This is a genomic window from Nocardioides sp. NPDC047086 (assembly GCF_040643685.1).
Lineage (GTDB): Bacteria > Actinomycetota > Actinomycetes > Propionibacteriales > Nocardioidaceae > Nocardioides.
This window is the reverse complement of record NZ_JBEYUV010000026.1, coordinates 1-53504: the sequence shown is the minus strand read 5'-3', so window position 1 is coordinate 53504 and position 53504 is coordinate 1. Positions and strand designations below refer to the sequence as shown.

64 protein-coding genes (1 of these 64 running past the window's edge) are annotated in these 53504 nt (G+C 69.3%); 35 read left to right on the top strand and 29 right to left on the bottom strand.

All coding sequences use genetic code 11. The features are described from left to right. The 3 genes in view from ABZ796_RS18615 to ABZ796_RS18605 are tightly spaced (at most 58 nt apart) and all read right to left on the bottom strand, a layout consistent with a single transcriptional unit that may run on beyond the window. Window positions 1–254 carry the 5' portion of an ABC transporter permease gene (locus ABZ796_RS18615; protein WP_357338789.1) on the bottom strand. 508 nt of this gene lie to the left of the window's left edge, so the window shows 254 of its 762 coding nt (coding positions 1–254); its start codon is at window positions 252–254; its stop codon lies beyond the left edge, outside the window. A 58-nt stretch (window positions 255–312) separates the two neighbouring features. Further along, the gene (modA, locus tag ABZ796_RS18610) at window positions 313–1068 is read right to left on the bottom strand and encodes a molybdate ABC transporter substrate-binding protein (protein ID WP_357338788.1); all 756 of its coding nucleotides are present in this window, start codon (window positions 1066–1068) and stop codon (window positions 313–315) included. Beyond that, the gene (locus ABZ796_RS18605; RefSeq protein ID WP_357338787.1) at window positions 1065–1454 is read right to left on the bottom strand and encodes a TOBE domain-containing protein; all 390 of its coding nucleotides are present in this window, start codon (window positions 1452–1454) and stop codon (window positions 1065–1067) included. The genes modA and ABZ796_RS18605 overlap by 4 nt, the downstream gene beginning before the upstream one ends. A gap of 130 nt (window positions 1455–1584) precedes the next feature. On the opposite strand from ABZ796_RS18605, the gene ABZ796_RS18600 reads away from it, so the two are divergent. Continuing rightward, complete coding sequence (locus ABZ796_RS18600) at window positions 1585–2208, top strand: DUF4245 family protein (RefSeq protein ID WP_357338785.1); 624 nt, start codon at window positions 1585–1587, stop codon at window positions 2206–2208. A gap of 154 nt (window positions 2209–2362) precedes the next feature. Here ABZ796_RS18600 and ABZ796_RS18595 read toward each other — a convergent pair whose 3' ends face one another. Together ABZ796_RS18595 and xseA are read right to left on the bottom strand one after the other, a co-directional pair. Further along, window positions 2363–2563: an exodeoxyribonuclease VII small subunit gene (locus ABZ796_RS18595; RefSeq protein ID WP_357338784.1), complete on the bottom strand. Its 201-nt coding sequence runs from the start codon at window positions 2561–2563 to the stop codon at window positions 2363–2365. Next, entirely contained in the window at window positions 2556–3788 is a 1233-nt protein-coding gene (xseA, locus tag ABZ796_RS18590; protein ID WP_357338782.1) for an exodeoxyribonuclease VII large subunit, read from the bottom strand. Before xseA ends, ABZ796_RS18595 begins: the two co-directional genes overlap by 8 nt. A gap of 145 nt (window positions 3789–3933) precedes the next feature. Here xseA and ABZ796_RS18585 point away from each other — a divergent pair, with 145 nt between their 5' ends. Both ABZ796_RS18585 and ABZ796_RS18580 read left to right on the top strand, forming a co-directional pair. Beyond that, window positions 3934–4932 (top strand): 4-hydroxy-3-methylbut-2-enyl diphosphate reductase, encoded by a 999-nt coding sequence (locus ABZ796_RS18585; protein WP_357338781.1) that lies wholly within the window; start codon window positions 3934–3936, stop codon window positions 4930–4932. A 33-nt stretch (window positions 4933–4965) separates the two neighbouring features. Next, the gene (locus tag ABZ796_RS18580; protein ID WP_357338780.1) at window positions 4966–5595 is read left to right on the top strand and encodes an L-threonylcarbamoyladenylate synthase; all 630 of its coding nucleotides are present in this window, start codon (window positions 4966–4968) and stop codon (window positions 5593–5595) included. A gap of 3 nt (window positions 5596–5598) precedes the next feature. On the opposite strand, the gene ABZ796_RS18575 is transcribed toward ABZ796_RS18580, so the two are convergent. Both ABZ796_RS18575 and ABZ796_RS18570 read right to left on the bottom strand, forming a co-directional pair. After that, the gene (locus ABZ796_RS18575; RefSeq protein ID WP_357338779.1) at window positions 5599–6042 is read right to left on the bottom strand and encodes a DUF6542 domain-containing protein; all 444 of its coding nucleotides are present in this window, start codon (window positions 6040–6042) and stop codon (window positions 5599–5601) included. Window positions 6043–6046: 4 nt separating this feature from the next. Continuing rightward, window positions 6047–7138, bottom strand: coding sequence for a DNA recombination protein RmuC (locus tag ABZ796_RS18570; protein WP_357338777.1), 1092 nt, complete (start codon window positions 7136–7138; stop codon window positions 6047–6049). Window positions 7139–7213: 75 nt separating this feature from the next. Between ABZ796_RS18570 and ABZ796_RS18565 the strand changes: the two genes are divergently transcribed. Beyond that, entirely contained in the window at window positions 7214–7540 is a 327-nt protein-coding gene (locus tag ABZ796_RS18565) for a TfoX/Sxy family protein (protein ID WP_357338775.1), read from the top strand. Window positions 7541–7546: 6 nt separating this feature from the next. Here the strand turns inward: ABZ796_RS18565 and ABZ796_RS18560 are convergent, their stop codons facing one another. Beyond that, entirely contained in the window at window positions 7547–8329 is a 783-nt protein-coding gene (locus ABZ796_RS18560) for an exodeoxyribonuclease III (protein WP_357338773.1), read from the bottom strand. A 45-nt stretch (window positions 8330–8374) separates the two neighbouring features. Between ABZ796_RS18560 and ABZ796_RS18555 the strand changes: the two genes are divergently transcribed. From ABZ796_RS18555 to ABZ796_RS18540, 4 genes are all read left to right on the top strand, one after another. Further along, the gene (locus tag ABZ796_RS18555; RefSeq protein ID WP_357338772.1) at window positions 8375–9166 is read left to right on the top strand and encodes an ABC transporter ATP-binding protein; all 792 of its coding nucleotides are present in this window, start codon (window positions 8375–8377) and stop codon (window positions 9164–9166) included. Further along, window positions 9163–10014: an ABC transporter permease gene (locus ABZ796_RS18550; RefSeq protein ID WP_357338771.1), complete on the top strand. Its 852-nt coding sequence runs from the start codon at window positions 9163–9165 to the stop codon at window positions 10012–10014. The genes ABZ796_RS18555 and ABZ796_RS18550 overlap by 4 nt, the downstream gene beginning before the upstream one ends. A 23-nt stretch (window positions 10015–10037) precedes the next feature. Beyond that, window positions 10038–11126, top strand: coding sequence for an ABC transporter substrate-binding protein (locus tag ABZ796_RS18545; protein ID WP_357338770.1), 1089 nt, complete (start codon window positions 10038–10040; stop codon window positions 11124–11126). 162 nt (window positions 11127–11288) lie between these two features. Then, the gene (locus ABZ796_RS18540) at window positions 11289–12092 is read left to right on the top strand and encodes a M57 family metalloprotease (RefSeq protein WP_357338769.1); all 804 of its coding nucleotides are present in this window, start codon (window positions 11289–11291) and stop codon (window positions 12090–12092) included. Window positions 12093–12151: 59 nt separating this feature from the next. Here ABZ796_RS18540 and ABZ796_RS18535 read toward each other — a convergent pair whose 3' ends face one another. Continuing rightward, window positions 12152–13999 carry a glycoside hydrolase family 3 protein gene (locus ABZ796_RS18535; RefSeq protein ID WP_357338768.1) on the bottom strand — a complete coding sequence of 616 codons (1848 nt, stop codon included), beginning with the start codon at window positions 13997–13999 and terminating at the stop codon, window positions 12152–12154. 161 nt (window positions 14000–14160) lie between these two features. Between ABZ796_RS18535 and ABZ796_RS18530 the strand changes: the two genes are divergently transcribed. Next, window positions 14161–15213, top strand: a complete 1053-nt coding sequence (locus ABZ796_RS18530; protein WP_357338767.1) for an oxidoreductase — start codon at window positions 14161–14163, stop codon at window positions 15211–15213. A gap of 3 nt (window positions 15214–15216) precedes the next feature. Here ABZ796_RS18530 and ABZ796_RS18525 read toward each other — a convergent pair whose 3' ends face one another. Genes ABZ796_RS18525 through ABZ796_RS18510 form a run of 4 tightly spaced genes read right to left on the bottom strand, consistent with a single transcriptional unit; the run spans window position 15217 to window position 19138 of the window. Continuing rightward, a complete protein-coding gene (locus ABZ796_RS18525) occupies window positions 15217–15624 on the bottom strand; it encodes a VOC family protein (RefSeq protein WP_357338766.1) in 408 nt (135 codons plus the stop codon). 40 nt (window positions 15625–15664) lie between these two features. After that, on the bottom strand, window positions 15665–17266 hold the full coding sequence (locus ABZ796_RS18520) for a PH domain-containing protein (protein WP_357338765.1): 1602 nt from the start codon (window positions 17264–17266) through the stop codon (window positions 15665–15667). Beyond that, window positions 17263–17781 carry a PH domain-containing protein gene (locus ABZ796_RS18515; RefSeq protein ID WP_357338764.1) on the bottom strand — a complete coding sequence of 173 codons (519 nt, stop codon included), beginning with the start codon at window positions 17779–17781 and terminating at the stop codon, window positions 17263–17265. Before ABZ796_RS18515 ends, ABZ796_RS18520 begins: the two co-directional genes overlap by 4 nt. 28 nt (window positions 17782–17809) lie before the next feature. Beyond that, complete coding sequence (locus tag ABZ796_RS18510) at window positions 17810–19138, bottom strand: GH1 family beta-glucosidase (RefSeq protein ID WP_357338763.1); 1329 nt, start codon at window positions 19136–19138, stop codon at window positions 17810–17812. Window positions 19139–19217: 79 nt separating this feature from the next. Here ABZ796_RS18510 and ychF point away from each other — a divergent pair, with 79 nt between their 5' ends. From ychF to ABZ796_RS18460, 10 genes are all read left to right on the top strand, one after another. Further along, a complete protein-coding gene (ychF, locus tag ABZ796_RS18505) occupies window positions 19218–20291 on the top strand; it encodes a redox-regulated ATPase YchF (RefSeq protein ID WP_357338762.1) in 1074 nt (357 codons plus the stop codon). A 51-nt stretch (window positions 20292–20342) separates the two neighbouring features. Continuing rightward, window positions 20343–20636 carry a DUF1330 domain-containing protein gene (locus tag ABZ796_RS18500; RefSeq protein WP_357338761.1) on the top strand — a complete coding sequence of 98 codons (294 nt, stop codon included), beginning with the start codon at window positions 20343–20345 and terminating at the stop codon, window positions 20634–20636. 98 nt (window positions 20637–20734) lie between these two features. Next, window positions 20735–21016 (top strand): type II toxin-antitoxin system RelE/ParE family toxin, encoded by a 282-nt coding sequence (locus tag ABZ796_RS18495; RefSeq protein WP_357338760.1) that lies wholly within the window; start codon window positions 20735–20737, stop codon window positions 21014–21016. 15 nt (window positions 21017–21031) lie between these two features. After that, window positions 21032–21337, top strand: coding sequence for a HigA family addiction module antitoxin (locus tag ABZ796_RS18490; protein WP_357338759.1), 306 nt, complete (start codon window positions 21032–21034; stop codon window positions 21335–21337). Between the two features lie 115 nt (window positions 21338–21452). Next, window positions 21453–21911 (top strand): SRPBCC family protein, encoded by a 459-nt coding sequence (locus ABZ796_RS18485; RefSeq protein ID WP_357338758.1) that lies wholly within the window; start codon window positions 21453–21455, stop codon window positions 21909–21911. 101 nt (window positions 21912–22012) lie between these two features. Next, window positions 22013–22510, top strand: coding sequence for a hypothetical protein (locus ABZ796_RS18480; protein ID WP_357338757.1), 498 nt, complete (start codon window positions 22013–22015; stop codon window positions 22508–22510). Between the two features lie 39 nt (window positions 22511–22549). Beyond that, entirely contained in the window at window positions 22550–23215 is a 666-nt protein-coding gene (locus ABZ796_RS18475; protein ID WP_357338756.1) for a hypothetical protein, read from the top strand. 240 nt (window positions 23216–23455) lie between these two features. Beyond that, window positions 23456–24625, top strand: coding sequence for an MFS transporter (locus ABZ796_RS18470; RefSeq protein WP_357338755.1), 1170 nt, complete (start codon window positions 23456–23458; stop codon window positions 24623–24625). Window positions 24626–24675: 50 nt separating this feature from the next. Continuing rightward, window positions 24676–25149, top strand: a complete 474-nt coding sequence (locus tag ABZ796_RS18465) for an SRPBCC domain-containing protein (RefSeq protein ID WP_357338754.1) — start codon at window positions 24676–24678, stop codon at window positions 25147–25149. Next, entirely contained in the window at window positions 25146–25478 is a 333-nt protein-coding gene (locus ABZ796_RS18460; RefSeq protein WP_357338753.1) for a metalloregulator ArsR/SmtB family transcription factor, read from the top strand. Before ABZ796_RS18465 ends, ABZ796_RS18460 begins: the two co-directional genes overlap by 4 nt. Window positions 25479–25593: 115 nt before the next feature. On the opposite strand, the gene ABZ796_RS18455 is transcribed toward ABZ796_RS18460, so the two are convergent. Then, a complete protein-coding gene (locus tag ABZ796_RS18455; protein WP_357338752.1) occupies window positions 25594–26499 on the bottom strand; it encodes an SDR family NAD(P)-dependent oxidoreductase in 906 nt (301 codons plus the stop codon). A gap of 99 nt (window positions 26500–26598) precedes the next feature. Here ABZ796_RS18455 and ABZ796_RS18450 point away from each other — a divergent pair, with 99 nt between their 5' ends. Continuing rightward, window positions 26599–27264 carry a TetR family transcriptional regulator gene (locus tag ABZ796_RS18450; RefSeq protein ID WP_357338750.1) on the top strand — a complete coding sequence of 222 codons (666 nt, stop codon included), beginning with the start codon at window positions 26599–26601 and terminating at the stop codon, window positions 27262–27264. 15 nt (window positions 27265–27279) lie between these two features. Here the strand turns inward: ABZ796_RS18450 and ABZ796_RS18445 are convergent, their stop codons facing one another. Further along, window positions 27280–27732: an Lrp/AsnC family transcriptional regulator gene (locus tag ABZ796_RS18445; RefSeq protein ID WP_357338748.1), complete on the bottom strand. Its 453-nt coding sequence runs from the start codon at window positions 27730–27732 to the stop codon at window positions 27280–27282. A 63-nt stretch (window positions 27733–27795) separates the two neighbouring features. On the opposite strand from ABZ796_RS18445, the gene ABZ796_RS18440 reads away from it, so the two are divergent. Genes ABZ796_RS18440 through ABZ796_RS18425 form a run of 4 tightly spaced genes read left to right on the top strand, consistent with a single transcriptional unit; the run spans window position 27796 to window position 29869 of the window. Then, window positions 27796–28524 carry an AzlC family ABC transporter permease gene (locus ABZ796_RS18440; RefSeq protein WP_357338746.1) on the top strand — a complete coding sequence of 243 codons (729 nt, stop codon included), beginning with the start codon at window positions 27796–27798 and terminating at the stop codon, window positions 28522–28524. Beyond that, entirely contained in the window at window positions 28517–28846 is a 330-nt protein-coding gene (locus ABZ796_RS18435; protein ID WP_357338744.1) for an AzlD domain-containing protein, read from the top strand. Before ABZ796_RS18440 ends, ABZ796_RS18435 begins: the two co-directional genes overlap by 8 nt. Window positions 28847–28874: 28 nt before the next feature. Beyond that, window positions 28875–29273: a low affinity iron permease family protein gene (locus tag ABZ796_RS18430; protein WP_357338742.1), complete on the top strand. Its 399-nt coding sequence runs from the start codon at window positions 28875–28877 to the stop codon at window positions 29271–29273. Then, the gene (locus tag ABZ796_RS18425; protein ID WP_357338829.1) at window positions 29270–29869 is read left to right on the top strand and encodes a DUF1349 domain-containing protein; all 600 of its coding nucleotides are present in this window, start codon (window positions 29270–29272) and stop codon (window positions 29867–29869) included. Before ABZ796_RS18430 ends, ABZ796_RS18425 begins: the two co-directional genes overlap by 4 nt. Window positions 29870–29876: 7 nt before the next feature. Here the strand turns inward: ABZ796_RS18425 and arr are convergent, their stop codons facing one another. Next, window positions 29877–30287, bottom strand: coding sequence for an NAD(+)--rifampin ADP-ribosyltransferase (gene arr, locus ABZ796_RS18420; RefSeq protein ID WP_357338740.1), 411 nt, complete (start codon window positions 30285–30287; stop codon window positions 29877–29879). Between the two features lie 435 nt (window positions 30288–30722). Here arr and ABZ796_RS18415 point away from each other — a divergent pair, with 435 nt between their 5' ends. Both ABZ796_RS18415 and ABZ796_RS18410 read left to right on the top strand, forming a co-directional pair. After that, window positions 30723–31919 carry a DUF222 domain-containing protein gene (locus tag ABZ796_RS18415; protein ID WP_357338739.1) on the top strand — a complete coding sequence of 399 codons (1197 nt, stop codon included), beginning with the start codon at window positions 30723–30725 and terminating at the stop codon, window positions 31917–31919. A gap of 21 nt (window positions 31920–31940) precedes the next feature. Next, window positions 31941–32423 (top strand): GNAT family N-acetyltransferase, encoded by a 483-nt coding sequence (locus ABZ796_RS18410; RefSeq protein ID WP_357338738.1) that lies wholly within the window; start codon window positions 31941–31943, stop codon window positions 32421–32423. Between the two features lie 44 nt (window positions 32424–32467). Here the strand turns inward: ABZ796_RS18410 and ABZ796_RS18405 are convergent, their stop codons facing one another. Beyond that, complete coding sequence (locus ABZ796_RS18405; protein WP_357338737.1) at window positions 32468–33142, bottom strand: DeoR family transcriptional regulator; 675 nt, start codon at window positions 33140–33142, stop codon at window positions 32468–32470. Between ABZ796_RS18405 and ABZ796_RS18400 the strand changes: the two genes are divergently transcribed. Next, the gene (locus ABZ796_RS18400) at window positions 33143–33697 is read left to right on the top strand and encodes an NUDIX domain-containing protein (protein ID WP_357338735.1); all 555 of its coding nucleotides are present in this window, start codon (window positions 33143–33145) and stop codon (window positions 33695–33697) included. On the opposite strand, the gene ABZ796_RS18395 is transcribed toward ABZ796_RS18400, so the two are convergent. The 3 genes from ABZ796_RS18395 to ABZ796_RS18385 form a co-directional block, all read right to left on the bottom strand. Next, on the bottom strand, window positions 33672–34310 hold the full coding sequence (locus ABZ796_RS18395; RefSeq protein WP_357338734.1) for a dihydrofolate reductase family protein: 639 nt from the start codon (window positions 34308–34310) through the stop codon (window positions 33672–33674). The genes ABZ796_RS18400 and ABZ796_RS18395 overlap by 26 nt on opposite strands. Before the next feature lie 128 nt (window positions 34311–34438). Then, window positions 34439–35128 (bottom strand): hypothetical protein, encoded by a 690-nt coding sequence (locus ABZ796_RS18390; RefSeq protein ID WP_357338733.1) that lies wholly within the window; start codon window positions 35126–35128, stop codon window positions 34439–34441. Then, window positions 35125–35718 (bottom strand): TetR/AcrR family transcriptional regulator, encoded by a 594-nt coding sequence (locus tag ABZ796_RS18385; protein WP_357338732.1) that lies wholly within the window; start codon window positions 35716–35718, stop codon window positions 35125–35127. Before ABZ796_RS18385 ends, ABZ796_RS18390 begins: the two co-directional genes overlap by 4 nt. 115 nt (window positions 35719–35833) lie before the next feature. Between ABZ796_RS18385 and ABZ796_RS18380 the strand changes: the two genes are divergently transcribed. Continuing rightward, window positions 35834–36685 carry a PfkB family carbohydrate kinase gene (locus tag ABZ796_RS18380; protein ID WP_357338731.1) on the top strand — a complete coding sequence of 284 codons (852 nt, stop codon included), beginning with the start codon at window positions 35834–35836 and terminating at the stop codon, window positions 36683–36685. Between the two features lie 50 nt (window positions 36686–36735). Here ABZ796_RS18380 and ABZ796_RS18375 read toward each other — a convergent pair whose 3' ends face one another. The 5 genes from ABZ796_RS18375 to ABZ796_RS18355 all read right to left on the bottom strand — a co-directional run bounded on the left by ABZ796_RS18375 (window position 36736) and on the right by ABZ796_RS18355 (window position 42052). Beyond that, complete coding sequence (locus tag ABZ796_RS18375) at window positions 36736–38199, bottom strand: benzaldehyde dehydrogenase (protein ID WP_357338730.1); 1464 nt, start codon at window positions 38197–38199, stop codon at window positions 36736–36738. Window positions 38200–38223: 24 nt separating this feature from the next. Next, the gene (locus tag ABZ796_RS18370) at window positions 38224–39444 is read right to left on the bottom strand and encodes an aromatic acid/H+ symport family MFS transporter (RefSeq protein ID WP_357338729.1); all 1221 of its coding nucleotides are present in this window, start codon (window positions 39442–39444) and stop codon (window positions 38224–38226) included. A gap of 76 nt (window positions 39445–39520) precedes the next feature. Continuing rightward, on the bottom strand, window positions 39521–40264 hold the full coding sequence (locus ABZ796_RS18365; RefSeq protein ID WP_357338728.1) for an IclR family transcriptional regulator: 744 nt from the start codon (window positions 40262–40264) through the stop codon (window positions 39521–39523). Between the two features lie 91 nt (window positions 40265–40355). Beyond that, window positions 40356–41348, bottom strand: a complete 993-nt coding sequence (locus tag ABZ796_RS18360) for a DUF5829 family protein (protein ID WP_357338727.1) — start codon at window positions 41346–41348, stop codon at window positions 40356–40358. Between the two features lie 65 nt (window positions 41349–41413). Next, complete coding sequence (locus tag ABZ796_RS18355; protein ID WP_357338726.1) at window positions 41414–42052, bottom strand: LysE family translocator; 639 nt, start codon at window positions 42050–42052, stop codon at window positions 41414–41416. 115 nt (window positions 42053–42167) lie between these two features. Here ABZ796_RS18355 and ABZ796_RS18350 point away from each other — a divergent pair, with 115 nt between their 5' ends. Both ABZ796_RS18350 and ABZ796_RS18345 read left to right on the top strand, forming a co-directional pair. After that, the gene (locus ABZ796_RS18350) at window positions 42168–43796 is read left to right on the top strand and encodes an MFS transporter (RefSeq protein WP_357338725.1); all 1629 of its coding nucleotides are present in this window, start codon (window positions 42168–42170) and stop codon (window positions 43794–43796) included. A gap of 83 nt (window positions 43797–43879) precedes the next feature. Further along, window positions 43880–44323 carry a potassium channel family protein gene (locus ABZ796_RS18345; protein WP_357338724.1) on the top strand — a complete coding sequence of 148 codons (444 nt, stop codon included), beginning with the start codon at window positions 43880–43882 and terminating at the stop codon, window positions 44321–44323. On the opposite strand, the gene ABZ796_RS18340 is transcribed toward ABZ796_RS18345, so the two are convergent. Continuing rightward, entirely contained in the window at window positions 44320–44796 is a 477-nt protein-coding gene (locus tag ABZ796_RS18340) for a DinB family protein (protein WP_357338723.1), read from the bottom strand. The two genes, ABZ796_RS18345 and ABZ796_RS18340, sit on opposite strands and share 4 nt — an antisense overlap. Before the next feature lie 41 nt (window positions 44797–44837). Beyond that, complete coding sequence (locus tag ABZ796_RS18335) at window positions 44838–45146, bottom strand: hypothetical protein (RefSeq protein ID WP_357338722.1); 309 nt, start codon at window positions 45144–45146, stop codon at window positions 44838–44840. Between the two features lie 128 nt (window positions 45147–45274). On the opposite strand from ABZ796_RS18335, the gene ABZ796_RS18330 reads away from it, so the two are divergent. Further along, a complete protein-coding gene (locus ABZ796_RS18330; RefSeq protein WP_357338721.1) occupies window positions 45275–45760 on the top strand; it encodes a hypothetical protein in 486 nt (161 codons plus the stop codon). Window positions 45761–45834: 74 nt separating this feature from the next. Here ABZ796_RS18330 and recQ read toward each other — a convergent pair whose 3' ends face one another. Continuing rightward, the gene (gene recQ / locus ABZ796_RS18325; RefSeq protein WP_357338720.1) at window positions 45835–47658 is read right to left on the bottom strand and encodes a DNA helicase RecQ; all 1824 of its coding nucleotides are present in this window, start codon (window positions 47656–47658) and stop codon (window positions 45835–45837) included. Between the two features lie 36 nt (window positions 47659–47694). After that, window positions 47695–50175, bottom strand: a complete 2481-nt coding sequence (locus tag ABZ796_RS18320; protein WP_357338719.1) for an MMPL family transporter — start codon at window positions 50173–50175, stop codon at window positions 47695–47697. A 137-nt stretch (window positions 50176–50312) separates the two neighbouring features. On the opposite strand from ABZ796_RS18320, the gene ABZ796_RS18315 reads away from it, so the two are divergent. From ABZ796_RS18315 to ABZ796_RS18300, 4 genes are all read left to right on the top strand, one after another. After that, a complete protein-coding gene (locus ABZ796_RS18315) occupies window positions 50313–50891 on the top strand; it encodes a TetR/AcrR family transcriptional regulator (RefSeq protein ID WP_357338717.1) in 579 nt (192 codons plus the stop codon). Between the two features lie 61 nt (window positions 50892–50952). Next, a complete protein-coding gene (locus ABZ796_RS18310; RefSeq protein ID WP_357338715.1) occupies window positions 50953–51417 on the top strand; it encodes an isoprenylcysteine carboxylmethyltransferase family protein in 465 nt (154 codons plus the stop codon). Then, window positions 51401–51805: a VOC family protein gene (locus ABZ796_RS18305; RefSeq protein WP_357338714.1), complete on the top strand. Its 405-nt coding sequence runs from the start codon at window positions 51401–51403 to the stop codon at window positions 51803–51805. The genes ABZ796_RS18310 and ABZ796_RS18305 overlap by 17 nt, the downstream gene beginning before the upstream one ends. Window positions 51806–52326: 521 nt before the next feature. Then, window positions 52327–53412, top strand: a complete 1086-nt coding sequence (locus tag ABZ796_RS18300; protein ID WP_357338712.1) for a DUF222 domain-containing protein — start codon at window positions 52327–52329, stop codon at window positions 53410–53412. Window positions 53413–53504: the final 92 nt, after the last annotated feature.

Sequence of the window (53504 nt, the reverse complement as noted above, 5' to 3'; positions counted from 1 at the left end):
ACCAGCGAGCGCACCAGACCCTGGCCCCGGAAGCTGGTGCGGGCGAGGATCGTGGAGAGAGGTACGCCGAGGACGATGCACAACACGGTGCTCGCCACGGCGGTGCGCAGGCTGAGCCAGAGCGCCTCCAGTGCGGAGGGCGAGGTGATCAGCGCAGGGAAGCTCGCCAGGTCGACGCGGAGGATGATCGCGACGAGCGGGACGATGATGAAGGCCGCGGCGAGGGCCGCCGGGAACCACAGCCAGCGTGGCATACCGACGGACGGACCGGCCCCCCGCTGCCGGTCCGTCCGTCCGGACCTCCCGAGAAGATCAGGGCTGGCCGAAGCCGGCATCGGACAACACCTTCTGTCCCGCCTCGCTCAGCACCAGGTCGACGAACTCCTGGGCGAGGTCGGCATCGTCGGCGCCGTCGAGGGCGCTGATCGGGTAGGTGTTCACGACCTGGTCGGACTCCTCGAACTCGACGCCCGTCACGGTGTCGCCCGCGGCGGTCACATCGGTGACGTACACGAGTCCGGCGTCGGCGTCACCGGAGGTGACCTTGGCGAGCACGTCGCTGACCGACTGCTCCTCGCTGACCGGTTTGATGTCGACGCCCGTCTCAGTCTCCATCTGGGCGGTCGCGTTGCCGCAGGGGACCTCGACCGCGCAGACGACGACCTTGGTGCCGTCCTTGGCGAGATCCTGGAAGGCTTTGATCTTGGCCGGGTTGCCCGGGGGCGTGGCGATCTCGAGGGTGTTGGAGGCGAAGTCCTGCGGGTCGGTGGCCAGGTCGCCGAGCTTGTCCATGTTCTTGGTGTCGGCCGAGGCGAAGACGTCTGCCGGGGCGCCGTCCTCGATCTGGGCCACCAGGTCGGAGGAGCCGCCGAAGCTGGTGGTCACCTTGGCGCCGGGGTGGTCCTTCTCGAACTCCTCGGCCAGCTCGGTGAATGTGTCGGTCAGCGAGGCCGCAGCGAAGACGGTCAGCTCCTGCTCCTGCGTCCCCTCGCTCGAGCTCCCGCATCCAGCGAGCGCGAGCAAGGCCGTCACGGCGACAGCGGTGGAGATTGTGGTCTTCGTGATCATGGGCGCTCCACTACGACGTTGGTTGACTTGATCGATGCCACGGCGCTGACACCGGGCTCGAGGCCGAGCTCGGTGGCGGCCTCTGCGCTCATCAGCGAGACGATCCGGTAGGGCCCGCAGACCATCTCCACCTGGGCCATCACGGTGTCCAGCGTGGTCTTGGTGACGATCCCGAGCATCCGGTTGCGGGCACTGACCGCCTTGGCCCGGTCCGGGTTGGGGGCATCGGCCAGCTCCGTGGCCAGCTCGGCGAGGACGATGCCGTCGACGACCGCCCGACCGTTCTCCGTTGTCGCCTCGACCCGGCCCGCGTCGATCCAGCGGCGCACGGTGTCGTCGCTGACGCCGAGAAGATCGGCGGCTTCGGCGATGCGGTACGTGGTCACCGGAGAAGTATCGCATCTGCGGAGCATTGGTGCGCAAGATGTCCTCATCTGCGGAACACTTGGCGGTGCTGGCCGAGCTCGTCGAGACCACGATTCGAGCGAACATCGGTCGAGTGGGACCATGGAGGGCGTGAGCGACACCGATCAGCAGCAGCCCGCCCAGCCGTCGAGTCAGCCGACGGGCGAGCAGCCGGAGGTCCCGGCGCGCAGCTACCCCCGCACCTTCGGCGCCCTGATCGGGTCGATGATCTTCCTGCTCGTCCTCGTCGTCCCGATCGTGCTGATCGTGCAGTGGCGCGGCAACCTCGAGCGCGAGGTCAGCGGTGCCAACGAGACCTACAAGGCCGACTGGGCCGAGGCCGTACGCAGCGCCCAGACCGCCGACCTCGACGTCGTCTACCCGCGCGAGCTGCCCTCGGGCTGGTACGCCAACACCGACCCGTCGTACCAGGGCGGTGAGGAGCCCGCGTGGACCATGTCGTTCGTCAAGGGCGAGACCTCCTACGTCGGCGTGGAGCTCTCGGCCCGCTCCGCCCAGGCGCTGGCCCAGAAGAACGTCGACACCCAGGCCAAGGAGGGCGACGAGGTCACCATCAAGACCGACGTGGCCAACACCTGGACCGAGTGGTCCGACTCCGACGGCGACACCGCCTACTCCGCCGACGTCGACGGCCAGACCCTGATGCTCTGGGGCCCCAAGGACGGCGACGTACGCGACTACCTCGCCCTCCTCACCACCGAGCCCCTGAAGTAGCGACCACCGCTGGTCGAGCCGCCGGAGTCGTGTACTCCGCTGGTCGAGCCGCCGGTGTCGTGTACTCCGCTGGTCGAGCCGCCGGAGCCGCTAGGCGGAGGCGTGTCGAGACCAACACGCTCGCTGGCGCTCACGGCTCGACCAGCGGGGTGAGTCAGTCTTCGGCGATCGCGGCGTCGATCTTCTGCCGGGCGCCGTCGAGCCACTCCTGGCACAGTGTGGCCAGCTTCTCGCCGCGCTCCCACAGAGCCAGCGACTCCTCGAGGGTGATGCCGCCGGCCTCGAGCTTGCGAACGACCTCGACCAGCTCCTCGCGGGCCTGCTCATAGGACAGGTTCTTGTCGTCGTCAGTCATCGGCTGCGTCTTTCTCGGTCGAGGTGATGGTGGCGGCCAGGCGGCCGTCGGCGAGGCGGATGCTGACGGCGGCGCCCTCGGCGGCGTCGGCGACGCTGGTGAGCACGTGCCCGTCGGCATCCTGGGCGACGGCGTACCCCCGTCTCAGCGTCTCCAGAGGTGAGAGTGCGCGGGCGCGGGCGCGGTGGTGGCCGATGTCGTCGGCGGCCCGGTCGAGGGCATGCCCGACGGTGCGGCGGGCGCGGTCGCGCAGGGAGGTGACCTCATCGCGCCGGGCGTCGATCAGCGAGCGCGGATCGGCCAGCACCGGCCGCGAACGGAGCGCGTCCAGGAGCGTCTGCTCGCGATGGATCAGCGCGGCGATCCCGCCGCGGAGCCGGTCGCGCCCGGTCGCGACGATCCGCTGCTCCTCGACCACGTCGGGCACGACGAGCTTGGCGGCATCGGTCGGCGTCGAGGCTCGTACGTCGGCAGCCAGGTCCAGCAGCGGCGAGTCGGGCTCGTGGCCGATCGCCGAGACGACCGGGGTGCGAGCGGCGTGCACCGCACGGATCAGGTGCTCGTCGGAGAAGGGCAGCAGGTCCTCGACCGAACCGCCGCCGCGGGCGATGACGATCACGTCGACCTCGGGGTCGCGGTCGAGCCGCTGTAGCTTCTCGACGACGTCGGCGGCGCTGCGCGCCCCCTGCATCGCGGCGTACGCCACCTCGAACCGCACCTGCGGCCACCGTCGCCTCGCGTTCTCGAGCACGTCGCGCTCGGCCGCGGAGTTGGCCGCGGTGAGCAGCCCGACCTTGGTCGGCAGGAAGGGGAGCGGGCGCTTGAGCTCGGCGGCGAAGAGCCCCTCGGCGGCCAGCAGCTGCCGGCGCTGCTCGAGCCTGGCGAGCAGCTCACCGAGCCCGACCGGGCGGATGTCGCGGGCCTGCAGGGACAGGGTGCCGCGGTTGGCGTAGTAGGACGGCTTCGCGTGGATGATCACCGAGGCGCCCTCGACCAGCGGCGGGTTGAGGCTGTCGAGCAGGAACCGTGTGCACGTCACCGGCACCGAGATGTCTGCCACCGAGTCGCGCAGGGTCAAGAAGACCGTCTGCATCCCCGGCCGCCGGCTCAGCTGCGCCACCTGCCCCTCCACCCAGACCGCACCGAGCTTGTCGATCCAGCCGCCGATCGCGTTCGCGATCTGCCGCACCGGGGCGGGCGACTCGGGAGAGGTGTCCAACGCCATGGCGCCAACCCTAGTGCCGCCGAGTCGGCTCATCCTGACCCAGATCCTCGCCGAGTCGGCGCGTCATGACGAGCCGACTCGGCGAGGACGGCGGTCAGGATGCGCCGACTCGGCGGGTTTCAGGAGGGATCTCTAGACTGGAGCCATGAGCATCGACCTCGGCACCCCACGCCTGATCTCCGACGACGAGAAGGCTGTCCTCCTCGCGGAGCCGCGCGGCTACTGCGCGGGGGTGGACCGGGCCGTGATCACCGTCGAGGAGGCGCTGGACCTCTACGGCGCGCCGGTCTACGTGCGCAAGGAGATCGTGCACAACAAGCACGTCGTCGACGATCTGCGCAACCGCGGCGCGGTGTTCGTCAACGAGCTCGACGAGGTGCCCTCGGGTGCGACCGTCGTCTTCTCCGCCCATGGCGTCTCCCCGGCGGTCCACGCCGACGCGGCCGTGCGTGAGCTGAAGACGATCGACGCGACCTGCCCACTGGTCACCAAGGTCCACCTGGAGGCCAAGCGGTTCGCGCGCGAGGGCTACAGCATCCTGCTGATCGGCCACGCCGGTCACGAGGAGGTCGAGGGCACGATGGGTGAGGCGCCCGAGGCGACCACGCTCGTCGAGGGCCCCGGCGACGTATCCGGCATCGAGGTCGCCGACCCCGCCAAGGTCGTCTGGCTCTCCCAGACCACCCTCTCGGTCGACGAGACCATGGAGACGGTCGCCGCGCTCCGGGCGAAGTTCCCCGAGCTGCTCGACCCGCCCAGCGACGACATCTGCTACGCGACCCAGAACCGTCAGCAGGCGGTCAAGGAGATCGGCGGGGCCAGCGATCTGGTCATCGTCGTCGGCTCGGGCAACTCCTCCAACTCGGTCCGCCTGGTCGAGGTCGCTCTCGAGGCCGGAGCCAAGGCCGCTTACCGCGTCGACGACGCCGGTGAGATCGACGAGTCCTGGCTCGAGGGCGTACGCAGCGTCTCGGTCACCTCCGGGGCCAGCGTGCCCGAGAAGCTGGTCGAGGGTGTCGTCGAGTTCCTCAAGGAGCGCGGCTTCCCTGACGCCAAGGCACACAAGAGTGCCGAGGAGTCGCTCATCTTCGCGCTGCCCACCGAGCTGCGCAAGGACCTGAAGGCCGCTGCCGCGAGGGGTTGATCCCGGCCCGCCCATGGGCGTTAGGGTCGAGGGGTGGCCCGATATCTCGACGTACACCCTGACAACCCGCAGTCCCGTCTGATCAGCCAGGTCGTCGATGCCCTGCGTGAGGACCAGCTGATCGCGTATCCGACCGACTCCGGCTACGCGCTCGGCTCGCGGATCGGCAACAAGGACGGGCGCGACCGGATCCTGCGGATCCGTGGTCTCGACGACCGCCACCACTTCACGTTGATCTGCAAGGACTTCGCGCAGCTCGGCACGATGGTCCACGTCGACAACAGCGCCTTCCGGGCGATCAAGCACGCGACGCCGGGGCCCTACACGTTCATCCTCCCGGCGACCCCCGAGGTGCCGCGACGGCTGATGCACCCGAAGAAGAAGACCGTCGGCGTACGCATCCCCGAGCACGCCGTCGTGCAGGCGCTGCTCGAGGAGCTCGGTGAGCCGCTGCTGTCCTCGACGCTGATCCTGCCCGGTGAGACCGAGCCGGAGGTCTTCGGCTGGAACGTCAAGGAGGCGCTCGACCACCAGGTTGACATCGTCATCGAGGCCGGTGAGACCCCGGCCGAGCCGACCACGGTCATCGACTGGTCCGACGGTCAGCCCGAGATCATCCGTGAGGGTGCCGGCGACGTCTCCGGGTTCCTCGCGCTGGACTGATGATCAGGAGGCCAGCGCGCGCTCGCGCTCGACCTCGTCGCGGCTCTCGCTGCGCTGTCGTAGCACCCGGCGGCGCATCACCAGGCAGCCCAGGCATCCCGCGTAGCCGATGAACAGGCTGATCGCGTGGTGTCCGAGGCCGCTGACCACGGCTTGGACGAAGCCGTCCTCCGCGTCGGCGATCGACCCGGGCTGGGTCGCGGCGAGCAAGATGAAGATGCCGAGCATGATCAGCGGCGGGAGCACGCCGACCACGAAGAAGTCGCTGGGTCTGACGATCAGCGCGAGCGTCAGCGCGATCGCCACGAAGGTGAAGTCGAAGAGCAGGCCGATCTGATCGTCGATGAGAAGATCGACGAAGGTCACCGTGAGCGACGTGGCGGATCCGAGCGCGACAACATGGCGGCCGGACTCGCGTCCTTCCTCCCAGATGGTGCGCTGACTCATGGGGTCACGATCTCTCGTATGCAGCCTGTGTATCAGAACCCACGGTAGGGCCCGGCACACCGTCATTCTCGGCGGCGCGCCGATCATCCTCCCTTACGCTGCTCAGCCGCTCAACGGCGCGTATCTCCACCGGACGCGGCGTCTCGAGTACATCATCGGTTACCGATAATTCATTGAAACGACGCGCGGCCACCAGGACCCGATTGTCGAGAGATCCGATCGCCTGGTTGTACCGGGTCACCGCGGTGTTGAGGGAGCGCCCGATCCCGTCCAGGTGGGTCGACATCGTGGAGAGCCGCTGGTGCAGGTCGCGGCCGAGCCGGTGGATCTCCCGGGCCTGCTCGGCGAGCGCCTCGTGGGACCAACCGTGCGCCACCGTGCGCAACAGGGCGATCAGTGTCGTCGGTGAGGCCAGCACGACGCGGCGCTCCGCGGCGTACTCGATCAGGCCGGGCTCGGTCTCCAGGGCCGCGGAGAGGAACGACTCCGCCGGCACGAAGAGCACCACGAACTCGGGTGACTCCTCCAGGAAGCGCCAGTAGGACTTCGAGGCCAGCTGGTCCACATGCGTACGCAGTTGGGCGCTGTGCCGGCGCAGATGAGCGCGGTAGTCGTCCTCGTTGTCCGCGGCCGCGGCGTCGAGGTAGGCGTCCAGCGGGACCTTGGAGTCGACGACCAGCTCCTTGTTGCCGGACAGGTGCACGACCAGGTCGGGGCGCAGCCGCCCGTCCTCGAGATGGACCTGCTCGGAGAAGTCGCACTTGTCCACCAGCCCGGCGAGCTCCACCGCACGGCGCAGGTGCATCTCGCCCCAACGGCCTCTGACCTGGGGTTTCCGCAGCGCCGTCGACAGTGACCGGGTCTCGGTCTGCAGCCGCCCGACCTCGGTCTCGAACTGCCCCTGCCAGCGGGCCCGCTCCCGGTCGAGATGCTGCATCTGGTCGCTGAGCCGGTCGAGCCCCTGCATCACCTCGGCCTGGTCCACCATCCCCGCCGCGACCGTCCCGACGCTCCGGGCCCGCGCCCACAGCGCCCCGAGCACGACGCCCAGGGCAAGACCGATCACCAGTCCGAGCACGAGGATCCAGATCTCCATGACATCGATCCTCGCAGGGACCACCGACAATTTGTTCGGATGGGCACGCGCAGCCGTTCGTGGTTCCATGGAGACATGGCCTACAACGTCGAACTGGCCGAACGGGTGCGGGACCTGATGCCCGCCGGTGCCACCGAGGTGAAGATGTTCGGTGGGCTGGCGTTCATGGTGAACGGCAACATGGCGTGCGCGGTCGGCGCCGACGACCTGCTCGTACGCACCGGAAAGTCGGCCTACGAGGCCGCCATCGCGGCGGGTGCCGAGCCGATGATCATGGGTGCCCGGACGATGTCCGGCTACGTCAACGTCGCCGCCGACCTGCTCAACGGCGATGCGCTCGCCGACTGGATCAGGCGCGGCGTCGCCACGGCCGAGTCACTGCCGCCGAAGCCAGCGAAGTAGCTGGCCTCAGTCGGCGAGATCGACGATCACCGGGGCGTGGTCGGAGGGCGCGCCGGTGCCGATGGCGGGGTTGCGCTCGTCGAGGTCGACGAACGCGCCGGTCACCCGCGAGGCGAACGAGGGTGAGCCGAGGACGAAGTCGATGCGCAGGCCGCGGTTGCGCTCGAAGCGCTGCCGGTAGTAGTCGAAGTAGGTGTAGGCCTCCGGACCCGGCACGAAGGGGCGTACGACGTCCTTGAAGTCCTTCTCGATGGCGAAGAAGGCGTCGCGCTCGGCAGGAGTGAGGTGGGTCTTGCCGACGAACTGCTTGGGGTCGAAGCAGTCCTCGTCGAACGGGCACACGTTCCAGTCGCCGACCATCGTCGAGGGTCCGTCGTGCCAGGCCGTCGCGGCCTTCTGCAGCGCGGCCAGCCACTCCAGCTTGTAGGCGTAGTGCGGGTCGTCGGGCTTGCGGCCGTTCGGGACGTAGACCGAGGTGACACGTACGCCGCCGCATGTCGCCGAGAGCGCCCGAGCCTCCGCCACGTCCTTGAACGACGGCATCCCCTCGAACCCGACCTCGATGTCGGACAACCCGACCCGGGAGAGCAGCGCGACGCCGTTCCACTGGTCGTAGCCCACCGAGGCGATCTCGTAGCCACGGGCCTCCAGGCCCATCGTCGGGATCTGGTCGGGCTTGGCCTTGGTCTCCTGCAGGGCGAGCACGTCGATCGAGTGTCGTTCGAGGAAGGCCTCGACGCGGTCGATGCGGGAGCGGATGGAGTTGATGTTCCAGGTGGCGATACGCACGCCCGTCAGACTATCCGGGACCGGCTGTGGACTACCGTTTGAGGCGTGGGCAGCGCGACGATCGAGATGCACGGGGTCCGGCGTCTCTATGAGCAGGCCGACCTCTCCGAGCTGATCGCCCTCGACGACATCGACCTGACCATCGAGCCCGGCACGTTCGTGAGCATCATCGGGCCCTCGGGGTGCGGCAAGTCGACGCTGTTGCGGCTGATCAGCGGGCAGGAGAAGCCGGAGGCAGGCACGATCACCGTGTGCGGCCTGACCCCGAAGGAGGCCGCCGAGGCGAAGGCCTTCGGGTTCGTACCGCAGTCCCCGGCCCTGCTGCCCTGGCTGAGCGTGCTCGGCAACGTGACGCTGCCGCACAAGGTGAATCGCCGCAGCGACCGAGGCCGCCCCGACCTCGAGGCGATGCTGCGCGAGGTCGGCCTGGGGGAGTCGCTCCACAAGCTCCCCGCCGAGCTCTCGGGCGGCATGAAGCAGCGGACCGCGATCGTACGCGCCTTCGGGCTGCGCCCCGACGTACTCCTTCTCGATGAGCCCTTCGGTGCGCTCGATGAGTTCACCCGCGAGGCGCTCCAGGAGCAGCTGCTGGAGCTGTGGGAGCAGACCCGCGCGACGGTCGTCTTCGTCACCCACTCGATCTCCGAGGCGGTCAGGCTCTCGGACAAGGTCGTGGTGATGGCTCCGCGTCCGGGCCGGATCACCGATGTCATCGACATCGACCTGCCCCGCCCCCGCCACCAGGAGCTCCTCACCTCGCCGGAGTTCCATGCCTACGAGCTCGCCCTCCGCGGCAGCCTGCGGGACGCCTTCAGTCACGGAGAGGTCGTCTCGTGACCCTGGACCCCGGTACGCAGCCGGCCCCTCGGCAGCGGCCACATCTGGTCGTGCCCACCCTCGAGCAGCTCGCCGCGCGCCGCCTGCGCCGCCGCACTCGGCTGCTCCGCCCGGCCTACTGGCTGCCGTTCGTCCTCCTCGTCGCGGTGCTCGGGTTCGCCTGGGAGCTGGGCGCGCGGCGGATGCCCTACCTGTTCGCGCCGCTCAGCGACATCGTGAGCGTGCTGCGCGAGGACCCGGGCTACTTCCTGACCAACACCCTGGTCACGCTCGGCGAAGCGCTGGTTGGGCTCGGGATCGGGTTCGTCGCCGCCTTCGCGCTCGCGGTCGTGGTGAGCGAGGTCGGGGTGGTGCGGCGTGCGGTGATGCCGGTGGCCGTCGTGCTCTCGGTGACGCCGCTGGTGGCGATCGCGCCGCTGCTCGTGGTCGCGCTCGGGTTCGGGATGGGGCCGAAGGTCGTCCTGACCGCGCTGGTCTGCTTCTTCCCGATCCTGATCAACGTGGCGACCGGGCTGCGGGCGGTGCCGTCGCCGGTGCTGCAGGTCTACCGCACCGTGGCCGCGAGCCGGCTGGAGGTGCTGCGCCACCTGCGGGTGCCGGCCTCGCTGCCCTACGTCTTCGCGTCCCTGCGGATCGTCTTCCCGCTGTCGATGATCGGCGCCGTCGTGGCCGAGCTCTCCGCCGCGGGGTCGGCCGACGGCCTCGGCAGCGTGATCCAGGTGGCCAGCTCGCAGAACAGACTGGCTACGGTGTGGGCAGCGATCTTCGTCCTCGCGGCGCTCGGGTCGTTGCTGTTCTGGCTCGTGACGCTCGCCGAGCGTCGAGTGCTCCACTGGCACGAGTCCTGATCCTTGCGTTGAAGGAGCCCTTCATGTCTCGCGTACGCCCGCTCGCCGCTGCTCTCACATCGGCGGTCGTCCTGCTCGGTGCGCTGACCGCCTGCGGGTCCTCGCAGAACTCCGCCGGCGAGACGGGCAGCGCGGTCTCGGCCGAGCGCTGCGAACAGAACCAGCAGGCCGGGAAGATCACCTACATGTCGGGCTACTACTGGCAGGCGTCGGCCTCGATCATGGAGGCCATCGCCGCTGATCGGCTGGGCTACTTCGATGATCTCTGCCTCGACGTCGAGCTCCAGCCGGGATCGGGCGACGTCTCCCAGAACGCCAAGCTGATCGCTGCCGGCAAGGTCCAGGTCGGTCCGCTCTCGGAGCAGGACATCATGACCTCCAACGCGAGCGGCCTGAAGGTGCTCGGCGTCTCCTCCTACTCCAACGCCGGCCTCGACGTGCTCATGACCGGCACCGACATCACCGACCTGAAGCAGCTCGAGGGCAAGACCCTCGGTCACAAGGGCTGGGTGCCTGTCGGCGTGCAGGCGATGCTCGCCGAGGCCGGGGTGGACATGGCGAAGGTGAAGCAGGTCAAGGTCGGCTACGACCCCGGCATCCTGCCGCGCGGCCAGGTCGACGCGCTGGTCGGCTTCGTCTCCAACGAGCCCAACCAGCTGAAGGCGGCCGGCGAGAAGGTCACCGTCTGGGAGCCGACCGACTTCGACGTGCCGGGCTCCCTCGGCGCCTTCTCCGTCAACCCCGCATGGGCGAAGAAGCACCCGACCGCTGTCCAGGACTTCCTGCGCGCCGTCTTCAGGGCCTACACCTACTGCGCCGCCTCTGACCACGTCGAGGAGTGCATCGACTACCAGCACGACCTCGCCGGTGCCGAGTCCGACAAGAAGCACGAGACCGCGATCTGGCGCACCGAGGTGAAGGTCGCCTCCGACAACCCGCTCCCGGGCAGGTTCGGCTCGGTCGACCCCGACAACGTCGCGGCGCTGGCCGGGGTCGTGACGGCGTACGCAGGGCAGAAGGTCACGCCCGAGCAGGCCGCCTCGTGGTTCGACACGTCCTTCGCCGAGGCCGTCGTCGACGACAGCGACAAGGTGATCTGGCCCGCTCCGTGATGCCTCAGCTGGCAAACGTAGGGATTGATCTCGAAAGCTTTGCCTGTTCCAAGGCAATTTGACCGAAGTTTCTATAGTCCGTTCCGGGTCGCAGCGCTTGAATCTCCTGTGGCTGCCGGCGTCCATCGCCGGCGGCCGTTCACGAATCCAGGAGGAAGAGCTATGCGAGTTCGTATTCCCATGATGATCGCCGCGGCTGCGGGTGCCGCGGCGCTGACTGCGTCGATGGTTCCCGCATTCGCCGAGGAGGCCCCGAGCTACCAGGAGTTCGAGGCGTCCACGTACGTCGACGTCGACGGTCAGTACGTCGTCAACGGCGACGAGGTCGTGTCCAACCAGGGTGACCTGCACAGGTTCTACAGCTCGATGGTCTCGACGCCGAAGCACGTCCCGGAGGACGGCCTCATCGTCAACACCGTCAGCGGCAAGGACGACAAGTGGTCGGCCTCCCAGGCGCTCAACCTGACCTACTGCGTCTCGGACAAGTTCGGCAGCAACAAGGCCGGCATCGTCACTGCGATGGAGCAGGGTGCGGGGCTGTGGGAGGCGGCGAGCTCGGCGGTCGAGTTCACCTACGTGCCCGCCCAGGACGCCTCGTGCACCACCCGCAACTCCAACGTGCTCTTCTCGGTCGAGCCGGTGAACACCTCGCAGTACATCGCGCGGGCGTTCTTCCCCTCCACCTCGAAGCGCTCGCGCAACGTGCTCATCGACGACTCGATCTTCTCCTCGGGCAGCTGGGAGCCGGGTGACATCCTCGGTCACGAGCTCGGTCACACCCTCGGCTTCCGCCACGAGCACACCCGCCCGGAGGCCGCGACCTGCTTCGAGGACAACAACTGGCGTGCGCTGACCCCGTACGACTCCTCCTCGATCATGCACTACCCGCAGTGCAACGGCGGCTCCTCCGACCTGGAGTTCCAGGCCTCCGACGCAACCGGGGTCCGGGCGCTGTACGGCTCCTGATCACAAACAGCACCAGGGCGGCCCTCCCGGTCTCGGGAGGGCCGCCCTTCATGTGTCTGCTAGTACGACAGCCCGTGCCCGAGCGGGAAGAGGTCCGGGATCTCCACCGGGAGCTTGCCGCTCGGGTCGACCTCGCCATGGAGCACCCGCACCAGCGACTCCAGCTGGTGGGAGGTGTAGCCGTAGGTGTCGAGAACCGTCGCGGCCTCGGGGAACGACGTGACGTCGTAGGGGTTGCGCATCGCCGCCACGACCACCGGGGTGTCGGTGGCAAGCAGTGCCTTGACCAGCTTGGTCTGGGCCACGGACGCCGGGGTCGGCTGGCCCGTCGCCGGGTTGATCTGCCAGGCGTTGTTGGTCGGCACCACGACCAGATCCTTGCCCGCGGCCGCCTCGACGGCGGCGTCGATCTGCGCGTCGGTCGGGGTGGTGCCCGACTGCAGCACCTGGGTCGTCGCGCCGCGCTTCTGGAACCCGGCCGCGATGCCCGCGGTCGTGTCCACGCCCCAGCCCGCGACCAGGACGTCCTTCGGTCCGGGCGCCAGCGGCAGCAGGTCGTCGTCGTTCTTCACCAGGGTCGTGGTGCGGTCGGAGATGGCCTGGGCATCGGCCTTGTGCGCCGGGTCGCCGAAGACCGCCGGAGCGGCAGCCGCGTTGACGTACGGGCTCTCGAAGATCTCGTTGTCGAGCTTGTGCTTCAGGATCCGGTAGACCGACTCGTCGAGCCGCTTGCGCGAGATGGTGCCGTCCTTGACCGCGTCGAGGACCGCGGCGTACGCCGTGTCCATCTGCGGCGGGATGAGCAGCTGGTCGGCACCGGCGAGGAACGCCTCGACCGGCGCGACGTCGGGCGGGTACGTCGCGCTCGCGCCCTGCATGTCGAGGGCGTCGGTCACGATCAGGCCGTCGAAGCCCATCTCCTCGCGGAGCAGACCGGTCAGGATCGGCTCCGACATGGTCGCCGGCTCGCCGCTCGGGTCGATCGCGGGCACGGTCACGTGAGCGGTCATGATCGCGTCGATCCCGGCGTCGATCGCGGCCTCGAAGGGCGGCAGGTCGATCGACTCGAGCTCTTCGCGGCTGTGGGTCACCTCGGGCAGGCCGTAGTGGCTGTCAGTGCCGGTGTCGCCGTGGCCGGGGAAGTGCTTGGCGATCGAGGAGAGGCCGCCGGCGTCGAAGCCGCCGACCTCGGCGGCGACGATGTCGGAGACCGCGTCGGAGTCGGCCCCGGCGCTGCGGATGCCGATGACCGGGTTGTTGGGGTTGAGGTTGACGTCGGCGACGGGCGCGTAGTCCTGGGTGACACCGACGGCGGCCAGCTCGGTGCCGATCACCTCGGCGGACCGGGCCGCGTCCACGGTCGAGCCATCGGCGCCCAGCGCCATCTGGCCCGGCATCTGGGTCGCGCCGCTGGCCGGACCGAAGCGGGCCACGAGCGCGCCGCCCTCTTGGTCGACCGCGATGTTGAGCGGGATCTTGGGCCGCTGCCGCAGCGCGGCGCGCTGGAGACCGTTGGAGAGCGTCGCCACCTGAGCCGCGTCACCGATGTTGTCGGGGCCTCGGGTGGTGAAGTAGATGACCCCGCCGGGCTGGTACTTGGCGATCGCCTGCGCCGGGGTGTCCACGCCGTAGAGCTTCTGGTTGCCGGCCTTCGCCGCGTCGCTGACGTTGTCGGCGTCGCGTCCGTAGACCTCGATCACGAAGAGCTGGCCGACCTTCTGCGGCAGCGACATGTGGCGCATCAGCGAGACGATCTGGCCGTGCTGGGACGGCTTCTTGCCGGCGGTGGCCGCGGGCCGGTCGGGTTCCGCGGCGTGGGTTGCTGCGTACGGCATCGCCACCGCGACCGCAGCGGCCAGTCCCGCAGCCGCCAGCCTTCCGCGCCTGGTCAGTGTCGTTCTGCTCATGACAACCTCCCCATCTGCGCCGCTGCTGTGCGGCACGGCGATTCACTTTAGGGGCTACCAACCGGTCACGGAAGAAAATTGCCGAGTCCGTGCAATCGCCGGCGGACGATTTTCGCCGGATCGGTGGACAGAACGCCCTGGCAGGGCCAGGGTGAACCTTCGTGCGCATCGTTGTCGGAGCCGCAGCGGCGGCCACTCTCGCTGTCACCACCCTCACGTTCGCGCCGGCGGCGCAGGCTGTGCAGCCAGGGGGTGCGTACGACTGGACGTCGGTGAACGTCGACACGACCCAGGGATTCCGGGCGCTGGACGCCGTCGATGCCAGGACCGCGTGGGTCGGCGGGGACGGCGGGGGAGTGTTCCGTACCACCGACGGTGGCACGACCTGGGACGAGGTCTCGCCGCCTGGATCCGACGGGCTGCTCTTCCGCGACGTCGAGGCACGCTCGGCGAGCGAGGCGGTGGTGCTCTCCATCGGTGAGGGCGAGGCGAGCCGGATCTACAAGACCACCGACGGCGGGGTGACCTGGACCGAGACGTTCCGGTCCGCGGAGCCGACCGCGTTCTACAACTGCGTCGATTTCTGGCCCGGCGGCAAGCGCGGGATCGCGATGAGCGACCCGGTCGACGGCGAGTGGCGCATCATCACGACCTCCGACGGCGGCGACACCTGGAGGATCGCGGACACGCGTGGCCTCGAGGCGCCGGGCGAGTTCGGCTACTCGGCCAGTGGGACCTGTCTGGTCACCGCCGGGGCGCGCGACGCCTGGATCGGCGGTGGGGGTGCCGCAGCGAAGATCTACGCCACCCACGACGGCGGCCGCTCCTGGTCGTCGGCCGACTCGACGATTGCCACCGGCGAGGCCGCCGGCGTCTTCGGGCTCGGCTTCCGCAACCCTCGCCAGGGGATCGCGGTCGGTGGCGACTTCGGTCTCGAGGACGACGGCGTCGACCGCGCCGCCTACTCCACCGACGGCGGCCGCACCTGGGTCAACTCTGAGTCCGACCTGGGCGGATACCGCGAAGCGGTCGCCTGGATCGGCGGCCGTACCGCGATCGCCGTGGGTCCCAACGGCAGCGACATCAGCCACGACAACGGCCGGTCCTGGAAGCCGTTCGGCGCCACCCAGACCCGCTTCCACACCGTCGACTGCGTCCCTGGCGCGTGCTGGGCCGCCGGTGCGGGCGGACGGGTCGGAGTGCTCGGCCGCTGAGCGTCAGATCGTGAGCCCGATCGTCATCGGGCCGCTCGGCGCCATCTCGTGCTCACCGCGCTCGATGCAGAACTCGTTGCCCTCGGGGTCACGGAGCGCGACGAAACCGGTCCCGTCCTCCTTGCGGTGGTCGCCGAAGACGGTGGCGCCGAGCGAGAGCGCTCGCTCGACGAGCTCGTCGCGGGTGGTGTCCTCCGGCTTGATGTCGATGTGGACCCGGTTCTTCGCCGTCTTCGCCTCGGGCACCGGGACGAAGAGGAACATCAGCTCCTTCGACGGGAAGCTGCGGGCAACGATCACCTCCGGGTCCTCGTCGTAGAAGAGGTGCCAGCCGGCGACCGCCGACCAGAACTCCGCGAGCTTGCGGGGGTCGGCGCAGTCGAAGGTGAGGTGACGGATCTGGATGCTCATGGGCGGATCATCTACCGAAGCCTCGATCGAAGGGAACGGGTTATTCGACGAACTCCGAGACCGTACGCGGCGTGGCCGCCGCCGTGAGTGCGACGGCCGTCTCGAGCGGCACGTCCGGGATGTCGACGTGCTCCTGGCCGGCCGCGGTCATCGCGGTGACCTGGGCCAGGCCGATGCGGCGGTCGAAGAACGTCTGCCTGACCCGCCAGCCGATGATGCCGTCGGTCTGCAGCGCGGTACGCACGGCGGTGTAGGAGCCTGAGCGGACGACCAGATAGCGGTCGGTGAGCGCATGGCCGAGGTGCCGGTGGCGCAGCTCGGCACCGAGCAGCCCCAGGACGAGGGCCAGCAGCATCACGGCGACCGGGATCCACCAGATCCAGGTGTCGCCGAAGATGCCGAGCAGCACGGTCGGGACGAGCGCGACGAGCGTCCAGATGACGGTGCCGAGGACCGCTCGGAACCAGTAGCGCCGACGTGGCCGCGGCCCGTGGCCGGTGAGCGCCGCCGAGAACGCGTCCTCACCGAGGATGTCGGTGCCGACCTCGGAGACGACCTGCTCCGGCGCGGTCGGCAGGACCGCGGGGGAGTTGTCGTCGAGCCCGGTCGTCAGCAGGTTGAGGTCGGCACCGCCGGCCAGGCTGATCAGCGGGCCCACGGTGGAGGTGGCGCCGCGTACCTTCGCCTCTTCCACCGTCGTCGCGCGGGTGCTGGTCAGGCCGAAGCTGCGTCGCAGCGTGGTGCCTTCCCGGCCCTGCTCCCGCACGACCTGGAGGTCCCACCAGCGCACCGCGTAGCCCACACACGACCCGATCGCCCATACGGCCATCGCCCCGACGACCGCGATCGGCACGGCGATGAACAGCATGTGGACGACCTCGTCGACCGGGACACCGTTGATCTCGCCGTTGGTGACCCGGACGCCGAGCGACTCCCACGGGATCAGGTCGGAGAACGCGCCGAAGACCGCGCCCAGACCACCCAGCGCGATCGCGAGGTTCCGCAGGTTGAGCGGGGCGTACCTGATCCAGGACCAGTCGAGCCTGGCCACGACCTCGCCCTCGGTGGTCGAGCTCGTCGAGACCTCGTTCGCGGATACGCCGCCCCCGGAGGCCTCTGCGGGCGTGGCGTCCGGAGGTGCTGACGGCGCGGCGTGCAGCAGCTCGCGCCGCAGCCGCGCGGCCGCGTCCTTGGTCAGCGAGTCGAGGGTGATCTGGCCCTCGTCGACCCCGGTCCCGACGTTGACCTTGGTGACCCCGAGGGCGCGGTGGATGAGGGTCGAGCTCAGGTCGACGCTGCGCACCCGGTCGAGCCGGGCGGTCAGGGTGGTGCGGTTGAGCAGGCCCTTGCGTACCTCCAGGTGCGTGGGCGTGACCCGGTAGGTCGTGGTCAGCCACGGGATCATCCCGGCCAGGGCCGCGAACACGGCGATGCCGGCCGCGACCAGCAGACCGATGACCACGTTCGCCTGGCCAGCGGTGAAGGCACCGATCGCGGCCGGGATGATCGCCTGGCGCAGCGTCGAGAGCGGGCTGACGACCGCGGTCCAGCCGGCCAGCCGCTGCCACTCCGCATCCGGAACGGCAGGAGCGGCAGCGGCCTCAGGGACCTCAGGAACGTCAGGGAGCTCGGGCGTGCTCACGTCGCGTCCTCGGGCGTCGCGGCGGTGATGGCCACCAGCTTCGCGACCACCTCCAGCGCCAGCGCGTCGTCGAGGCAGGCGATCTGGACGATGCCGGCCGAGGAGGCGGTGGAGACCTTGACCGTACGCAGCCCGAACTGCCGCATCAGCGGCCCCTGCGTCGAGTCGACCGTCTGCACCCGGGAGAGCGGCACGATCTCGTCGACCACGGTGAGCCACCCATGGCGTACGTGGACGGCGATGTCGGTCACCTCCCACCGGTGGATCCGGAACCGGATCGAGGGCACGAAGGTCAGCCCCGGCACCGGCGCCAGCATAAAGACCACGGCCACGAGCCAGAGGATCCAGGTCCAGAAGCCCTCCGGGACGAGGACCGCAGCCACGATCGCACCCACCGCGAGGGCCAGCCAGACCACGGCGCCGATCGCCTCTGCCGTACGCCAGTAGGCCGGTGCTCGCTCGGAGACCTGATGTGCGGGTTCGCGCAGTCGCTGGGGTGCCTCGGGGTCGCTCACGGGCGCGAGCCTATGGGGTGCGCGGTCTTTACCGTCGGCATTTGTGATCGGCGATTACGGATGCGTACCACGCGAACGAGTCGCGCGGCGTGCGCGCGAGGGTGTCGTAGTCGATGTGCACCAGCCCGAACCGCTGGGTGTAGCCCTCGGCCCACTCGAAGTTGTCCATCAGCGACCAGCAGTAGTAGCCGGTGACGTCGATGCCGTCGGCGACCGCTCCCTCCACCTGGCGCAGGTGGAGGTCGAGGTAGGCGATGCGGTCCGCGTCCCCCTCTCCGGGGGCGGTGTTGTAGGAAGCGCCGTTCTCGGTGATCACGAACGGCGGGTGCTCCGGATAGCGCTGGTGCAGCGCGGTCAGCAGCTCGTGGAGACCGTCGGGGACGACCGGCCAGCCGAAGTCGGTGGTGGGGTAGCCGGTGATCGGCGGCTGCTCGATCGGGTTGGCAGACCCCTCGGGCGCGGCGGCGGCCGCGCTCGGGTTGTAGTAGTTGAGACCGTAGAAGTCGATCGGTGCGCTGATCACCTCCAGGTCGCCGTCCTGGACCGGGAACAGCGGGGCGAGATCCTCCGGATAGCGGCCGAGCAGCACCGGGTCCGCGAACGAGTGGTTCCACAGCGAGTCGAGCAGTCCGGCGGTCGCCCGATCCTCCTCGGAGGAGGTCGCGGGCCAGACCGGCATGTGGTTCGTGGCCGTGCCGATGCTGCCCGCTCCCGCGGCGCGCAGCGCCTGGACCGCCAGCCCGTGTCCGAGCAGCAGATGGTGCCCGGCGGGCAGCGCGTCGAAGACCAGCGCCTGACCGGGAGCATGGATGCCCAGCGCGTGGCCGAGCACGGTCACCACGTTCGGCTCGTTCACCGGGCACCAGTGGGCGACGCGGTCGGCGAGGCGATCGGCCAGCACCGCTGCGTACTCTGCGAACTTCTGGGCCGTCGTGCGGCTCAGCCAGCCTCCGTGAGCCTCCTGCAGAGCCTGCGGGGTGTCCCAGTGGAACAGGGTCGCCATCGGGGCGATGCCGTGGGCGAGCAGGCCGTCCACGAGCCGGTCGTAGAAGTCGAGGCCCTTCTGGTTGACCTCACCCTCACCGCTCGGCAGCACCCGTGACCAGGAGATCGAGAAGCGGTACGCATCCAGCCCGAGCCGCGCCATCAGCGCGAGGTCCTCGTCGAGCCGGTGATAGTGATCGCAGGCCACCTCGCCGCTGCTCCCGTCGACGATCCGCCCGGGCTCGGCGCAGAAGACGTCCCACACCGAGGGACCTTGTCCGTCCTCGCCGGCGGCCCCCTCGATCTGGTAGGCGGCGGTGCTCGCGCCGAAGCGGAAGCCGGTCGGGAGGCTGGTGCCGGGAAGCTCGCTCACAACGCAGAGTCTGCCCGGGCCGCCCCGGCCCCGTCCGCGTTTCGGCCGTGGTCGGCGTAGAACCCTAGGATTGTCGATCGTGGCACTCACCATCGGCATCGTGGGACTTCCCAACGCGGGCAAGTCGACCCTCTTCAACGCTCTGACCAAGAACGACGTACTCGCGGCGAACTACCCCTTCGCCACCATCGAGCCCAACGTCGGCGTCGTCGGGGTCCCCGACGAGCGGCTGGCCGAGCTGGCGAAGATCTACGGGTCCCAGAAGCTGCTGCCGGCCACGGTGCAGTTCGTCGACATCGCCGGCATCGTGCGCGGCGCCTCGCAGGGTGAGGGCCTGGGCAACAAGTTCCTCTCCCACATCCGCGAGTCCGACGCGATCTGCCAGGTCACCCGGGTTTTCCGTGACGACGACGTCACCCACGTCGACGGCAAGGTCGAGCCCGCCAACGACATCTCCACGATCCAGACCGAGCTGATCCTGGCCGACCTGGAGACGGTCGAGAAGGCGATCCCGAGGCTGGAGAAGGAGTCGCGCAAGGCCCCCGACCTCAAGGCGAACCTCGCCGCCGCGGTCGAGGCCAAGGAGGCTCTCGAGGCCGGCACCCCGATCATCGCCACCAAGATCGACCGCGCGCTGATCCGCGACCTGATGCTGCTCACCGCCAAGCCCTACATCTTCGTCTTCAACTGCGACTCCGACGAGCTCGCCGACGAGGCGCTCAAGGACTCGATGCGCGAGCTCGTCGCCCCCGCCGAGGCGATCTTCCTGGACGCCAAGTTCGAGTCCGAGCTGGTCGAGCTCGACGAGGACGAGGCCCGCGAGTTCCTGGCCGACGCCGGCGTCGAGGAGCCCGGCCTGGACATCCTGGCCCGGGTCGGCTTCGACACCCTCGGCCTGCAGACCTACCTCACCGCCGGTCCCAAGGAGGTCCGCGCGTGGGAGATCCCCAAGGGCGCCACCGCCCCCGAGGCCGCCGGTGTCATCCACACCGACTTCCAGAAGGGCTTCATCAAGGCCGAGATCGTCTCCTACGACGACCTCATCGCCGCCGGCTCCGTCGCCAAGGCCCGCGACCTCGGCAAGGTACGCATGGAGGGCAAGGACTACGTCATGGCGGACGGCGACGTGGTGGAGTTCCGCTTCAACGTCTGAGCGACGGCCGTGAGCGGTCGCCCGCGCACTCATTCCAACACTGGAGGTTCCATGCCCAAGGGCTACTGGGTCAGCGTCTACCGCAGCATCTCGGACCCCGAGAAGCTGGCTGCCTACGGCAAGCTGGCCCCGTCTGCCGTCGAGGCAGGCGGCGGTCGGGTCCTCACGCGGGGCAGCCGGGTCGTGGCGTACGACGCCGGGATCGCCGAGCGCACCGTCCTGATCGAGTTCGACAGCTTCGAGCAGGCCGTCGCGACGCACGAGAGCGCCGCCTACCAGGAGGCGCTGGCCGCTCTCGCCGGTGGCGTCGAGCGCGACTTCCGCATCGTCGAAGGCCTCGACTGAAGAGCGAGATCGTCTCCTACGACGACTCCACCGCCATGGCAGAGAGTTCCGGGTTTAACGTCTAGCGTTATTGACGTTCCGCGTTATATACTTCATCTGTGATCAGGTCTTTCGGGGACAAGAACACCGAGTGCATCTGGCGCGAGCAGTACGTCAAGGCCTTCGACAAGGTCCTTCAACGCAAGGCACTTCGAAAACTGGAATTGCTGCACGCTGCGACGGACGTCGAGGATCTCCGGATTCCACCTGGCAACCGTCTCGAGCAGCTCAAGGGTGACCGCAAGGGGCAGCACAGCATCCGGGTCAACGACCAGTGGCGGATCTGCTTCGTGTGGGAGAACGGTGGCGCAGAGGATGTCGAGCTGATCGACTACCACTAGCGAGGAGGCATTGTGATGAGGGATGACGAGTTGATCGAGCCGATCCACCCGGGAGAGATCCTGATGGAGGACTTCATTCAGGGTTTCGGGATCACGCAGAACAAGCTGGCGGTTGCGATCGGCGTGTCGCCGCGTCGGATCAATGAGATCGTTCACGGCAAGCGCGGCATCACCGCAGACACGGCGGTGCGGCTTTCCCGGTACTTCGGCAACTCCGCGGAGTTCTGGATGAACCTACAGGCCCACTACGAGCTCCGTATCGAGCGACGAGCGTTGCAGGCCCAGCTCGACGCGATCGAGCCGATCCGTCAGGCTTCGTGAACCCGATCCGAGTCGTTCGACTTGCGGAAGCACGCGACCTGGACACTGTGGGCGGGCTGCGGCCGAGATCTTTTGCGCCATGGGCCCCTGAGCTGGGCTGCCTAGAATCATCAGGGTGCCACGAATCGAGTTCGCCACTCAGATATCGGCGACGCCGAAACGGTGCTTCGAGCTCAGCCTGTCCGCGGATGCCCACCGGTCTTCGATGTCCCACTCCGGTGAGCGCGCCGTCGCCGGCGTTACGTCCGGGGTGATGCGTCTCAGGGACTCGGTGACTTGGAAGGCACGCCACTTTGGGGTCCCGATCACGATGACGTCGGTGATCAGCGAGTACGACGCTCCGCACCGGTTCGTGGACGAGCAGCAGTCCGGCCCGTTCCGGCGGTGGAGGCACGAGCACCGGTTCGAGCCGGCCGCCGGGGGCACGTTGATGACGGACGTCGTGGAGTTCGAAGCGCCTGCCCGGGCGGTCGGGCGGTTGGTGAATGCCCTCGTGCTGACGCGGTACATGACGAGGCTGTTGGAGCGACGGAACGCATGGCTGGTGGATGCCCTCGCCGGTCCTGAGGCCTGACAGCTCTGGGCTCGCCCCGACGGGTTTCCGTTTTCGCAGTCGGCGATCGATGAACCGCGGCTAGTCTCGGCCGAGGTCTCGGCTGACGGAGTGGAGCTGCGATGGCTGGCGACGTCGAGGCGATGTGGATCATCGCGCTCGTGGCGCTGTGGTACGCGCCGACGATCGTCGCGCTGGTCCTGATCGGTCGCAGCATCGCTGCCCGGGGACGCATGACTGGGCTGGACGTCCTCGACATCGTGATGGTTCTGGTCTTCTGCTGGGCCGGTGCCCTGGTCTACTTCCTCATCGCGTTCCTGCGTCGCCGAGAGGAGACCAGGCCCGTGGCCGCCGCGTCGCCTCCGATCGAGGAGAGCGAGGCGACCTTGAACCGGGTCGATGAGGCGTACGCGCGGGCCTGGGCCGAAGCGCGTACGGCGGCCGACGATGACCTGATCGACGCGCTCCAGCAGGCGGGACTCGGACCGAGCTGGACCGAGGTGGGCCGGCCGCGGGCGGACCTGCTTTTCCTCATCTGGCGGGCGGGCGCGACGCCACGGTCGGCGTCGAAGCAGCTTCGCGAAGCGCTCGGCACACGGTCCGGGCGTACCGGCACGTAGGTGCTTGACCCGGGCGGGCGTCAGGAGAAGTCTGGAGAGATGACTAGCCGTGCGGTCGATGGTTCGCGTTCGCTGCTGACGCTCGGCCGGGTGGACTCGGTGCGGGTCCAGGTCGGTTATCGGGCCAGCCCGGACGAGCGGGTGGATCGGCACTACCTGCTCGACCTGTCGGTCCCGGAGCCGGACGGCGGGGGAGACGAGGAGGTCCTCGACGAGCGGGAAGTCCTCGCCGCGCTGGAGCCTGTCCTGTACGCAGGGGCCGACGCACGGCGGCACTATTCGCTGCACCAGCACCGATGGCACACCAGCTGGGGTGCCAGCCCGGGCGCTCTCGAGATCGGGCTGCTGGTGGACACCGGGCCTCGGACCACGGCCCTCCCGGAGGCTTCGTACGACGGTGTGACCCGCGCCTTCCTCGACGTGATGGAGGTGGTCGGCCGACCGGAGTGGACGCCGACCTCGCGGGACTCGGCGGTCCAGCGCGCCCGGAACGCGGCTGCGACGGCGTACGCCGTGGACCCGGAGGGCCTCTCGCTCCGCGCAGAGGAGCACCACCCTGCCGACAGCTCCTGGACGTTCACCCTGCGTTCGACCGCGGGGGATGAGTACGACGTGGTGATCGGCTTCATCGAGGGGTACGCCGGTTCGGTGTCGGTGCGGGACGCACACCGGATCGAGGCGTCCGACTCCATCGGCCCCGAGTGACGGAGCCGCGTAGCCGCCGCGACGGCACGTACCGATCGAGCTCTCGATCTTCGAAAAGCAGGACCTCTATGGCTCGGACGCGCTTACTCCTGCCTATTGCAACCCAGGGGTTGCAATAGGCAGGGAGGTGTGCGACGGTTAAGTGCAACCGTTGAGTTGCATACGCGAGGAGGGTCGATGTCCTCTCAACAGAGTCGTTCGGCAACAGGCCGTTCCCCGGCCGCGATCACCTTGGTCGCTATGTTCGTGGGGGCGCTGGTGATGGGGTGCGCCGAGATGCTCGTGATGGGCATGCTCGACCTCATGGCCGCGGACCTGGCCGTTTCGGTCTCGGCGGTGGGTGTGCTCGTGTCGGCGAACGCGCTCGGGATCGCGGTCGGTGGTCCGCTGCTGACGTTCCTGACCGCCCGCCTCGATCGGCGGCCGGTGCTGCTGGCCGCGTTCACCACGTTCACCGGGCTCAACCTACTTCCCGCGCTCGGCGCCGACTTGGACCTCTTCGTCGCCGCCCGGGTCGTGATCGGCGCCGTGGAGGGGCTGTTCATCGCGGCCGCGATCACCACCGCGACGTCGATCGTGCCGCCGGAACGGGCCGGTCGGGCGATGGCGGTCGTGATCTCCGGGTTCGCCGTCTCCGGCGCGGTCGGGATGCCGCTGGGCCGGCTCCTCGGTGAAGCCGTCGGCTGGCGGGCATCGTTCCTCGCCGTCGTCCTGGCCTCCGCTGCCGCGCTCCTGGTCGCGGTGCTGGTGGTGCCTCGGGTGCCGGCCGAGAGCCACGTCGGAATGCTCGGCCAGCTGCGGCTCGCCTTTGCGCCCCGCGTGCTCGCGGTGCTTGCGGTCGGCGTGCTGCTGTTCGCGGGCGTCTCGGCGGCGCTGACCTACCTCGTCCCGTTCCTCAGCGACGTGGCCGGGGTGTCGGGGCCGTGGATCGGAGCTTGTCTGCTGGGCTACGGCATCGCTGCCGCGGCCGGATCGTTCGCCGGTGGCGGGTTCGCCGACATCGGTGCCGCCCGCGCCCTGACTGTCGGCACGGTCGGCACATCGGCTGCACTCGTCGCGCTGGTCCTGTGGGGTACGAGCCCGGTCGTCGCGGTTCTCGCGGTGCTCGGCCTCGGCATGTGCAGTGCGGGCATCACCACCCCGTGGCAGCATCGCGTCGAACACCTCGCCGGGCCCGGAGCGATCCTAGCGGCCTCGCTGCCGGCGTCCGCCGGGAATCTCGGAGACGCGATCGGCGCCTTCGGCGGAGGGCGAGCGATCACCGCCGGCGGCATCCCCGCAGCACTCCTCGTCGCCGCCGTCCTCGCGGCCGTCGCCGTCGTCGCCGCGATCCTCAGCCGTTCCCTGAGCCCAGTGTCCGCACCTTCGACCCGGCCAGGACGAGCACCAGAACCCGCCGCCATCCGCTGACGGCCCGGTGACCGCCGGTGACTGCCACGTACCGAGAGAAAGGAACCATCATGAAGAACACGAAGAACCCCCAGGCCGAGATCGAGGCCGGCACCTTCAGCGTGCGCCGTACGATCCATATCGACGCGCCCAGGGAGAAGGTCTGGAGAACCGTCACCGAGCCCGGGCTGATCTCACAGTGGTTCGGTCAGATCGATCTCACCGGTTCCGGCGTCGGAGCCGTGGGCACGATCGGCTGGCCGGGTGAGCGCCGGGTGCCGATCCGCGTGGACACCTTCGACCCTCCGACGGAGGTCTCCTACCGCTGGTGCAACGAGGAGGGCCCGCTGCCGGAGACGGTCGATGAACAGCGTTCGACGGTCTTCCGCTTCACCCTGGAGTCGACCCTCGGCGGCACTCGGCTCACCGTCGTCGAGACGGGCTTCGAGCGCACCAGCGACCCTGCAGGGCTCATGGCAGACCATCGTGGCGGCTGGGACGAGGAACTCGACAAGCTCGTCGCCCTCCTCGAGCAGAGCTCATGAACAACGGCATCATCGTGGACCGGGTCGTGGTCGACATGTGCAGCGCACTGGGCGACGAGAGCCGGTGGAGCATCCTCGCCGCCCTCGGCGAGGGCGACGCCTCGGCGTCGGCCCTCTCCCGGAAGCTGCCCATCACCCGGCAAGCCATCGCCAAGCACCTCGCCGTCCTGCAGGAGGTCGGCCTCGTGGAAACCGTCCAGGCCGGGCGTGAGGTCCGGTATCGGGTCGTCGGTGCCGGGCTCAGCACCGTGGCCCGGCGCCTCGACGCCATCGGCATCGAGTGGGATCGCCGCCTCGCTGCCATCAAGCAGATCGCCGAGAACCTCTGAGGGATCACACGGTGCAGGACATGACCTCCGGCGCGCGCTCGGGGCGCGTAGTGTCGGCTCCTATGGCCGAGTTGTCGGAGCCGACTCGGATGAGAGCAACCCGGAGCCGGCCGGATCAGCGATCGAGGTCGATCCGCACACCGGTGAGCTCCTCGGAGACATTCCACAGGCGCTGCTGGGTCGCCAGGTCGTAGGAGGCCGGGCTGGAGGTGACCAGCTTCGGGTGGCCACGGGTCTCGCCGAGGCCGTCGGGGCCGTAGTACTGACCGCCGATGACGGCGGGGTCGGTGGCGGCGCGCAGGGTGGGCAGGGCGCCCATCGCCGGCGACTGGGCGAGCAGCGGCCCGACCAGGGCGAAGGGCACCCGTAGGGCGGCAGGGGAGTTGCGGGCGAGCTCGGTGTTGGAGCCGCCGGGGTGGGCGGCCACGGCGATCGTGGTGCCGTGGGACGCGAGCCGGCGCTGTAGCTCGTAGGTGAACATCAGGTTGGCGAGCTTGGCCTGGCCGTACGCGGCGACGCGGCTGTAGGAGCGCTCCCACTGCAGGTCGTCGAAGTGGATGTCGGCCCGGATGCGGTGACCGATGCTGCTGACCGTGACGACCCGGGATCCGGCGACGGGGAGGAGCTGGTCCAGCAGCAGGCCGGTGAAGGCGAAGTGGCCGAGGTGGTTGGTGCCGAACTGCATCTCGAAGCCGTCGGCGGTGGTCTGCTTCGGCGTGTACATCACGCCGGCGTTGTTGATCAGAAGGTCGATCCGCGGGTGGCTGGCGCGCAGATCCGCCGCTGCGGATCGGATCGAGTCCAGGGAGGCCAGGTCGAGGACCTGGACGGTGACGTCGCCATCGATGCGGGCCGCCGCCTGCTTGCCCTTCTCGACGTCGCGTACGGCCATGACCACGTGCGCCCCGCGCTCGGCGAGCATTCGGGCGGTCTCGAAGCCGAGGCCGGTGTTGGCGCCGGTCACGACCGCCACGCGGCCGTGCTGGTCGGGGATGTGCTGTTCGGTCCAGGTCTCGCTCATTGTCCACTCCTAAAGAACCATCGGTCTGTTATGAGCCCAACTTAAGAGACCGATGGTCTGATGTCAAGGGACCGGCGGTCTTTAAGCTAGTCTGGGCGGGTGACATTCCAACGGGCGCGAAGCGACGAGCAGCGCGAGATCCGCCGCCGGGCGATCCTGGAGACCGCGGCGTCGATGCTCGATGAGATGCCGGTCGCCGAGCTGAGCCTCAACGAGCTCAGCCGTCGGGTGGGCTTGGCGAAGTCGAACGTCCTGCGCTACTTCGAGTCGCGCGAGGCGGTGCTGCTCGAGCTGCTGGACGACTTCTTGGCGAGCTGGCTCGACGAGCTGACGGAGAAGCTGGGGACCGGCATCGACGCGCAGGCGTCGCCGGAGGTGCGGGCGGACCAGCTGGCCGAGATCCTCAGCCGGTCGCTGGCGGAGCGCAGGGTGCTCTGCGACCTCGTCGGCGCGCAGGGCGGCGTCCTCGAGCACAACGTCTCCGTCGAGCTCATCAAGCGTCACAAGCGCTCCTCGCATGCGAAGCTCGAGACGATGGCCGAGCTCGTGCGTCGTCACCTGCCCGAGGTCGGCGACGGCGCCCAGACGTTCTGCCTGATGAGCCTGATCTCGGCGGGCGCCCTGGCGGCGTACGACCCGCCGCCGCCGAGCCTGCGCGCCGTCTATGCGGACGAACCCGCTCTGGGTGTGCTCCAGCTGGACCTGCGCGAGACCCTGCGGACCTCTTGCGCCGCGGCCCTCGTGGGTGTGCTGCCGCGCGCCTGACCCCGCGGCAGTTGCTCAGCCCTTGAGCAGCCGCATCGTCTGGTGCGACAGCAGCCTGCTCACCGCGGGCAGCCGGGAGATGGTCCCGAGGATGAGCGCCTCGTACGCCTCGGGGTCGGCGACCTGGACGCGCAGGTAGTAGTCGGGCTGGCCGAGCATGCGGCGCATCTCGGTGACCTCCGGGATGGCGACGGCGGCGGTCTCGAAGTCCTCGATGGTCTTGCCGTCGTTGACGGCGATGTCGATGGCCACGATGACCTCGAACCCGCGTCCGCCGCTCTTCGGATCGATGCGGGCCCGATAGCCCCTGATCACCCCGTCGGCCTCCAGGCGCTGGACCCGGCGCAGGCACGGCGCGGGGGTGAGCCCGACCCGCCGAGCCAGCTCGGCGTTGCTCAGCCGGGCGTCATTCTCGAGCTCGGCAATGATTGCTCGATCCAGATCGTCAACCGCATGATCATTGCGCACATCGGCACTCTAGCATCGACAGTGAGCAACCCATGGACGGCTGAACTTTCCTAGGCTTGCGGCATGCAGGTCATGGAGATGGAGACGGGGTGCGGGGAGCCGGCGGGCGCCCGTGAGGAGGTCGCGGCCGGGTGGCGGACGGTGCTCCCGGCGTGTGTTGCCGTGGTCCCGCTGGCGCTCGCGCTCGGTGTGCTGGTGGTCCAGTCGGGGCTCGCCTGGTGGTGGGCGCCGGTGTTCGGCGCGGTCGTGTTCGCCGGCTCGATGGAGTTCCTGCTGGTCGGCCTCCTGGCCGCAGCCGCTCCGCTGGCGCAGATCGCGGTCAGCACGCTGCTGGTGAACTTCCGGCACGTCTTCTACGCCATCTCGTTCCCCCTGCACCGGGTGCACGGCCGCGGATGGAAGGCCTACAGCACCTTCGCCCTGACCGACGAGGCGTACGCACTCACCGCGACGCCGGAGGCGGCCGGGTGGTCGCGGACGCGGATCCTCAGCATCCAGGCGTTCTTTCATCTGGCGTGGGTGCTCTGCGTGGCCGCCGGTGCCGGGCTGGGCTCGCTGATCCCGCCGCAGGTCGTCGGCCTCGACTTCGCCGTCACCGCGCTGTTCGTGGTGCTGGGGATCGAGGCGTACAAGGTCCGTCGGTCGGTGCCGATCTCGGCTCTCGCCCTGGGCTGCGCGATCGTGGCGGCGCTGATCTCGCGGGACAACATGCTGCTGATCGCGATGGGCATGTTCTGTGCCGCTCTGGTCTGCTCGTACGTCCTCGCCGCCCGCAGGAGCAGCCGTGGCTGATCCCTGGTACGTCCTGTCTGCCGTCCTCGTCTCCGCGGCCGTCACCTGGACCCTGCGTGCGGCTCCGTTCGCCATGCTCGCTCCGCTGCGGCACAGTGCGCTGCTGGCCTACATCGGCGACCGGATGCCGGTCGGGGTGATGGTCATCCTTTCCGCCTACACGCTCCGCGAGACCGACCTCGTCGTGCTGACCTCGGCCGGGCCGGCCGCCCTGGCTCTCGCGATCACGATCGGGCTGCACCTGTGGCGAGGCAGCATGACGCTGAGCATCTTCGCGGGCACGGCCACGTACGTCGTGATCACCTCGATCCTGGCGACCTGAGCGGTGTCGATACGACTACCGTGTCCGCATGACCGTTGAGAACAAGGCCAGGAAGTCTCGCAAGAGGGGCGACGGACGGAACGGATTCGAACGCTTCGTGGAGGTGGTCACCTCGTTGGTCAGTCACGCTCCGTTCTTCTATGTGATCGTGTGTGTTCTGGTGGTGTGGGTGGTGAGCCTCCCCTTCTGGTCCTCGACCACCAAGTGGGAGCTGGCCCTGCACACGGGCTCCTCGGTCCTCTCGCTGCTGTTGCTCGTGCTGCTCCAGAACGCGGGGCGGCGCTCCGAGGAGGCTGCCCACGAGAAGCTCAACGTCATCGCCTCGGCTCTCTCCGACCTCATGGCGTCGCGGGCCCGCGACGACGAAGATCTTGCCGACTCGGTGCGTATCCTGCGCGAGGCCGTGGGGCTCGAGGAGCGGCACTGAGCGCCGACGGCCGAACGGCGACCTCGATCCGCTGGGGGAGCGGGCGCTGGACCCATCCGCCGGTTGCCGCCGTCGAGCGCGGCTCTGACCTCCTTGTCACCGCGGTCGAGGGGAGCGATGCGTGGCGTACGACCTCCTACGGGTTCGTCCACGACAGCGAGCACGCCCTGCTGGCACCCTTCGAGCAGGACACCGCGGTCGAGGTCGAGTTCACGGCCGCCTTCTCGCAGCAGTTCGACCAGGCCGGGATCTTCGTACGCGTCAGCGAGAAGCACTGGGTCAAGGCAGGCGTCGAGTATGCCGACGGTCGTCCGCAGCTCGGTGCCGTCGTCACCGACGGCAGGTCGGACTGGTCGCTGGCGCCGGTGCCTGACTGGCGCGACCGGAGGGTCCTCATGCGGGTCAGTCGATCCGGTGACGCGCTCACCATCCGAGCTGGGGTCGACGGCGGTGACCTCCGGCTCGTCCGGCTCGTCCCCTTCGCGCCCGACCTCGTCGCCGAGGCCGGGCCGTTCACCTGCGCTCCCACGCGGGCGGGGCTCACGATCGCCTTCCACGCCTGGCGTACGACCTCGGTCGACGCCGCCCTGCACTGATCGGGTGCTAGTTGATGATCTCGGCCCGGTCGTCCGTCCGGATGGCAGCGAGGCGGTCTCGCCACATCTGCAACGCTTCGGGGGTCAGCCGGGTCCAGTCGTGGACCTCGGAGACGATTCGGAGCGGAGCCGTGCTGCGGTAGGACCGGGTCGGGTTGCCGGGGAACTTCTTGTCCGTGACGTTGGGATCGTTCTCGAACTCTCCGGTCGGCTCGACGAGGTAGACCCGTGGTTCTCCGTCGCCGGGGGTGATCTCGGCCGCGAGGCCAGCGCCGTCGGGAAGCGCGGTGAAGTAGATGTGGTTCATCACCACCTCGGGCTTGTAGTTGGAGCGGAACCCGGCGGTGAGGAGATCTCCTTCGCGAAGATCGGCCTTTGTGCCGTGGTAGAACGGCCCTTCGTCCAACGGCCCACCCATGTCTGCAGGTTACTCGGGTATTTGTGCTCGGGTTCCAGCGTGGGTGGGGCCAATACGGTGCTTGGGTTGGGTGCCATTTGGGTGCCTTGCGGACTACCAGCAGCGGTCTGACTTCGGGATGGGATACCTGTCCCTGAATGGGTTCGGTTGTTTGGTTTGGCGTGGTAGGCTCGGCGCAGGCGTAAACGTGATGGCCGACCACCTCAACCGAGGCGTGCCCTTCATTCGAGAGACAACGGATGTCGGGTAATCCAGGGGAACCAGGGGCGAGACCGCCGAGCTGCGAGGGTAAGTAATAGCCCGTATCGACGGGCCTCCGAGACCAGCGAATCAACCGGGATTCTGCATCGGCAGAAACCCCTTGAGTTCGTACGTCGGGAGGTGACCGATTCGATGACCGCGTTGCAGCAGCCACAGCATCCTGTGCTGGGGGCCGTGGTTGCGATCACGAACGCTCTTGACGGCGTCGCGGGGGCGAACCCGGTGTTCATGGCCACCGAGCAGAAGGCCGCCACTTTGGTCGAGATCGCCCGGGCCAAGGCGCAGTTGGCTGAGCTCGAGCTGCGGGTGCTCGCGACCGCCGAGGACGTGGCCGCGGACAGTGCGTCGCGGGATGTGGCGGCGTGGTTGCATCACCACACCCGCCAGCGCCCGGAGAACCTGCGCGCCGACCTCCGGCTCGCTGTCGCCTTGGACCGGTCCTACGGGCTGGTCGCGGCCGCGATGAGGGCCGGTGCCTGCAACCCGGCCCAAGCCGCCGTGATCGTCCAGGCACTCGACGACCTCCCCACCGGCCTCGACCCCGAGATCCGGGCCAAGGCCGAAGAGGCCCTGGTCTCCTACGCGACCGAGTTCGACCCCACCCGGCTGTCCCGCGTGGGCCGCCGGATCCTGGACGTGATCGCCCCCGAGATCGCCGAAGCCGAAGACGCCCGACGACTCGCCGCCGAGGAAGCCCACGCCCGGACGAAGACCCGCCTGTCGATGCGGCGCCTGGGGGATGGCACCACCCGGATCACAGCCGTGGTCCCGGACGCGGCGGACCGGCTCGCGGTCAACCTGGAGGCCTTCGCCTCACCCCGCCGCGATGACGGCACCCGCACCGAGACCGGTGACTACCTGCCCTACCCCCGCCGCCTCGGGCTCGCGTTCTGTCAGCTGCTGGAGACCCTCGACCCGGCCCGGCTCCCCATCCACGGCGGCGACGCCACCACCGTGATCGTCACCATCGACCTCGACCAGCTCCGCCACGAAGCCGGCATCGCCCAGATCCTCGGCGGCAGCCCGATCACCGCCGCCGAAGCCCGGCGCCTGGCCTGCACCGCAGGCATCATCCCCGCCGTCCTCGGCGGCGACTCCGAAGTCCTCGACCTCGGCCACAAGGAACGTTTCTTCACCGCCGCCCAACGCCGCGCCCTCCTCCTCAGGTCAGCGACTTGCGAGGCCGAAGGGTGCGACATCCCCGGCACCTGGGCCGAAGCCCACCACTGGGTCGCCTGGGCCCAAGACGGGGCCACCGACCTCGACAACGCCGCCCTGCTCTGCTCCCATCACCACCACCGCGCCCACGACACCACCTACCTCCACGAACGCCTGCCCAGCGGCGAGGTCCGCTTCACCCGACGCACCTAGACCCGACGTACGGTGGCCACCATGAGCGTCATCCCGATCGAGCCGACACCGGAGGGCATCAGACCAGCGGAGGCGGCGGATGCCCCGCGCCTGAAGGGGATAGCGCTTGCGGCCTACGCGAAGTACGTGGAGCGGATCGGGCTCGAGCCGGCGCCGATGGGGGCGGACTACGAGGAGGCGATCGACTCCGCGGTGGTCTGGGTGGCGATGGCTGATGACGACGTCGCCGGCTACGCGGTCACGAGGGACCCAGGGGGCGACGGCGTGCTGCTGGAGAACCTCGCGGTCGCGCCGGGTCATCAGGGGCGGGGGATCGGCCGAGCGCTGATCACTCATGTCGAGTCTCGTGCGAAAGGCCGCGGCGCACTCCATGTCGAGCTGTTCACGCACGAGGCGATGACCGAGAACCGGCGACTCTACGCAGGGTTGGGATATCAGGAGACCGGGTATGCGGTCGAGCGTGGCTACCGTCGTGTGTTCATGAGGAAGACATTGGATGGTTGAGATGCTCGACTCGGTCGGGGTGAAGCGGTACGAGGCTGCGATTCCTACAGCACGGCGCCGGCGTGCAGGATCTCGACGTCGAGTGCTGACAGCTGCTTGATGACCTCATCGCTCGGGTCGGCGTCGGTGATGATGCCGGTGATCTGGCCCCAGGGGAGCACCCGGTAGGGGGAGGCGGTGCCGATCTTCTCCGAGGAGGCGAGGACGTACGTCTCGGCCGCACGCGCGGCGAGGGCGCGCTTCATCGCAGCGTCCTCGGCGTCGCCGGTGGTGAGGCCCGCCTCGGGGTGGACGCCGGTGACACCAATGAGGCAGAGGTCGGCGGAGACGTTCTGGGCTGCTTCGACGGCGGCCGCGCCGCAGGTGACGGCGGAGTGCTTGAAGACCCGGCCGCCGAGGAGGAAGAGGTCGGCGCGGGGGTGCTGCAGGAGAGCCGAGGCGACCGTCGGACTGTTGGTGATGACGGTGCACTCCAGATCTGCGGGGAGTGCCTGCGCGACGGCGAGCGCGGTGTAGTCGGCGAGGGCGGGGGAGACGGGGAGCGCGCCGCCGTAGACCCGCTGGCTCCCGCCATGACGACAGCCAAAGTCGACGCGCGCCCCGGCGTCGAGGTCCCCGACCATCGCGGCCGCACCGGTCTCGACCATGCCGGACGCGACTTGACTCGCAACCCGGACGTCGTGGTCCGAGACGTCGAGCTGACCTCGCAGGGTTGGCACGTGCTCAGGCGCACCACGTTCGACTACCGCCGACGGGACGGGCACTGGGAGAGGCAGCAGCGCGAGACGTACGACCGTGGGAACGGCGCCGTGCTCCTTCCCTACGACGTCGGGCGTGGCACGGTCCTGCTGACGCGGCAGTTCAGATACCCGGCCTACGTCAACGACCATCCTGACGGGCTTCTCATCGAGGCGGCTGCAGGGCTGCTGGATGCCGAGGATCCGGTCACCGCCATCCGCCGGGAGAGCGCCGAGGAGCTCGGCATCGACCTCGCCGACGTCGACCACGTCTTCGACGCCTACATGAGCCCCGGGTCGGTGACCGAACGGCTCCACTTTTTCGCGGCCGGCTACTCGCCAGCCAGTCGCATCGGCGACGGGGGAGGTGTCGCGGAGGAGGGTGAGGACATCGAGGTGCTCGAGCTCGACTTCGCCGAGTCGCTCGCGATGATCCGGGACGGCCAAATCATCGACGGCAAGACGATCATGCTCCTGCAGTGGGCCGCTCTCGACGGACCCTTCGCCCAGGTCAGGAGTCGGCAGGCTTGCGGGTGAAGGTCAGGTGGGTGACGCCGCTGGGTGTCGAGACGGCCTCGATGTCGTAGTCGTTCTCGGTGCCCTCCAGGCCGTCCCAGACGCGTACGCCGCGGCCCAGGACGATCGGCACCTGGACCAGATGCATCAGATCGACGAGACCGGCGGCGACGAAGTCGCGCACCACGGTCGCGCCGCCCCCGATGCGTACGTCCTGACCGTCGGCCGCCCCGAGCGCGGCCTCGAGGGCCTCGGCCGGTGGCGCATCCAGGAAGTGGAAGGTGGTCCCGCCCTCCATCTCCAGCGGTGGCCGCGGCCGATGGGTGAGGACGAAGGTCGGCGAGTGGAACGGTGGGTTGGGGCCCCACCAGCCCTTCCAGTCGCGATCGTCCTGCCATCCCGGCGGCCCGAACTTGTTCGCGCCCATGATCTCGGCGCCGATGCCTTGGCTGTGTCGCTGGGCGAAGGCGTCGTCCGCGCCCGCGCTGCCGGCGAGGTCCCAGTAGCGGGTGGCGAACATCCATTCGTGAAGGCGCTCGCCGGCATGTCCGAACGGCGCCTCGGCCGACTGCGGCTCCCCGGTCGCGAAGCCGTCGAGCGAGATCGAAAGATTGTGGACTCTGGTGAGTGGCATGGGTTCCTCCGTGAACCACGACGACATCGCGATCCGCTCGTCGTCCGGTCGAGCGTACTGCTCGAGGATCAGTCGCGGAGGTGATCGAAGAGGATCTCCAGGGACGCCTGGAGTGCGACCGCCGAGGCTCACCCCGGCCAGTAGGTCCCGGTGGCGAGGTAGGTGACGCCGTTGAGGATCAGGAAGAGGGCCGCCGCGGTCAGCAGACCCGTCATGACGTACGCCGCCGGCCGGGCGGTCCTGCGGGCGAGAGCGACCGCGCGCTGGACCGGGCGGGAGTCCCTTCCGGCGGCGAGGGCGAGCACGACCAGGCACAGCGGGGCCTGGCTGATCAGGAACCATCCGGTGAACACGGCAGCGACGGCCAGCAGGCTCGGCATGCTCGCGCCGATCGTCGCGACGCCGTAGAAGCTGGGGTCGGTCAATGCGCTCACGCCCCAGAAGATGCCCATCAGGCTCATCCCCGTCGGGCCGGCCAGCATCGACGCCTTCGTCCTCTCCGACTTCACGTCGTTGCGGTGCGTCCAGCGTCGAGCGGCCCAGAGGCCGAGGCCGGTGCCGGTGACCAGCTGCGCCACCAGGCGCACCGGGTCCGGGACGCTGAGCAGGTTGCGCAGCCAGGCGACGACGTGCTGGACGGACTCGCCGAGCGCGAGGCCGGTCAGCACGGTGGTGAGCCAGGCCGTCCCGAAGAAGAGCAGGACGACGCGGCGCCGGGCGCCGGTGGCCAGGGCGGGGACGACGACGAGTGCGCCGAACGGGTCCAGGCCGGCGATCCCGAACCCGACGATGCCGCCGATGGCGGCCAGCGGGTTCACGGACGTCTCCCGGGCGAGGCGGGAACGAGCGGGGTGAAGAGCGCCACCAGGTGGGCGACGGCGGCGTTCTGCTCGACAGCGCCCGCCTGGACGGCGGTGACGAGGTTGTCGGCCGCGCCCTGGAACATGGCCAGCAGCGCCGTCTCGTCCCCGGCGGGCACGGCGAACATCTCCCGGCAGAGCCGGGAGAACGACTCGGGCACCTCGAAGAAGTGCTCCTCGACCTCCTCGGTCGCTGTGCGAGCCGCGGAGACCGTGTCGTAGACCGCGCCCGCACCGAGACTGTGGCCGACGTAGGTCCGGGCCAGGACCTCGAGGAGCTCGGCCGGGGTCGCTCCTGCTCGTCGCGCGTCGTCGAGCGCGTCGGCCACGGCCGTCTCGTAGCCGGCCACGACCTGCCGATCCATCCGGGTCAGCAGGTCGGCGAGGGAGTCGAAGAGTCGGTAGGCGATCGGCTTGGAGACGCCGCAGGCCTCGGCCACCCGCGCGAGCGTGACGGCCCGCCCGCCTTCGGCGCGGGCGATCTCCACGCCCGCTGACACCAGCATCTCCCGCCGCTGCGTCGCGGGTACGCGCGTCGCCCGATCCATGGTGTGCCCTTCCTGATGAACAAGTTACTAGTAGTAACGTTACCATCGGTAACAAGAGGTCGCCAACTCGCGATATCCCGGTGCGCCGGGTCGGCCGATGGGGCTGAATAGGCGCATGCCTTCCTCTTCTCGGGTCGTCGTGTGCGGCCCTGCGTCCTGGAACCAGCTGATCGAGCTCGACCGGCTGCCCGAGCCGGTGCCGCACATGCAGTTCGCGCGGCGGGCATGGCACACGGTCGGCGGCACCTCGGCGGGCAAGGCGCTGCATCTGGCCGGGCTCGGCATCGACGTACGTCTGTGGGCTCCTGTCGGCGACGACGAGGACGGCGCGCGGCTGCGGGAGCGGCTCGAGCGGGCCGGTGTCGTCGTCGAGGCCATCGCGAGCGAGCAGACCGAACGGCACGTCAATCTGATGGCGGACGGAGGTGGACGGGTCTCGTTGTACGTCACCACCCCCTCGACCCCGTCCGCGGCGGCGGTCCAGGAGGCGTCGACTGCGGTCGCCGCCGCGGATCTCGCGGTGATCGACCTGAGCGAGCTCGGCCGGATGGTGCTCGAGGCCGTGCCCGCCCGAGGGACGCCGCTGTGGATGGACCTGCACGACTACGACGGGTCATCGTCCTTCCACGAGCCCTTCCTCCGCTCCGCCGCGGGCGTGTTCATGAACGACGACGGCACCGAGGACCCCTGGGGGCTGATGGCCTCGTGTCTCGACCGCGGTCCCGTCCTGGCCGTGTGCACGCTCGGGGCGAAGGGCGCGATCGCGCTCGAGGCCGACGGGACCAGGCACGAGGTCGCCGCGGCACCGGCCACCGTCGTCGACACCAACGGCGCCGGCGACGCCTTCATGGCCGGCTTCCTGGCCGCGCGGCTGCGTACGGAACCGGTGGAGGTCGCGCTCCGCGCCGCCGCCGATCAGGCCCGGCTCGCGATCGAGACCGAGCACCTCCATCCGGCGCTCGGCTGACTACGCCGAACCTGCCGGCTCCCTCGCGATGGGCAACGACCTCCTCCGGCTCAGAACGGGTAGCGCGCGGGCTCACCCCGCATGGTGATCCACCGGGTCTCGGTGAACGCCTCGATGTTCGCCTCGGCGCCACCGAAGCGGGACCCGGTGCCGGACGCGCGGACGCCGCCGAACGGAGCGTTGGCCTCGTCGTTGACGGTCTGGTCGTTGATGTGGACGATCCCCGTCGGGATCTGCTCCGCGACCGCGAGGCCACGCATGACGTCCTTGGTGACGATGCCCAGGGACAGGCCGTACTCGCTCGCCCCCGCGAGCACGATCGCATCCTCGACGGACTCGACCTTGGTGACCGGTGCGACGGGGCCGAAGACCTCTTCCGCGTACGCCGGTGCGGTCAGCGGGACGTCCGCCAGGACGGTGGGCCGGTAGAAGAGGTCCTCGTACGTGCCGCCGGCCGCGATGACGGCGCCGGCATCGGCCGATGCCGTGACCAGGCCGTGGATCTTGTCGCGCTGGCCGGCGTCGATGACGGGGCCGAGAGCGACCTGATCGGTGGCGGGGTCGCCGACCGGTAGCTGGCCGGCCTTCTCGGCGAGGGCCTCGACGAAGTCGTCGTAGATGCCGGCAGCGACCAGGTGCCGGCCGGTCGTCATGCAGATCTGGCCCTGATGGAAGAACGAGCCCCATGCCGCCAGGTTGACGGCCGCCTCGACATCGGCGTCATCGAGGACCAGCAGCGCGGAGTTGCCGCCGAGCTCGAGGTGGGCGCGCTTGAGGTGCCTGCCGGCCAGCTCACCGATGCGCCGGCCGACCCCGGTGGAGCCGGTGAACGAGATGACCCGGATGTGGGGATCCGTGACGAGCGCTTCGCCGACGTCGGCGCCGCCGGGCAGCATCTGGAGGACTCCCGGGGGCAGACCCGCCTCCTCGAAGATGCGGGCCATCAGCGTGCCGCCGGTCACGGCGGTGCGCGGGTCCGGCTTGAGGATGACGGCGTTGCCGAGGGCGAGGGCAGGGGCGACCGAGCGGATGCCGAGGATGATCGGCACGTTGAAGGGGGCGATGACGGTGACCACCCCGGCGGGCATGCGGCGTGCCATCGACAGACGCGGCTGCTCGGATGGGATGACCTCGCCGATCGGGCGGCTCGGGAGGCTGGCGGCCTCGTAGCACTCCTCGGCCGCGACGTGGAGGGCGAACCCGGCCATACCGGGCACGGCGCCGACCTCACGGACGTTCCACCCGGTGATCTCCTCGGCGTGCTGCTGCCACAGGTCGCCGGCGCGCCGCAGGACGGCGGCGCGTTCCGGGTGCGGAAGAGCGGCCCACGCGCGCTGGGCCTCGGCGGCTGCTGCGGCGGCCTCGGCCACATCGGCGGCCGTGGCCAGGCCCATCCTGCCCAGTTCGGCGCCGGTGGCCGGTTCGACTACGGCGTAGTCGCCTCCTCGTCCGGGTTGCCAGGCGCCGGCCTTGAGGATGTTTCCGGACCAGTCGACGGAGTCGAGAACGGACATGGTGTGCTCCTGAGTGTCGGGTGGCTAGTTGTCGGGATGCGCAGGCACCGTCAGCAGCGCCAGGAGGGCGATCACGGCCGCGCCGGCGAAGGCGTAGAAGCCCCACGGGTAGGCGATGCCGGCGGTGAGGAGTGCGCCGCCGAGGAACGGTCCGACGATGGCGCCGACCCGGCCGATGCCGGCGGACATGCCCAGCGCCGTGCCGCGGATACGGGCGGGGTAGAGGTGGCTGACGAACGCGTAGACCAGCACCTGTGCGCTGAAGACGAAGATGCCGGCGGCCAGCACCGCCCCGTACACCAGGAGGCTGTTCTCCATCTTGATCGACAGCAGGGCCAGCATCACCGCGGCGACGCCGAACCAGATCACGACCGTCTGCTTGTTGCCTCGGGCGTCGGAGATCAGGCCCGCCAGGACGAGTCCGATCACCGCCCCGACGTTCAGGGTGAGGAGCAGACCGAGGCCGGCGTCGAGGGAGTAGCCGGCCTCGCCCATGATCGTCGGCAGCCAGGTGTTGAGGCCGTAGACCAGCAGCAGTCCGCAGAACGAAGCCGCCCACAGGCCCAGGCTGACCCACAGCAGGCGGCCGCGTACGACCTCGGAGGGGCGGACCTTCTCGGTCTCGACGGTCTCCAGGTAGGCCTGCGACTCCGGGAGCTTCGCCCACATCACCGGCACCGTCAGCAGTCCGGCGATACCGCCGATCACGAACATCGCCTCCCAGCCCAGGTTCGGGATCACCCACAGCGCCAGCAGCGCGGTGAGCACGGCCCCGACGTGGTAACCGGTCATCATCCGTGTCATGGCGGTGCCGGACCGGCCCTCGCGGGCGTGCTCGCTCATGAACGCCAGCGCCGTCGGCAGGCAGGCGCCCAGGCCCAGGCCGGCCAGGAAGCGCAGCACGATGAACACCGTGGCGTTCGGCGCGAACGCGACCGCCAGCGTGAGCAGTGAGAACAGGGCGATGCTGCTGATCAGCGTACGGCGCCGGCCGAACCGGTCGGCCAGGGGGCCGATCGCCACGGCGCCGATGCCGACCCCGATCAGACCGACGGTGGCCGCCGTGGTCAACGACGCCTTGGTGAATCCGAGCGCGCCGGTATCGGCCAAGGTGGGGATCACCGCGCCGAGCACGACCAGGTCGTACCCGTCGAGGGCCACGGCGAGCCAGCAGAGGACGACCGGCCAGAGGCTTCGGTTGCCGCTGCCGGCGACGGTGGGGGATGTGGTTGCGGACACATTCATGGGACGAACCTACGAGTGGTCGGCCCTGTGAGCATCGACACAGCTTCCATTCAGTGGAAACCGGGTGCAAATTTCTTCAGAGCCGTCGTCCGATCGACTGTGCTGCGACGCGGAGTGCGCCGTACAACCTCTGCTCGCTCCCCTTGAGCGTGGGCACGACCAGGCCGAGGGAGGCGATCACCTCGTCGCCCCGGTGGACCGGGACGGCGATCGAGCAGGCGCCGAGGGTCATCTCCTCGTGGGTGGTCGCGTAGCCCTTGTCGAGGACCTGGCGCAGCTGCCTGCGGAGGACACCGGGCTGGGTGATCGTGTAGGGAGTGACCCGCGTGAGTGCGGTCAGCACCCTGTCCTGGACCTCCTCCGGGGCGTGGGCGAGGAGGACCTTGCCCACCCCTGTGGTGTGCAGCGGCAGGCGGCCGCCGACCTTGCTCACGACCGGGACGGACTGGTTGCCGCGCAGCCGGTCGAGGTAGATCACGTCGGTGTCTTCGCGCACGGCCAGATGCACCGTGGCCAGGGTCGCGCCGTAGAGGTCGTGGAGGAAGGGTTCGGCGACCTGGCGCAGCCCGGTCTCGGCGGGCGCGAGGTGGCCGATGTCCCAGATCCTGCGGCCGATGACGTAGTCGCCGGACGGCAGGCGCTCCAGCGCTCCCCAGCGGAAGAGCTCGCCCAGGAGCCGATGGGTCGTGGCGAGCGGAAGGTCCGCGCGCACGGCGATGTCGCTGAGGGACATCGATCGGTGCTGTTCGTCGAACGCGCTCAGGATCGCCAGCGCCCGGCTGGTCACGCTCGTGCCGGCCTCTCGGCTGTTGCCCGCCATCGTCGTCTGCTCTCACCCCGTCGGATCCGACGCCATCATCCCTCCTCCAGCGGTCGGGCGGGAAAGGCGGCCCCGACGGGGTGACCGGTCCTCAGCCGCCGAAGGCGGGGTGGAGCGGCCTGCCGGCTCCGCCGGACCGGGTGGCCGGCGCCGCCTCGATCGGGTCGAAGGTCCACAACGCGTACGCTCCCGGCCCGACGTGCAGCGTCGAGTTGCCGATGGTCTCGGTGTGCGGCTCCTCGGCCGGCTCGTTGAGGGCGAGGATGATGTTGCGTACCCCCGCCTCCTCGGCCGGCACCGGCAGCAGGCGGATCGTGGTCATGCCGTCGAAGGCGAGAACACCGCCGTTCTTCAGGACCCGGATGGTGATCCCGGCTGCGCGCCACAGCGGCACCATCTTCTCGATGTCGGCGGCGGTCGTGGCGATCTGGACGCCGATGACGTCGCGCATCTGGTGGTCGAGATAGCGGTCGCGGTTGTAGCGGTCGCGGCTGACGTCGCCCTCGTAGGCGGCCGGAGGGAAGGAGAGCCGCGGGTCGTCGAGGAACTCGTCGCGGTATTCCATCGCCCAGGAGAAGAAGGTGTCGTAGGTCGCGGTCGTGTAGGTGACGTCGAACCACGGGATCGGGTTGCCGTCACCGAGATCGGTCACCTGGGTGAACTCGACCGGATCGGTGACGAGTTCGCGCAGGTTGGACGTGGCGACGGCCAGGTCGCCGTCCTGGTCCGCCGAGACGGCGAGCCCGGTGTCACCGGCGACGGCGTCGGGGGCGTCTCCCGGTCCGAAGAACTCCAGGTAGGTCTCCTTGCCGAGCAGGTAGCGACCGGTCCAGGTCGAGCTCCCGTCGTTGCCGGTGTTGATCCGGCGGTCGGCGAACTGCTCCAGGTAGTCGGAGTGCTCGATCGCGTCAGCCGTCTCCCGGTCGACCATCGCCCAGGCGTGGTTGAAGGCCAGGAGCGGGTCCGGGCGCCCCTCCTCGGTAGGGGCTGCCTCCGAAGCGTGGGCGGGGGTGGCCAAGACCCCCGAGGTGATGGCGATTGAGGCGAGCGCGGCCGCGACGAGGCCCGAGAGTGGAGTCCGCATGCGTCCCAGTCTCGGTGACCGAGGCGCTCCTGTCTTCGGAATTCGGCGGCCGGCGGGTTGTACGGTCAGGCGCTGTGGGAAGCGGTTGCCAAGGTGGCACCGAGTCCGATCATCACAACGCCGCCGCCGGCGCCGAGGCCGTCGAGGCGCTTGGGCTTGCGGGCGAACCAGGCCTTGGCACGGCTGGCCGCGAAGACCCAGCCGGAGTCGCAGGCGAAGGCCATCGCCGAGAAGATCGCACCGAGCAGGAGGATCTGCGGAACGGCCGGCGCCGAGGCGTCGATGAACTGGGGCAGGAACGCGAGGTGGAAGACGATCGTCTTCGGGTTCGTCGCGCCGACGATGATGCCGGTGCGGATCGCGCCCCACCCGGTCACTCTGGCAACCTCGCCACCGTCCAGGGCCGTGCGGGCGTCGGCGCGGTGACGGATCGCCTGGATCCCGAGATAGACGACGTACGCAGCGCCGACCAGCTTCACCACCGTGAACGCCGTCGCGGACGCGGCCACGAGCGCGCCGAGCCCGATGGCCACCGCCAGGACCTGGACGAACTGGCCGGATGCGTTGCCACCCACCGACAGCACCGCATCGCGGCGCCCGGCGGTCAGAGCCCGGCCGAGGGCGAAGAGAACGCTCGGGCCCGGGATCAGGATGAAGACGAAAGAGGCCAGCGCGAAGGCGGCGAACTGGTTCAGGGACGGCACGAGTCTGATTCTCCGGCACGGTCGGCCAGACGTACGAACCATTTCTGGCAGGCGAGACGAGGTTCATGCGCCATGGATGATCCGCAAGGCGCTGGGGTGGTCTCGAATGGCTGTCATGAGCAACGTGACGGGCGCAGCGGTGACCGCCGGATCAGGAGCCGTCCTGTTCACGCTCGCCTCGGCGCAGTTCCTGATGACCCTGGACAGCTCGGTCATGAACGTCTCCATCGCAACGGTGGCCGAGGATCTCGACACGACGGTCACCGGGATCCAGACGGCCATCACGCTGTACACGCTGGTGATGGCCAGCCTCATGATCACAGGCGGAAAGGTGGGCCAGCTGCTGGGCACCAAGCGGGCCTTCGCGATCGGCTGCGTCATCTACGGCGTCGGCTCGTCGACGACGGCGCTGGCCCCCAACCTGACCGTGCTGCTCATCGGCTGGTCGTTCCTCGAGGGGGTCGGAGCCGCGCTGATCATGCCGGCGATCGTCTCGCTCGTGGCCACGAACTTCGCTCGGGCCGAGCGACCGCGCGCCTACGGACTGGTGGCGGCGGCGGGCGCGATCGCCGTGGCGGCGGGACCGCTGATCGGCGGACTGCTCACCACGTACGCCTCGTGGCGGTTGGTGTTCGCCGGAGAGGTCCTGATCGTGCTGGGCATCCTGCTCCTGACCAGGAGGATGACGGACGCGCCGGCGGACCCGAGCGCACGCCTCGACCTGGTGGGCACCGTGATGTCGACGCTCGGGCTCGGTCTGGTCGTGTTCGGGATCCTGCGCGCGGGGTCCTGGGGCTTCCTGATCCCGAAGGAGGGTGCGCCGTCGTGGCTCGGCGTCTCACCTGTCCTCTGGCTCGTGATCGCCGGTGGACTCGTGCTCCGGGCGTTCCTGGGATGGGAGCACCGGCGCCAGGATCAGGGGAGGTCAGCGCTGATCGACCCGGCGATCCTCGACAACCGGGTGCTACGTGGCGGCCTGACCTCCTTCTTCTTCCAGTATCTCCTGCAGGCCGGTCTGTTCTTCTCGGTGCCGCTGTTCCTCTCGGTGGCCCTCGGACTGTCCGCGGTCGAGACCGGGGTGCGCATCCTGCCGCTGTCCCTGACCTTGCTGCTCGCCGCTGTCGGCATCCCGAAGCTCTTTCCGGACGCCTCGCCCCGCAGGGTGGTCAGGATCGGGTTCGCCGCCCTCTTTGCCGGCAATGTCTCCCTGCTGGTCTCGCTCGAGGTGGGTGTCGGGCCCGAGGTCGTCACCTGGCCGATGCTGCTGGCCGGTCTCGGCGTGGGCGCGCTGGCCTCGCAGCTGGGCAGCGTCACCGTCTCAGCGGTCCCGGACGAGCAGAGCCCGGAGGTCGGCGGGTTGCAGAACACGGTCACCAACCTGGGCGCGTCGATCGGCACGGCCCTGGCGGGCGCGGTGCTGATTTCCGCCCTGACCTCGTCGTTCCTCACCGGGATCCAGAACAACCCCGACGTCCCCGACAGTCTCTCCTCGACGGCTGCGGTCGACCTTGCCGGGGGAATCCCGTTCGTCCCTGACGACGCGCTGGAGGACGCCTTGGCCGATGCCGGGGTGCCCGACAGTGAGTCGGCCGCGATCGTCGAGGAGAACTCGGCCGCCCGCCTCGACGGACTGCGGGCCGCGCTGTCGGTGCTCGCGCTGATCTCTCTTGTCGCCCTGTTCTTCGCCCGCCGAGTGCCCACCAGGCAACCCGGTGCCGAGCCGGCCGTCTCGAGCGGGACATGACCAACGGCGCCCCCGACACCGGTGAGCCTGCACCGAGAACAAGAAGGTCGGAGTGGTTGCAGACGTTGGGCGCCGTCGTGGGAATGCTCGGCGTCTACTTCGTTGCTCCTTTCGGCCAGGACGACGATCCGTTGCCGCTGGCCGTCGCGATAGTCCTCTCGGTGGGTGTGGTCCTGGTGCTGACCGTCATGGTGTCGCGCAGGATCCTGCGGGTGCTCGACGGCAGTTCGTCGGAAGGGCTTCCCGGCCTCCTCACCGTGCTGGTGCTCGTGGTCGTGGCCTTCTCAGCCGCTTATTTTCTGTTGGCCCGTGCCGAGCCGGGCGAGATGGCGGGACTGGACACGCGGCTCGATTCGCTGTACTTCACGCTCAGCACGACGGTGACGGTCGGCTACGGGGACATCCATCCGGTCGGCCAGGCGGCGCGGGGGATCGCCTGTATCCAGTTCGCGTTCAACGCGATCCTGGTCACCGGGCTCGTACGCGCGATCTTCTACCAGGCGCAGACCAAGAGGGCTCGTGGCTAGCCGGCGCGGGAGGCCTTGATCTGCTCGACGAGGATGTCGCCGTGCCCGGCATGGCGGGCGAGCTCCTGGATCAGGTGAACGTAGACGAACCGCAGCGACACCGGGTTCCCGTTCCAGTCGAACTGCTCGTCCAGATCATGGTCGGCGGCGACCTCGCGGGAACGCTCGCACGCCGCACGGTAGGCCGCCCGGACGGACTCGACGGTGTCCTCCGGCTCCGGCAGGAAGCTCTCCTCGACGGTGTCGGGCAGCCCGATCTCCCGGCGCGGCACCCCGGCGATCCGGGCGTGGAACCACACCTTCTCCACGAAGGTCGCATGCTTGACCAGCGCCAGTGGGGTGGTCAGCGACGGGACCAGCCGCCGTCGCGCCTCCTCGTCGTCGAGGTCCTCGAGGATGCCGGTGATCTCGTCCCGCTGGATGTCGACCATTCCCTCGAGAAGCGCGCGCTCGTCCGCCTGTCCGATCTTCATGCGGGCAGGGTAGCCGGGCGTCCCCCGAGGGCGGGAAGGGCTCAGCAGCGTTCCATGACGTACGCCTCGGCCCGTCGGCGATCCCAGCCGCGCGCCTCGTGGAGGCCGCGAACGAGCATCGTGACGTACGCAGCCGACGGCCGGGTGTGTGGGACCGCATCGAAGCCGTGCGGGGCGGTGAAGGTGAGCATCGGCAGGTCGACGGCGACGTCCTCGACCGGCATGGCCGGCGTGCGGGCCCCGACGTACGACCGCCGCGCGCCCACCGGGCGGCCACCGAGCAGGTAGGTGCCGAGGCGGTCGCGGCACATGTTGGACCCATAGCTGACGTACCAGACCTCGGGGCTCATCGCACGGCAGCGTACCGACCTCGACCCTTGGGCGAATCACGGGTTCCCCAGACCGGCGGAGCGCTGGCTGGCATCATGACCGGCGACCGGTGCGTGCGGATGGAGAGTGTGGTCGCTTGGGCGCTGATATGAGAACCGCAGCGCTGCTGTGTTTGGGTGCGGGACTGATTTTCGGCGCAGGCATGGGAAGCGAGGCGATCGTCGACGCTGTGTCGGTACACGGTCGCGCGAGAGAGTCGGCGCAAGTCTTGTCGGTCAAGGAGAACGACGGAGGTTGCGCGGGCTTCAAGCAGATATCGGACTCCTACGACATCCGCTGGCGGTCCCTGAACGGACCGGACGCTCGTCCTACCATCTTCGAGACCACCGACGGCTGCGACCTGTACCGGGCGGGTGATGTCGTGGAGGTCGTTCGCGTCTACGACGAGACCGGTGCCGTCGAGGTACATGTCGATCCGCCAGCGTCCGAGGCTGAGGCGATCTTGGTTGGCCTACTCGGGGGTGCCGTGGGCGCGATCGGTATGGGCGTCTTTGTTCTGGTGGTGGTTGCCGTCAGATTCTTGCGTCAAGGTCAGCTCCGTCGGCGTGTGCGCCGGCATGGCTCCGCGGTCTGACCGCTCTGTCCACGATCGGACGGTGGTCTAGACCGAAGGTGCCTCTCGTTTCGTCCCTCTCCGACGAGACGGGCTCACGCGTTGAGCGCCGCGAGCACGCCGTCGGCGTACTTCTCCAGCTTCGCCTCGCCGATCCCGCTGATCGTCCCGAGCTCGTCGCGGCTGGCCGGCAGCCGGGTGGCGATCTCGCGGAGCGTGGCGTCGTGGAAGACGACGTAGGCAGGCACACCCTGCTCCTTGGCGACCTCGCCGCGCCAGGCCCGCAGCCGCTCGAAGACCTCGGTGGCCTCCGGGGAGAGGTCGGCGGCGGCCACCTTCGGCTTCCGCTCCCCGGAGCCGCTGCGACGAGCCTGTCGCGGCGGCTCCTTGCGGAGCATCAGCTGCTGCTCGCCGCGGAGCACGGGGCCGGCCGGTTCAGCGACCGAGAAGACGCCGTAGCGGGTGTCGACGGCGAGCATCTCCCGGGCCAGCAGCTGCCGGATGACGGAGTGCCAGTCGCTCTCGGCGACGTCGGTGCCGATCCCGAAGACCGAGAGCTCGTCGTGGCGGAACTGGCGGACCTTCTCGGTCTCCTTGCCGCGCAGGATGTCGACGATCTGCCCGGCCCCGAAGCGCTGTCCGTTGCGCTCGCGGTCGAGCCGGATGACGGTGGAGAGGACCTTCTGGGCGGGCACGGTGCCGTCCCAGGACTCCGGCGCGGTCAGGCAGGTGTCGCAGTTGCCGCACGGCTCGGCGGTCTGCCCGAAGTAGCGCAGCAGCTGCACCCGCCGGCAGTCGACGGTCTCGCACAGCGCCAGCATCGCGTTGAGGTGCTGGCCGAGCCGGTGCTTGTGGGCCCGGTCGCCCTCGGAGGTCTCGATCATCTGCCGCTGCTGGACGACGTCGGCCAAGCCGTAGGCCAGCCACGCGGTCGAGGGCTGTCCGTCACGTCCGGCGCGGCCGGTCTCCTGGTAGTAGCCCTCGACCGACTTGGGCAGGTCGAGATGGGCCACGAAGCGTACGTCCGGCTTGTCGATCCCCATCCCGAAGGCGATGGTGGCGACCATGACGATGCCGTCCTCGCGCAGGAAGCGGGACTGGTTCTGCGCGCGGGTGCGGGCGTCGAGACCCGCGTGGTAGGGCAGCGCAGGGATGCCGGCGCCGACCAGGGTCGCGGCGGTGCGCTCGACCGAGTTGCGCGAGAGGCAGTAGACGATGCCGGCCTCGCCGGGATGCTCCGTGCGGATCAGGTCGAGGAGCTGCTTGGCCGGCTTGTCCTTCGGCGCGATCCGGTACTGGATGTTGGGCCGGTCGAAGGAGGCCACGAAGTGGCGGGCGTCCTCGAGGTCGAGCCGCTGCGCGATCTCGCGGCGGGTCTCCGCGGTGGCGGTCGCGGTCAGCGCGATCCGCGGCACCTCGGGCCAGCGCTCGTGCAGATGGGAGAGCTGCAGGTAGTCGGGCCGGAAGTCGTGGCCCCACTGGGAGACACAGTGGGCCTCGTCGATCGCGAAGAGCGAGATCTTGGCCTGGTCGAGCAGCCTACTGGTCTCGGGCACCCGTAGCCGCTCGGGCGCGAGATAGAGCAGGTCGAGCTCGCCGGTGAGCAGCGCCTGCTCCACCTGCTGCCGCTCGTGGGGCATCTGGGTCGAGTTGAGGAACCCGGCGCGCACCCCGAGCGCGGAGAGCGCGTCCACCTGGTCCTGCATCAGCGCGATCAGCGGCGAGATGACCACCCCGGTCCCTGCCCTCACCAGGGACGGGATCTGGTAGCACAGCGACTTCCCGCCACCGGTCGGCATCAGCACCAGCGCGTCGCCGCCGGTCGCCACGTGCGCGACGATCTCGGCCTGGTCGCCGCGGAACTCGTCGTAGCCGAAGACGCGGCGCAGGACATCCAGCTCCGGGGTCAGTTCGCTCACGTCGGTGACCCTACCGGCCGCCACCGACGGTCCTCCTCAGGCCGAGATCCTGTCCCGGGTGACGGTGGCCTTTCCGGCATCGGTCGAGCCGTGGGCGCGTTCGAGCGCGGCACCCTCGACGTCGACGTTCGGCAGGATGCGGTCGAGCCACTTCGGCAGCCACCACGCCGAGCGGCCGAGCAGGTGCATCAGTGCCGGCATCAGCAGCATCCGGACGATGAAGGCGTCCAGCAGCACCCCGAGCGCGAGCCCGAAGCCCATCGAGCGGATCATCACCGACTCGGCGAAGACGAACCCGCCGAAGACGGAGACCATGATCAGGCCGGCCGCGATCACCACCGAACGCCCGGCCCGGAAGCCCTGGGCGACGGCGATGCGGGCGGGTGCCCCGTGGACGTACGCCTCCCTCATGCCGGAGGCGAGGAACAGCTGGTAGTCCATCGCCAGGCCGAAGAGGATCCCGACGAGCAGGATGGGCAGGAAGCTCAGGATGGGGCCGGTGCTGTCGATGCCGATCCACTCGGCCCCGATGCCCTTCTGGAAGACCGCGACCACGACGCCGTACGTCGCCAGCAGCGAGAGCACGAAGCCACCGGTCGCGATGAGCGGGACCAGGAGGGAGCGGAAGACCAGGATCAGGATCAGCAGCGAGAGACCGACGACGACGGCGAGGTAGGGGAGGAGTACGTCGTTGAGCCCCTGCGACACGTCGATCGCGACGGCGGTGGCGCCGGCGACGCCGAGCGTGATGTCGCCGTTGACCGCAGGCATGTCCCGGATCGCGTTGACCAGCTCGTTGGTCGAGACGCTGTTGGGGCCCTCCTCGGGGATGACCTGGAAGGCCGCCGTGCGACCGTCCTCGGAGACCGCGGCCGGAGCCACGGCGCGTACGTCATCGAGGTCTGCCAGCGCCTTGGCGACGGTCAGCTGGGCTCGCTGGACGCCGGACTCGTTGAGGCCCTCGGGCAGCTCGGCGGCGACGAGCAGCGGGCCGTTGGCGCCGGCGCCGAAGCTGTCCTCGGTGATCGTGTAGGCGGTCTTGGCCAGGGAGCCCTCGGGCTCGGAGCCACCGTCGGGCAGGCCGAGTCGCATGTCGAGAGCGGGGACCGCGAGGGCGAGCAGGGCGACCACGGAGGCGACGACCGTGACCAGCGCGCGCCAGGTGGGCATCGGCTTGGCGTGGGCCTCCGCGGCGTCCTGCTTCGCGACCTTCTTGCGGGCACGCTTGGAGACGATGCGCCCACCGACGAGGCCGAGGATGGCCGGGGTCAGGGTGATCGCGACCAGGACGGCGATCGCGACGCAGGCGGCGCCGACCGAGCCCATCAGGCCGAGGAACGGGATCCCGGTCATGTTGAGGGCGACCAGTGCCACGATCACGGTGGAGCCGGCGAAGACGACGGCGGTGCCGGCGGTGCCGTTGGCGAGCGCGATCGACTCGGTGACGTCGGAGCCGTGGAGCAGCTGCTTGCGGTGCCGGTTGAGGATGAACAGCGAGTAGTCGATGCCGACGGCGAGGCCGAGCATCAGGCCCAGGATGGGGGTCATCGAGGCCATCTGCACGACGCCGGAGAGGGAGAGCGCGCCGAGCGCACCGATGCCGACGCCGGTCAGCGCGGTGACCAGCGGCACGCCGGCGCCGATGATCGTGCCGAGCATGACCAGCAGGACGACGGCGGCGACGCCGACGCCGACGATCTCGCCCGGGCCCACCGGGTTGGGGGTCTCCTGGGAGATGTCGGAGGAGACCCCGATCTCGACCCCCTCGATCGGGTTGTCGGTGAAGTGGTCGACCGTGGCCTTCTTGGTCTCCTCGGACATCTCCAGACGTCCGACGGAGTAGGCGACGTTGACCAGGGCGGCCGAACCGTCCGCGGAGACCATCCGGATCTCCTCGGAGAGCTCGAGCAGCTCGGCGCCGTTCTCGGCCTTGGCGGTGTTGGCCTCGAGGTCGGCGGCGCTGTCGTCGAGCTTCGCCTGCTGCTTGTCGATGGCGGCCTGCTGCTTGTCGATCTGTGTGGTCGGCATCCCGGCGGCCTGCAGCTGGGTGCGGGCCTTGTCGATGTCGGCCTGTGCCTTGTCGAGCTTGGCCTGGGCGCTGTCGAGCTGGCTCCGGCCTGCCTCGAGCCTGGCCTGGCCCGCGGTGACCTTCTCGGCCTGCGCCGCGCGCTGGGCCTCGGTCTGGAAGGGGTCGGTGACCGCGGCGACGTCGGGGAGGTCCTCGGCGCTGGTGATCAGCGCCCGGATCTCCTGCTTCTGGGTTGCGCTGAGCGGGGTGCCGTCCTCGGTCTGGAAGGCGATCGTGCCGGAGCCGCCGGCCAGGTCGGGCAGCCCTTCCTGGAGCTCGTCGACCACCTCGGAGGAGGGCAGCCCCGGGATGTCGAAGCTGGTGGTGAGCTCGCCGGACCAGGCGACGTACGCCCCGGCGGCGCCGGACAGCGCCAGCACCCAGGCAAGGATCACGAGCCAGGCGCGGCGCGCGGCCGACTTGCCCAATCGGTACAACAGCTCCGCCATGGCGGCATCCCTCCGGTAATTCGCAACGGTGCGTCCAGTTAATCATCTGTACGCCGAGGGACAAGGGCTGCTGAGCGAGTGATGGGTCACACCTGTGCCGTGGCCATGAGATGCCGCGGGCTCCTAGGATGCCGTTCATGCCAGCGTCAGCAGGAGTGCGTCGTCGAGGTGCCGTACGCAGCGAGGAGGCTCGCATGGCGGTCCTCGACGCGACCGGGCGGCTCTTCGCCGAGAAGGGGTATGACCACCTCACCATCGAGGGCATCGCGGCCGAGGCGGGTGTCTCCAAGCAGACGATCTACCGCTGGTGGTCCTCGAAGAGCGCGGTCGTCGCCGACGCCCTGATCGAGGATCTGCTGCTGCCGGACCATCCGGTCGTACCGGACACCGGGGACATCCGCGCCGACCTGATCGCCTGGATGCAGAGCCTCATCGACCTCGTCGCCCAGCCCGGCAACGACAGCCTCGTCCGCTCGCTCGTTGCGGCCGCTTGCGAGAACCCCGCCATCGGCGCCCGCCTCAACGACGCCCTCGGCATCACCGCCACGGTCTCCACCCGTATCGAGGCCGCCGTCGCCGCCGGCCAGCTGCCCGCCGACCTGCCGGTCAAGGAGTTCGTACGTGCCCTGGTCGGTGGGTTCGTGCTGCACTCCCTCGAGCGCACCGAGCCCGCTCCGGACGTTGCCGAGCGCCTGGTGCGCGCGCTGTTGCACTGAGTCGTTCTTTACCCAAGAAAGAGGGGGTAGAGCCCCTCGGCTCGGGGCTACGGTGGAAGGTATGCCGAAGGTGCCCCCGCCCGTCTATGTCGCCGTGGGCCTGGTCGCCCAGCATCTGCTCGCTCCGGATCGCCGCCCGACCGCCGTCCGGTCCGTCGCGGCCGGTCTCCTCACCGCCGGCTCGGTCTATGTCGTGGGCGCCGCCGCCCGTGCGTTCAAGCACAAGGACACCAGCTTCGACCCGCTCGAGCCGGAGCGGGCGACCGCGGTCGTCACCGACGGGCCGTTCCGCTACACCCGCAACCCGATGTACGTCGGCATGGCAGGTCTCCTCGCCGCCCACGCCGTCCTCCGCGGTGGCTGGCTCCCGCTCGTCCCCGTCGCGGCCTTCGTCGCCGTCATCGACCGCACCCAGATCCCCGCGGAGGAGCATGCCCTGTCGTGGAGCTTCGGCGAGGCGTACGACTCCTACCGGAGCAGCACGCCCCGCTGGCTCGGCCCGCCCCGGGATGCCGCGCGTGGCTGAGCTCCTCCACACGGTCCTGGACACCACCGACGTACGCCGCCTCGCCGAGTTCTACCGCCAGCTCCTCGGTCTGGTCTACCGCCCCGGGGACGAGGTGCCCGGTGACGACGACTGGCTCGTCCTCACCTGGCCCGACGGGCGTCGTGCGCTCGCGTTCAACCTCGTCGACTCGTCCGAGATGGCACCGTCCGACTGGCCTGCTCCTGGGGCCGTCAAGCACATGCATCTCGACACCGTTGTCGGGTCCGTCGCGGAGCTCGACGCTGAGCATGCTCGTGTGCTGGGGTTGGGGGCTTCGCTCCGGCTCGACCGGTCCGATGATCCTGAGGAGCCTCTGCGTGCCTATGCGGATCCTGCGGGGCACATCTTCTGCATCTTCGTGGGCTGAATCTTTGGGGTGGTCGAGTTTGTCTCGACCACCCCACCCCGCTCCCACCCCGCTGGTCGAGCCGCCGGAGCCGCTAGGCGGAGGCGTGTCGAGACCAACACGGTTCCTCGGCGGATCGAGCTTGCCGAGAACTCCCTGCCGGGACGTTTCGCCCGGAGGGCTGGCCTGGGCCGCCGACCCGTTCTTTGAGGGTGTTCTCGACGGTCCCCGGAGTCAAGGACGGCCTACGGCCGCCGGCTTCGCCGGCCGCTTCGCGGTCCTGGACACCGGGGCCCGTCGAGAAAAACTTGGCTGGCTATCGGGGCGGCGGCCCGGGTGTGGCGCAGCATCATCACTCCGCGGAACAGATGATGTGGGTGGGGTGTGAGGGGTGGCCCTTCGGGCCACTTACCATCCACAGGAACGATGCCGTTCGCTCACCGCGAGAACAGGGTTTGAACAGGGAAAATAGATGGCCACGGGAGTGGTTGAGGCGTAGAATCAGACCCATCACAACACCTCACTGAGGGGAGGAAATGGCGATGAGTCTCGAACCCGAGATCAACCACTGGGGCACCGAACCCAGCGACCCGATCGACGCCGAACTGGCGGCCATCGAATCCTCCCTGAACCGACTGCTGACCCGAGACCCCGTCTACTGGCGCACCAGCCAGAAAAAGACCCGCCTGGCCCAGATCGAAAAACTCCAGACCATGCAGGCCGCGCTCAAGCTCCGCGTGCTGGCGTCTGCTGGTGATATCGCTGAGGAGACTGGCGCGAAGGATGCCTCGGGGTGGATGCGGGCCGAGCTGTTGGTCGACAGGGGTGTGGCCCGTTCCCAGCTCAAACTGGCCGCCGTCGTAGCCAAGTACGACCTGGTGGTTGCTGGGTTGGCTGAGGGGGTGGTGTCTCAAGACAAGGCCCAGGTGATCACCCAGGCCCTGGACGCCATCGCGACGGACCCTGCAGTTAGTGCTGAGGATCTGGTCCTGGCGGAGAAGCTGCTGGTGGACGAGGCGAGCGAGTTGACCGCGAACCAGCTCAAGATCGTCGGACGCCGGATCCTGGCGAAGGTCGACCCGGAACGCTTCGAAGCCGCCGAGGCCAAGGCGCTGCAGCGGGAAGAGGAGCGCGCCCAACGGCGCACCTTCTTCTCCTCTCACGACAACGGCGACGGCACCATCGACCTCCACGCGAGGGTCTCCCGCGCCGTCGGGATGCGGCTGCGCACCATCTTGGAGTCCCTGGCCCAGCCGAGGAAGTTGACCGTGGAGAACCGGGGCCGCAAGGCCCCCTACGACCGGCTCCTGGGCCAGGCCTTCGCCCGGGTCATCGAGACCTACGACGTCGAGAACTTGCCCCGGCACGGTGGCCACGGGACCACGGTGTTCATCACGATGAGCATCGACCAGCTCCGTGCCGACCTCGGCACCGCCGCGTTGGGGTTCGACGGCGAGCAGATCACCGCCGCCGAAGCCCGCAAGATGGCCTGCAACGCCAACCTGATCCCGGTGGTGCTGGGCACCGACTCTGAGATCCTCGACCTCGGCCGCACCGCCCGCCTGGCCTACCCAGTCCAACACCGAGCCCTGCGACTCCGGGACAAGTGCTGCCAAGCCGAAGACTGATTCGCCCTGGGTTTCGTTCCGACATCTTTGACAGGATTGGGAACGATGCCGAAGAAGTACTCCTCCGAGATGCGTGAGCGGGCGTTGCGGAT

Bases quoted from the DNA above. Each gene is read 5' to 3' on its own strand.
- modA (WP_357338788.1), bottom strand. From the start codon at position 1,068: ATGATCACGAAGACCACAATCTCCACCGCTGTCGCCGTGACGGCCTTG.
- ABZ796_RS18595 (WP_357338784.1), bottom strand. From the start codon at position 2,563: ATGACTGACGACGACAAGAACCTGTCCTATGAGCAGGCCCGCGAGGAG.
- xseA (WP_357338782.1), bottom strand. From the start codon at position 3,788: ATGGCGTTGGACACCTCTCCCGAGTCGCCCGCCCCGGTGCGGCAGATC.
- ABZ796_RS18585 (WP_357338781.1), top strand. From the start codon at position 3,934: ATGAGCATCGACCTCGGCACCCCACGCCTGATCTCCGACGACGAGAAG.
- ABZ796_RS18575 (WP_357338779.1), bottom strand. From the start codon at position 6,042: ATGAGTCAGCGCACCATCTGGGAGGAAGGACGCGAGTCCGGCCGCCAT.
- ABZ796_RS18570 (WP_357338777.1), bottom strand. From the start codon at position 7,138: ATGGAGATCTGGATCCTCGTGCTCGGACTGGTGATCGGTCTTGCCCTG.
- ABZ796_RS18565 (WP_357338775.1), top strand. From the start codon at position 7,214: ATGGCCTACAACGTCGAACTGGCCGAACGGGTGCGGGACCTGATGCCC.
- ABZ796_RS18545 (WP_357338770.1), top strand. From the start codon at position 10,038: ATGTCTCGCGTACGCCCGCTCGCCGCTGCTCTCACATCGGCGGTCGTC.
- ABZ796_RS18540 (WP_357338769.1), top strand. From the start codon at position 11,289: ATGCGAGTTCGTATTCCCATGATGATCGCCGCGGCTGCGGGTGCCGCG.
- ABZ796_RS18535 (WP_357338768.1), bottom strand. From the start codon at position 13,999: ATGAGCAGAACGACACTGACCAGGCGCGGAAGGCTGGCGGCTGCGGGA.
- ABZ796_RS18525 (WP_357338766.1), bottom strand. From the start codon at position 15,624: ATGAGCATCCAGATCCGTCACCTCACCTTCGACTGCGCCGACCCCCGC.
- ABZ796_RS18500 (WP_357338761.1), top strand. From the start codon at position 20,343: ATGCCCAAGGGCTACTGGGTCAGCGTCTACCGCAGCATCTCGGACCCC.
- ABZ796_RS18490 (WP_357338759.1), top strand. From the start codon at position 21,032: ATGAGGGATGACGAGTTGATCGAGCCGATCCACCCGGGAGAGATCCTG.
- ABZ796_RS18480 (WP_357338757.1), top strand. From the start codon at position 22,013: ATGGCTGGCGACGTCGAGGCGATGTGGATCATCGCGCTCGTGGCGCTG.
- ABZ796_RS18475 (WP_357338756.1), top strand. From the start codon at position 22,550: ATGACTAGCCGTGCGGTCGATGGTTCGCGTTCGCTGCTGACGCTCGGC.
- ABZ796_RS18470 (WP_357338755.1), top strand. From the start codon at position 23,456: ATGTTCGTGGGGGCGCTGGTGATGGGGTGCGCCGAGATGCTCGTGATG.
- ABZ796_RS18465 (WP_357338754.1), top strand. From the start codon at position 24,676: ATGAAGAACACGAAGAACCCCCAGGCCGAGATCGAGGCCGGCACCTTC.
- ABZ796_RS18460 (WP_357338753.1), top strand. From the start codon at position 25,146: ATGAACAACGGCATCATCGTGGACCGGGTCGTGGTCGACATGTGCAGC.
- ABZ796_RS18455 (WP_357338752.1), bottom strand. From the start codon at position 26,499: ATGAGCGAGACCTGGACCGAACAGCACATCCCCGACCAGCACGGCCGC.
- ABZ796_RS18440 (WP_357338746.1), top strand. From the start codon at position 27,796: ATGCAGGTCATGGAGATGGAGACGGGGTGCGGGGAGCCGGCGGGCGCC.
- ABZ796_RS18430 (WP_357338742.1), top strand. From the start codon at position 28,875: ATGACCGTTGAGAACAAGGCCAGGAAGTCTCGCAAGAGGGGCGACGGA.
- arr (WP_357338740.1), bottom strand. From the start codon at position 30,287: ATGGGTGGGCCGTTGGACGAAGGGCCGTTCTACCACGGCACAAAGGCC.
- ABZ796_RS18410 (WP_357338738.1), top strand. From the start codon at position 31,941: ATGAGCGTCATCCCGATCGAGCCGACACCGGAGGGCATCAGACCAGCG.
- ABZ796_RS18395 (WP_357338734.1), bottom strand. From the start codon at position 34,310: ATGCCACTCACCAGAGTCCACAATCTTTCGATCTCGCTCGACGGCTTC.
- ABZ796_RS18385 (WP_357338732.1), bottom strand. From the start codon at position 35,718: ATGGATCGGGCGACGCGCGTACCCGCGACGCAGCGGCGGGAGATGCTG.
- ABZ796_RS18380 (WP_357338731.1), top strand. From the start codon at position 35,834: ATGCCTTCCTCTTCTCGGGTCGTCGTGTGCGGCCCTGCGTCCTGGAAC.
- ABZ796_RS18375 (WP_357338730.1), bottom strand. From the start codon at position 38,199: ATGTCCGTTCTCGACTCCGTCGACTGGTCCGGAAACATCCTCAAGGCC.
- ABZ796_RS18370 (WP_357338729.1), bottom strand. From the start codon at position 39,444: ATGAATGTGTCCGCAACCACATCCCCCACCGTCGCCGGCAGCGGCAAC.
- ABZ796_RS18365 (WP_357338728.1), bottom strand. From the start codon at position 40,264: ATGGCGGGCAACAGCCGAGAGGCCGGCACGAGCGTGACCAGCCGGGCG.
- ABZ796_RS18360 (WP_357338727.1), bottom strand. From the start codon at position 41,348: ATGCGGACTCCACTCTCGGGCCTCGTCGCGGCCGCGCTCGCCTCAATC.
- ABZ796_RS18350 (WP_357338725.1), top strand. From the start codon at position 42,168: ATGAGCAACGTGACGGGCGCAGCGGTGACCGCCGGATCAGGAGCCGTC.
- ABZ796_RS18345 (WP_357338724.1), top strand. From the start codon at position 43,880: ATGCTCGGCGTCTACTTCGTTGCTCCTTTCGGCCAGGACGACGATCCG.
- ABZ796_RS18340 (WP_357338723.1), bottom strand. From the start codon at position 44,796: ATGAAGATCGGACAGGCGGACGAGCGCGCGCTTCTCGAGGGAATGGTC.
- ABZ796_RS18335 (WP_357338722.1), bottom strand. From the start codon at position 45,146: ATGAGCCCCGAGGTCTGGTACGTCAGCTATGGGTCCAACATGTGCCGC.
- ABZ796_RS18330 (WP_357338721.1), top strand. From the start codon at position 45,275: ATGAGAACCGCAGCGCTGCTGTGTTTGGGTGCGGGACTGATTTTCGGC.
- ABZ796_RS18320 (WP_357338719.1), bottom strand. From the start codon at position 50,175: ATGGCGGAGCTGTTGTACCGATTGGGCAAGTCGGCCGCGCGCCGCGCC.
- ABZ796_RS18315 (WP_357338717.1), top strand. From the start codon at position 50,313: ATGCCAGCGTCAGCAGGAGTGCGTCGTCGAGGTGCCGTACGCAGCGAG.
- ABZ796_RS18310 (WP_357338715.1), top strand. From the start codon at position 50,953: ATGCCGAAGGTGCCCCCGCCCGTCTATGTCGCCGTGGGCCTGGTCGCC.
- ABZ796_RS18305 (WP_357338714.1), top strand. From the start codon at position 51,401: ATGCCGCGCGTGGCTGAGCTCCTCCACACGGTCCTGGACACCACCGAC.
- ABZ796_RS18300 (WP_357338712.1), top strand. From the start codon at position 52,327: ATGAGTCTCGAACCCGAGATCAACCACTGGGGCACCGAACCCAGCGAC.